Source organism: Marinobacter sp. DS40M6 (genome assembly GCF_028581595.1).
Taxonomy (GTDB): domain Bacteria; phylum Pseudomonadota; class Gammaproteobacteria; order Pseudomonadales; family Oleiphilaceae; genus Marinobacter; species Marinobacter salarius.
Genome location: NZ_JAFCAE010000003.1, coordinates 210948 through 268618, shown reverse-complemented (window position 1 = coordinate 268618; position 57671 = coordinate 210948). Strand labels below are relative to the sequence as shown.

At 57.0% G+C, this 57671-nt stretch carries 52 protein-coding genes, 1 tRNA gene and 1 pseudogene (2 of these 54 cut by a window edge); 31 read left to right on the top strand and 23 right to left on the bottom strand.

Translation table 11 applies throughout. From position 1 onward, the window contains the following. The 18 genes and pseudogenes from leuB to cobA all read left to right on the top strand — a co-directional run. A protein-coding gene (gene leuB, locus JJO78_RS08925) for a 3-isopropylmalate dehydrogenase (RefSeq protein WP_036205484.1) crosses the window boundary here: on the top strand, window positions 1–152 show its 3' end. 922 nt of this gene lie to the left of the window's left edge; only the last 152 of its 1074 coding nucleotides appear in the window; its start codon lies off the left edge, out of view; it ends in the stop codon at window positions 150–152. Window positions 153–270: 118 nt separating this feature from the next. Beyond that, complete coding sequence (gene asd / locus JJO78_RS08920) at window positions 271–1386, top strand: aspartate-semialdehyde dehydrogenase (protein WP_036205486.1); 1116 nt, start codon at window positions 271–273, stop codon at window positions 1384–1386. A gap of 381 nt (window positions 1387–1767) precedes the next feature. Beyond that, window positions 1768–4929, top strand: coding sequence for a FimV/HubP family polar landmark protein (locus JJO78_RS08915; RefSeq protein ID WP_273623389.1), 3162 nt, complete (start codon window positions 1768–1770; stop codon window positions 4927–4929). A gap of 107 nt (window positions 4930–5036) precedes the next feature. After that, window positions 5037–5933: a tRNA pseudouridine(38-40) synthase TruA gene (truA, locus tag JJO78_RS08910; protein WP_273623388.1), complete on the top strand. Its 897-nt coding sequence runs from the start codon at window positions 5037–5039 to the stop codon at window positions 5931–5933. A gap of 7 nt (window positions 5934–5940) precedes the next feature. Continuing rightward, window positions 5941–6570, top strand: a complete 630-nt coding sequence (locus tag JJO78_RS08905; protein WP_252971506.1) for a phosphoribosylanthranilate isomerase — start codon at window positions 5941–5943, stop codon at window positions 6568–6570. After that, a complete protein-coding gene (gene trpB, locus JJO78_RS08900; RefSeq protein WP_197061310.1) occupies window positions 6563–7771 on the top strand; it encodes a tryptophan synthase subunit beta in 1209 nt (402 codons plus the stop codon). Before JJO78_RS08905 ends, trpB begins: the two co-directional genes overlap by 8 nt. A 75-nt stretch (window positions 7772–7846) precedes the next feature. Beyond that, window positions 7847–8659 carry a tryptophan synthase subunit alpha gene (trpA, locus tag JJO78_RS08895; protein WP_036205493.1) on the top strand — a complete coding sequence of 271 codons (813 nt, stop codon included), beginning with the start codon at window positions 7847–7849 and terminating at the stop codon, window positions 8657–8659. Window positions 8660–8699: 40 nt separating this feature from the next. Continuing rightward, on the top strand, window positions 8700–9626 hold the full coding sequence (accD, locus tag JJO78_RS08890) for an acetyl-CoA carboxylase, carboxyltransferase subunit beta (RefSeq protein ID WP_041333302.1): 927 nt from the start codon (window positions 8700–8702) through the stop codon (window positions 9624–9626). After that, complete coding sequence (folC, locus tag JJO78_RS08885; protein WP_273623385.1) at window positions 9610–10935, top strand: bifunctional tetrahydrofolate synthase/dihydrofolate synthase; 1326 nt, start codon at window positions 9610–9612, stop codon at window positions 10933–10935. The genes accD and folC overlap by 17 nt, the downstream gene beginning before the upstream one ends. 112 nt (window positions 10936–11047) lie before the next feature. Beyond that, on the top strand, window positions 11048–11710 hold the full coding sequence (locus JJO78_RS08880) for an SPOR domain-containing protein (RefSeq protein WP_126812548.1): 663 nt from the start codon (window positions 11048–11050) through the stop codon (window positions 11708–11710). Window positions 11711–11805: 95 nt separating this feature from the next. Beyond that, window positions 11806–12375 carry a CvpA family protein gene (locus JJO78_RS08875; protein WP_036205497.1) on the top strand — a complete coding sequence of 190 codons (570 nt, stop codon included), beginning with the start codon at window positions 11806–11808 and terminating at the stop codon, window positions 12373–12375. A 35-nt stretch (window positions 12376–12410) separates the two neighbouring features. Beyond that, window positions 12411–13934, top strand: a complete 1524-nt coding sequence (gene purF, locus JJO78_RS08870) for an amidophosphoribosyltransferase (RefSeq protein ID WP_075195240.1) — start codon at window positions 12411–12413, stop codon at window positions 13932–13934. 29 nt (window positions 13935–13963) lie between these two features. After that, window positions 13964–15205 (top strand): O-succinylhomoserine sulfhydrylase, encoded by a 1242-nt coding sequence (locus JJO78_RS08865; RefSeq protein WP_036205500.1) that lies wholly within the window; start codon window positions 13964–13966, stop codon window positions 15203–15205. A gap of 6 nt (window positions 15206–15211) precedes the next feature. Then, window positions 15212–17791 (top strand): DNA translocase FtsK, encoded by a 2580-nt coding sequence (locus JJO78_RS08860; RefSeq protein ID WP_085680550.1) that lies wholly within the window; start codon window positions 15212–15214, stop codon window positions 17789–17791. A gap of 12 nt (window positions 17792–17803) precedes the next feature. Beyond that, window positions 17804–18460, top strand: coding sequence for an outer membrane lipoprotein chaperone LolA (lolA, locus tag JJO78_RS08855; protein WP_273623384.1), 657 nt, complete (start codon window positions 17804–17806; stop codon window positions 18458–18460). Beyond that, window positions 18460–19803: a replication-associated recombination protein A gene (locus JJO78_RS08850; RefSeq protein ID WP_273623383.1), complete on the top strand. Its 1344-nt coding sequence runs from the start codon at window positions 18460–18462 to the stop codon at window positions 19801–19803. The genes lolA and JJO78_RS08850 overlap by 1 nt, the downstream gene beginning before the upstream one ends. Before the next feature lie 90 nt (window positions 19804–19893). Continuing rightward, a complete protein-coding gene (gene serS / locus JJO78_RS08845) occupies window positions 19894–21168 on the top strand; it encodes a serine--tRNA ligase (protein ID WP_041333307.1) in 1275 nt (424 codons plus the stop codon). Between the two features lie 14 nt (window positions 21169–21182). Then, window positions 21183–22004, top strand: a pseudogene (cobA, locus tag JJO78_RS08840) (uroporphyrinogen-III C-methyltransferase); the annotation flags it as partial. A 2-nt stretch (window positions 22005–22006) separates the two neighbouring features. Here cobA and JJO78_RS08835 read toward each other — a convergent pair. After that, window positions 22007–23080, bottom strand: coding sequence for a 3-deoxy-7-phosphoheptulonate synthase (locus JJO78_RS08835; RefSeq protein ID WP_036205509.1), 1074 nt, complete (start codon window positions 23078–23080; stop codon window positions 22007–22009). Window positions 23081–23204: 124 nt separating this feature from the next. Here JJO78_RS08835 and JJO78_RS08830 point away from each other — a divergent pair, with 124 nt between their 5' ends. Continuing rightward, window positions 23205–25028 (top strand): DUF1631 family protein, encoded by a 1824-nt coding sequence (locus JJO78_RS08830; protein WP_273623382.1) that lies wholly within the window; start codon window positions 23205–23207, stop codon window positions 25026–25028. 29 nt (window positions 25029–25057) lie between these two features. After that, window positions 25058–25468, top strand: a complete 411-nt coding sequence (locus JJO78_RS08825; protein ID WP_036205924.1) for a PilZ domain-containing protein — start codon at window positions 25058–25060, stop codon at window positions 25466–25468. Between the two features lie 46 nt (window positions 25469–25514). On the opposite strand, the gene JJO78_RS08820 is transcribed toward JJO78_RS08825, so the two are convergent. The 7 genes from JJO78_RS08820 to gloB form a co-directional block, all read right to left on the bottom strand. Beyond that, window positions 25515–26300, bottom strand: a complete 786-nt coding sequence (locus JJO78_RS08820; protein WP_036205512.1) for an enoyl-ACP reductase FabI — start codon at window positions 26298–26300, stop codon at window positions 25515–25517. Between the two features lie 104 nt (window positions 26301–26404). Next, window positions 26405–27994: an ABC transporter ATP-binding protein gene (locus JJO78_RS08815; RefSeq protein WP_273623381.1), complete on the bottom strand. Its 1590-nt coding sequence runs from the start codon at window positions 27992–27994 to the stop codon at window positions 26405–26407. A gap of 1 nt (window position 27995) precedes the next feature. Next, on the bottom strand, window positions 27996–29015 hold the full coding sequence (locus tag JJO78_RS08810) for an ABC transporter permease (protein ID WP_227517939.1): 1020 nt from the start codon (window positions 29013–29015) through the stop codon (window positions 27996–27998). Between the two features lie 5 nt (window positions 29016–29020). Further along, window positions 29021–30106 carry a microcin C ABC transporter permease YejB gene (locus JJO78_RS08805; RefSeq protein ID WP_041333313.1) on the bottom strand — a complete coding sequence of 362 codons (1086 nt, stop codon included), beginning with the start codon at window positions 30104–30106 and terminating at the stop codon, window positions 29021–29023. Between the two features lie 38 nt (window positions 30107–30144). After that, the gene (locus tag JJO78_RS08800) at window positions 30145–31968 is read right to left on the bottom strand and encodes an extracellular solute-binding protein (RefSeq protein WP_273623380.1); all 1824 of its coding nucleotides are present in this window, start codon (window positions 31966–31968) and stop codon (window positions 30145–30147) included. Between the two features lie 25 nt (window positions 31969–31993). Next, entirely contained in the window at window positions 31994–33718 is a 1725-nt protein-coding gene (locus JJO78_RS08795) for a lytic transglycosylase (RefSeq protein ID WP_273623379.1), read from the bottom strand. A gap of 187 nt (window positions 33719–33905) precedes the next feature. After that, the gene (gloB, locus tag JJO78_RS08790; RefSeq protein WP_041333315.1) at window positions 33906–34700 is read right to left on the bottom strand and encodes a hydroxyacylglutathione hydrolase; all 795 of its coding nucleotides are present in this window, start codon (window positions 34698–34700) and stop codon (window positions 33906–33908) included. A 93-nt stretch (window positions 34701–34793) separates the two neighbouring features. On the opposite strand from gloB, the gene JJO78_RS08785 reads away from it, so the two are divergent. The 4 genes from JJO78_RS08785 to JJO78_RS08770 all read left to right on the top strand — a co-directional run bounded on the left by JJO78_RS08785 (window position 34794) and on the right by JJO78_RS08770 (window position 38766). Continuing rightward, the gene (locus JJO78_RS08785) at window positions 34794–35615 is read left to right on the top strand and encodes a class I SAM-dependent methyltransferase (protein ID WP_273623378.1); all 822 of its coding nucleotides are present in this window, start codon (window positions 34794–34796) and stop codon (window positions 35613–35615) included. Beyond that, a complete protein-coding gene (gene rnhA / locus JJO78_RS08780) occupies window positions 35615–36061 on the top strand; it encodes a ribonuclease HI (protein ID WP_091643897.1) in 447 nt (148 codons plus the stop codon). Before JJO78_RS08785 ends, rnhA begins: the two co-directional genes overlap by 1 nt. 36 nt (window positions 36062–36097) lie before the next feature. Beyond that, window positions 36098–36808, top strand: a complete 711-nt coding sequence (gene dnaQ / locus JJO78_RS08775) for a DNA polymerase III subunit epsilon (protein ID WP_036207494.1) — start codon at window positions 36098–36100, stop codon at window positions 36806–36808. A gap of 251 nt (window positions 36809–37059) precedes the next feature. Then, window positions 37060–38766, top strand: a complete 1707-nt coding sequence (locus JJO78_RS08770) for a hypothetical protein (protein ID WP_041333321.1) — start codon at window positions 37060–37062, stop codon at window positions 38764–38766. A gap of 84 nt (window positions 38767–38850) precedes the next feature. On the opposite strand, the gene JJO78_RS08765 is transcribed toward JJO78_RS08770, so the two are convergent. Further along, the gene (locus tag JJO78_RS08765; protein ID WP_007154761.1) at window positions 38851–39165 is read right to left on the bottom strand and encodes an SCP2 sterol-binding domain-containing protein; all 315 of its coding nucleotides are present in this window, start codon (window positions 39163–39165) and stop codon (window positions 38851–38853) included. A 231-nt stretch (window positions 39166–39396) separates the two neighbouring features. Between JJO78_RS08765 and sohB the strand changes: the two genes are divergently transcribed. Both sohB and JJO78_RS08755 read left to right on the top strand, forming a co-directional pair. After that, entirely contained in the window at window positions 39397–40461 is a 1065-nt protein-coding gene (gene sohB, locus JJO78_RS08760) for a protease SohB (protein WP_199480781.1), read from the top strand. A 24-nt stretch (window positions 40462–40485) separates the two neighbouring features. After that, window positions 40486–41484 carry a YhdH/YhfP family quinone oxidoreductase gene (locus JJO78_RS08755; protein ID WP_273623376.1) on the top strand — a complete coding sequence of 333 codons (999 nt, stop codon included), beginning with the start codon at window positions 40486–40488 and terminating at the stop codon, window positions 41482–41484. A 157-nt stretch (window positions 41485–41641) separates the two neighbouring features. Here JJO78_RS08755 and JJO78_RS08750 read toward each other — a convergent pair whose 3' ends face one another. From JJO78_RS08750 to metH, 4 genes are all read right to left on the bottom strand, one after another. After that, the gene (locus tag JJO78_RS08750; protein ID WP_036207481.1) at window positions 41642–42145 is read right to left on the bottom strand and encodes a DUF934 domain-containing protein; all 504 of its coding nucleotides are present in this window, start codon (window positions 42143–42145) and stop codon (window positions 41642–41644) included. Further along, window positions 42138–43790, bottom strand: coding sequence for a nitrite/sulfite reductase (locus JJO78_RS08745; RefSeq protein ID WP_036207478.1), 1653 nt, complete (start codon window positions 43788–43790; stop codon window positions 42138–42140). Before JJO78_RS08745 ends, JJO78_RS08750 begins: the two co-directional genes overlap by 8 nt. A gap of 331 nt (window positions 43791–44121) precedes the next feature. Further along, window positions 44122–44388 carry a DUF2970 domain-containing protein gene (locus tag JJO78_RS08740; protein ID WP_036207475.1) on the bottom strand — a complete coding sequence of 89 codons (267 nt, stop codon included), beginning with the start codon at window positions 44386–44388 and terminating at the stop codon, window positions 44122–44124. Between the two features lie 42 nt (window positions 44389–44430). Continuing rightward, window positions 44431–48138, bottom strand: a complete 3708-nt coding sequence (gene metH, locus JJO78_RS08735) for a methionine synthase (RefSeq protein WP_228209704.1) — start codon at window positions 48136–48138, stop codon at window positions 44431–44433. Window positions 48139–48323: 185 nt separating this feature from the next. On the opposite strand from metH, the gene nfuA reads away from it, so the two are divergent. From nfuA to JJO78_RS08720, 3 genes are all read left to right on the top strand, one after another. After that, window positions 48324–48911, top strand: coding sequence for a Fe-S biogenesis protein NfuA (nfuA, locus tag JJO78_RS08730; RefSeq protein WP_007152088.1), 588 nt, complete (start codon window positions 48324–48326; stop codon window positions 48909–48911). Window positions 48912–49225: 314 nt separating this feature from the next. Next, window positions 49226–50392 carry a hypothetical protein gene (locus JJO78_RS08725; protein ID WP_041336538.1) on the top strand — a complete coding sequence of 389 codons (1167 nt, stop codon included), beginning with the start codon at window positions 49226–49228 and terminating at the stop codon, window positions 50390–50392. A 48-nt stretch (window positions 50393–50440) separates the two neighbouring features. After that, entirely contained in the window at window positions 50441–50770 is a 330-nt protein-coding gene (locus JJO78_RS08720; protein WP_075195785.1) for a hypothetical protein, read from the top strand. Here JJO78_RS08720 and JJO78_RS08715 read toward each other — a convergent pair. The 5 genes from JJO78_RS08715 to JJO78_RS08695 form a co-directional block, all read right to left on the bottom strand. Beyond that, window positions 50765–51082, bottom strand: coding sequence for a TusE/DsrC/DsvC family sulfur relay protein (locus JJO78_RS08715; RefSeq protein WP_036207462.1), 318 nt, complete (start codon window positions 51080–51082; stop codon window positions 50765–50767). The genes JJO78_RS08720 and JJO78_RS08715 overlap by 6 nt on opposite strands. After that, window positions 51082–51363, bottom strand: coding sequence for a sulfurtransferase complex subunit TusB (gene tusB / locus JJO78_RS08710; protein ID WP_091644655.1), 282 nt, complete (start codon window positions 51361–51363; stop codon window positions 51082–51084). The genes JJO78_RS08715 and tusB overlap by 1 nt, the downstream gene beginning before the upstream one ends. Before the next feature lie 32 nt (window positions 51364–51395). Next, window positions 51396–51746 (bottom strand): DsrE family protein, encoded by a 351-nt coding sequence (locus JJO78_RS08705; RefSeq protein WP_091644653.1) that lies wholly within the window; start codon window positions 51744–51746, stop codon window positions 51396–51398. Between the two features lie 7 nt (window positions 51747–51753). Next, window positions 51754–52170: a sulfurtransferase complex subunit TusD gene (tusD, locus tag JJO78_RS08700; protein WP_075195783.1), complete on the bottom strand. Its 417-nt coding sequence runs from the start codon at window positions 52168–52170 to the stop codon at window positions 51754–51756. Window positions 52171–52285: 115 nt separating this feature from the next. Next, window positions 52286–52981 (bottom strand): Bax inhibitor-1/YccA family protein, encoded by a 696-nt coding sequence (locus JJO78_RS08695; RefSeq protein WP_007152095.1) that lies wholly within the window; start codon window positions 52979–52981, stop codon window positions 52286–52288. A 219-nt stretch (window positions 52982–53200) separates the two neighbouring features. Between JJO78_RS08695 and JJO78_RS08690 the strand changes: the two genes are divergently transcribed. Then, window positions 53201–53291, top strand: a tRNA-Ser gene (locus JJO78_RS08690). 57 nt (window positions 53292–53348) lie between these two features. On the opposite strand, the gene JJO78_RS08685 is transcribed toward JJO78_RS08690, so the two are convergent. From JJO78_RS08685 to JJO78_RS08675, 3 genes are read right to left on the bottom strand one after another with little or no spacing between them, the layout of a single operon-like run. Continuing rightward, window positions 53349–54083 carry a 5-oxoprolinase subunit PxpA gene (locus tag JJO78_RS08685; protein WP_136634200.1) on the bottom strand — a complete coding sequence of 245 codons (735 nt, stop codon included), beginning with the start codon at window positions 54081–54083 and terminating at the stop codon, window positions 53349–53351. Window position 54084: 1 nt separating this feature from the next. After that, window positions 54085–55194 (bottom strand): ferrochelatase, encoded by a 1110-nt coding sequence (gene hemH, locus JJO78_RS08680; RefSeq protein ID WP_036207446.1) that lies wholly within the window; start codon window positions 55192–55194, stop codon window positions 54085–54087. A gap of 45 nt (window positions 55195–55239) precedes the next feature. Next, complete coding sequence (locus JJO78_RS08675) at window positions 55240–55671, bottom strand: TIGR01244 family sulfur transferase (protein WP_036207444.1); 432 nt, start codon at window positions 55669–55671, stop codon at window positions 55240–55242. A gap of 417 nt (window positions 55672–56088) precedes the next feature. Between JJO78_RS08675 and JJO78_RS08670 the strand changes: the two genes are divergently transcribed. Then, entirely contained in the window at window positions 56089–56508 is a 420-nt protein-coding gene (locus JJO78_RS08670) for a phasin family protein (protein ID WP_036207441.1), read from the top strand. A 22-nt stretch (window positions 56509–56530) separates the two neighbouring features. On the opposite strand, the gene JJO78_RS08665 is transcribed toward JJO78_RS08670, so the two are convergent. Next, window positions 56531–57160 carry a TetR/AcrR family transcriptional regulator gene (locus JJO78_RS08665; protein ID WP_036207437.1) on the bottom strand — a complete coding sequence of 210 codons (630 nt, stop codon included), beginning with the start codon at window positions 57158–57160 and terminating at the stop codon, window positions 56531–56533. Window positions 57161–57182: 22 nt separating this feature from the next. Continuing rightward, window positions 57183–57671, bottom strand: partial view of an exodeoxyribonuclease III gene (gene xthA / locus JJO78_RS08660; RefSeq protein WP_126812573.1) — the 3' portion only. The gene runs 324 nt beyond the window's last position; only the last 489 of its 813 coding nucleotides appear in the window; its start codon lies beyond the right edge, outside the window; the stop codon is at window positions 57183–57185.

Below are 57671 nucleotides of genomic sequence, written 5' to 3'. Positions count from 1 at the left end.
ACAGTCTTGGCGAGGAGAAAGCCGCCGAGGCGATAGAGGCGGCGGTCAGCAAAGTGCTGGATCAGGGCCTGAGGACAGCGGATATCATGTCTTCTGAGGGCCGGAAGGTATCGACCCGAGAGATGGGCGATGCCGTTCTGGCGGCACTCTGAGGCCGGCAAGTTTTGAGACCCGACGACAACGCGATGCGGTTGTCGCGGGATCATCCATCCTGTCCCTGCCAGCGATACAGGTAGAGGGCGGGCATAAAACGAGGTTCAAAGGTCGCACATGAAGCGAGTTGGACTTATTGGCTGGCGCGGTATGGTGGGCTCTGTCCTCATGCAGCGCATGCGCGAAGAAAACGATTTTGCAGATATCGAACCGATCTTCTTTACCACTTCCCAGGCCGGAAAGCCGGCACCGGACGTAGGCAAAGAGGGTGTGCCTGCGCTGCAGGATGCCTTCGATATCGATACCCTGAAAACGCTGGATGTGGTGGTTACCTGCCAGGGCGGGGATTACACCGGTGCCGTGTACCAGAAACTCCGTGATGCCGGATGGCAGGGGTACTGGATTGACGCCGCTTCCACGCTGCGGATGGTCGATCATTCCGTCATCGTTCTTGATCCGGTCAACCGCAACGTGATTGACGATGCCCTGGCGAAGGGCGTGAAGGACTACGTTGGTGGGAACTGTACTGTCAGCCTGATGATGCTGGCCCTTGGTGGGCTGCTGGAGCAGGACCTGATTGAATGGGTATCGCCTATGACCTATCAGGCGGCGTCTGGTTCCGGTGCCCAGAACATGCGGGAACTGCTCAACCAGATGGGCGAGCTGAAGGGCAGCGTGAGTGACGAGCTGGCGGATCCATCCTCGGCTATCCTCGATATCGATCGCAAGGTAACCGAAACCATGCGTTCGGACGGCTTTCCCACCGAGCACTTTGAAGTGCCTCTGGCAGGCAGCCTGATTCCGTTTATCGACAAGCAGCTTGATAACGGCATGAGCAAGGAAGAATGGAAAGCGGGCGTCGAGACCAACAAGATTCTTGGTCGCAGCAGCAATCCGATTCCGATCGACGGCATCTGCGTTCGCATCGGTGCCATGCGTTCCCACAGTCAGGCCTTGACCATCAAATTGAAGAAGGACCTTCCGGTTTCCGAGATTGAGTCCATCCTGGCCAAAGCCAACGACTGGGTGAAGGTGATTCCCAATGAGCGGGATGCCACCCTTCGGGAGCTCACCCCGGCGAAGGTTACGGGTACGTTGAGTGTTCCCATTGGCCGTATCCGCAAGCTGACCATGGGGCCTGAGTACATCTCAGCGTTCACGGTTGGTGATCAGTTGCTGTGGGGTGCTGCGGAACCGCTCAGGCGGATGCTTCGCATACTGCAGGAGCAGTAACGCAGTCCCGCAGCGGGCAATATTATGCCAACTGTGTCCGGTTTCAGAGAACCGGCTGGGGGCGGAGGCTGAAATACGCCTCCGCCCCTGTTATTTTCGGAAGCGTTTTGTACATGTTTGGGTTCTTGTGGGCTAGACTTTGGCTATTCGGGGGCACCGGATCATCGTTCGGTAACAATATGTTCCCGACCATTTATGAAAAAATGGTGCAAGGACTGCGGCTGATTGATTGATAAAAGAGGTTTTATCAACAATACTTGCCGGGCTGAATATTAAAAACTTTACATAATAACGATAGTAATCAAGACGGAAGTCATCCAACCTCGTCCGATTCTGTTTGTGAAAACAGTAACGAATAACGGAGACTGGTAAGGAAAAAGCATGAAGGTACGCAAGCTTGCGGTTGCTCTGGCTCTGGCGGGAGGGCTTGGTTCTGGCGTCGCACAGGCCCTGGGTCTGGGTGAGATTGAATTACAGTCCTATCTGAATGAGCCTCTGGACGCGGATATCAGTCTGCGTAAAAGCGAGGGCGTCGACCCTGGTGATGTATTTGTAAACATCGCTCCCGATTCGGCCTATGAACGGGTTGGTATCGACCGGAACTATTTCCTTACCAAACTTGATTTCCGCGTCACCACAGCCAGCGATGGCAGTCTGGTGGTGAACGTGTCGTCCCGTGAGCCATTACGGGAACCCTACCTCAATTTCCTGCTTGAAGTGACCTGGCCCAATGGGCGGCTGATGCGGGAATACGCGGTTCTGGTTGACCCCCCGGTGTATGCGGAGGAGTCCGGTGTGCGGGAAGAGGTTGCCGCTCCAACCACTCGCCAGGTTTCCGAGCCAGCGCGTCAACAGCAGGCCAGATCGACATCCCAGGAGCCCCGGCGCACAACCACTCAGCGTGCGAGGACTCTCGGGCCCACCGGGCCTTCCGATACCCTCTGGAATATTGCTGAGAGTGTTCGCCCCGACAGCAGTGTGTCCATGCAACAGGTCATGCTTGCGCTCCAGGACCTGAACCCTGACGCGTTTATTGCGGGCAATATCAACCGGCTCAAGCGTGGTGAAGTGCTGCGGGTGCCGGATATGGAACAGATTCGCAGTCGTTCCCGTGCCGAGGCTAATCGACAGGTGGCCGCACAGAACGAAGCGTTCTCGACGCCGCAGCGCACGGTGGATGCCACAGATACCGAAGTTGCTTCAGGGCAAGCGGGTGGTGAACAGACTGGCGGTGATGAGCTTCGATTGCTTGCAAGTGAAGACAGCAGCACTCGTGATGCCGAAGAGGGCGGTTCTGCCGGCGGTGACGGTGATACCGCCGGTGGTGTAGACGCCGGCTCCGCCGTCGTCATGGAAGAGCTCGAAAGCGCCCGGCGAGAAAATGAAGAGCTGGGTGGTCGGGTTGATGATCTTCAAAATCAGGTGGAAACCCTTCAGCGTCTGCTGGAACTGAAAAATACACAGCTTGCCGAAATGCAGCAGGCTCAAGGTGACAGCGGCCAACCCGCAGATGCACCTCAGGCGGAGACATTGTCTGCGCAAGTCGCTGAAGAGGAGATGGAAACGTCCCCCGATGGCGACGCTACTGATATGGCCGCAGAAGACATGGATGCCGCGGACGGTATGGCCACCGACGAAGATGCGGCTGATCCTGCGGCAACCGACATGGATGAAACCACCGCAGCGGGCGCCGAAGAAGGTGCTGACGCACCGGCGATGGGTGATGATGCCGATATGCCAGAGGCCGACGTTGCGTCCGATGAAATGGATGCCGGTACCGCGCCTGAGGAAGAGGCCGGTCAGCAGGAAGCCGATGTAGCATCACCGGCATCCGAGCAGCCTGCCAGCGAGGTGTCAACATCACCGGCGGAGTCTGACAAGGGCTTTCCGGATAACATCATCAGCGCGATTACCAACAACCCGATGTATCAGATAGCGCTTGGCGGTGGTCTGGTTGTTCTGTTGTTGCTTCTGCTGTTGCTGGCGCGTCGCAATGCCAATCGTGAAAAAGCGTTTTACGACCAGCTGAATAGTGAAACCGACGCGGAGACCGATACCTTCGATCTCACCCTGGATGACGAAGACGGTGCGGATGCACCGGAGAGTGACCCTCTGGCGGAAGCCGACGCCTACATTGCGTATGGGCGCATGGATCAGGCGGCACAGTCTCTGGAAACCGCAATTTCCCGTGAACCCAGTCGTACAGATCTGCGCTTGAAACTGCTTGGGGTGTACGCGGATACCCAGGACAGACAATCCTTTGAGAAGCAGCTCGGTGAGGTTGAGACCCTGGACGACGAACAGGCTATCGCCGAAGCTCACGAAATGCGCGCTCGCCTCGAAGAGGCTGAGTCAATGCCTAGCATTGACGATCTGGAATCTCAGCTGAGATCGGATTCTTTCGACACCAGCTCACGTGACGAGGATACCGTATTTGATGAGCCGGCTTTGGACAGCACATCGGAAGATGAGGCTGAAGATGAGTTTGGTAGCCTGGAGACGGATTTTTCCGATCTGGACGAAACTGACGACACCTACGCCGAGGAATCCGAAAAGGAACCGGGCCCGGATGATCTGATCGAGTATGACCTCTCTGGTATCGATACCTCGAGTGGTAAAGAAGAGGCGACCACAGAAAAATCCGATGATCTGGCTGACGACGCCTTCGACTTTTCACTAGAGGACGATTCAGCCGAGGAGCCGAAAACATCCGAGGAAGACGATGATCTGAGCCTCGATTTCGCGGAGGATGAACAGGAGTCGAGCGAAACAACGGACGACTCGGATGCGTTCGACTCACTGGAACTTGATGAGGACGATCTGGAAACAGCCGGCGCTGACGACTCTGAAGGTCAAGAGCTGGAAGTTGACAGCCTGGAAGAAGGCGACCTGGAAGAAAGCGATCTGGATTCCCTGGACGAATCCTTCCTGGACGAGCTGGATGCTGAGCTGGATAAAGTTGCCGGCGAAGATGAGACGTCTTCCGACGACGAACAAAGCGAACTTGACGACCTTGAGCTTGACGTTTCCGACGAGGACCTTGCGCTTATGGAAGAGTTTGCCGATTCCGGCGATTCCGCCGGTACAGATGCGAATAACGATCAGCAGGAGGAGGATTCTACTCCTCTGGATGAAGAGCTCGGCCTTGAGGATGCCCTTACGGGTGAGGAGCCCGCAGATCCGGAAGAGACCGTTGCAGGCGTCGAGGAAGTGGAAGAAGATCTTCCAGAACTCAGCGATGATGATCTCGCGGCTGCCGAGTCCGCGGAGGAAGAGTCAGGTGAGCCTCCCGTGGCATCTGATCCCGCATCCTCAAAGGCTGCGTCCAGCGCGGATGACATCGAAGAAGCCGATCTTGGCGACGACGATGACTTCGATTTCCTGACAGGCACCGACGAAGCGTCAACCAAGCTTGACCTTGCCAGAGCCTACGTGGAAATGGGCGACGTCGATGGAGCCAGGGATATCCTTGAGGAAGTGGCTCTGGAAGGAAATGAGGAGCAGAAAGCGGAAGCGCAGGATCTCCTTAAAAATCTGTCCTGATTCGATATAATCAGTACAGCGAATGCGAAACGCCGGTTACCGGGCCCGTCCCGGATTAAAGCCGGCGTTTTGTTTTTTATTATCAGCTTGCCAATCCGGACACTTCATTGTTTGTTACGCCACAACCACTGACCACTGACGGCGCCATCGGGGCGGGGCGGGTCGCGCTTGCCTTTGAATACGATGGCCGGGGCTTCCACGGCTGGCAATATCAGAAATCAGGCGTGCGGTCGGTTCAGGGAGAACTGACCCAGGCAGTTTCAAAGGTTGCTGACCATCCTGTTGAACTCGTATGCGCGGGCCGCACAGATGCGGGCGTGCACGCCAGTTACCAGATTGCCCATTTCGAGACGCCCTCGGTGCGTAATCCCCGGTCCTGGGTCATGGGAATCAACACTTCATTGCCGCAGGATGTTGCGGTTCATTGGGCCGGTAATGGGGTGGATGACTTCCACGCCCGTTTTTCCGCGACGTATCGCCGGTACCGTTATGTGATCTATAACCATGCGGTAAGGCCGGGCATCCTTCATGGCCAGGTTAGCTGGACGTTTCGCTCCCTGGATGCAGCGCTGATGCATCAGGCTGCCCAGTTTCTTTGCGGTGAGCACGACTTCTCCTCATTTCGTGCGGCTGGCTGCCAGTCGAGGTCACCCATTCGGTTTCTTGAAGCCATCGAGGTAACCCGAAAAGGGAACTTCGTCGTAATAGATGTGCAGGCAAATGCGTTCCTGCATCATATGGTTCGCAATATCGCCGGTGCACTGATGTCGGTGGGTACAGGGAAGCAGCGGCCGGCCTGGATTCGTGAGATACTTGAGGCCAGAGATCGGACTGTTGCAGGCGTAACGGCACCGCCCCATGGACTGTATCTGGTGGATGTAGGGTATCCGGAAGGGTTCTCTATCCCGGCAGCTCAGTGCGGGCCAGCGTTCGTCGCACCCTGGTTTGAGGCTGATGAAAACCGACCACGCAGCCCGACTCACATACACCGAAAACAGCGATAGACGGCTTATGAGAACCCGGGTCAAGATCTGTGGTATCACCCGAAAGCAGGACGTTATTGCCGCTGCCAACGCTGGAGCGGATGCCCTGGGCTTTGTATTCTACGAGCCCAGCCCAAGGTATGTGACACCTGATGCCGCCAGGGAGCTGGTGGATGCGGTTCCTCCCTTTGTAGCGGCAACGGGGCTGTTTGTTAACCCCGAAGCGTCATACGTCCGGGAGGTGCTGTCACAGGTGCCGCTGGGGCTTCTCCAGTTTCATGGCGATGAATCTCCGGAATTTTGCAACAGTTTCGGTGTTCGCTGGATCAAAGCCGTGCGGGTGCGCGAAACTGATGATATCGAACATGCCTTTGAGCATTACCGTAACGCCAGCGGCCTGCTGGTGGACGCATGGGACCCGAAGAAATACGGCGGTACCGGACAGTCCTTTAACTGGTCATTGATACCGTCCACGCGCCCATTGCCTCTCATATTGGCCGGCGGCCTGGCTTCTGATAATGTATCCCGCGCTGTTGCGCAGGTGCGCCCCTGGGCCGTCGATGTCAGTGGTGGTGTGGAAAGCAGCAAAGGCATCAAAGACGACGAAAAGATCACTGATTTTATAAACGAGGTTCACCGTGTCGATGAAACTGACTGAAGAAATGCTCAAGGCGCTTCCGGATGCACGGGGTCACTTTGGTGCTTACGGCGGAAGATTTGTCTCCGAAACCCTGTTTGATTCGCTGATGACCCTGGAGCGTGAGTACAAAAGACTAAAGGACGATCCGGAGTTCCAGGCGGAGTTTGATCGGGATCTGGCGCATTATGTTGGCCGGCCCAGCCCGCTGTACTTTGCTGAAAGACTGAGCCGGGAAACCGGTGGTGCACAAATCTGGCTGAAGCGTGAAGATCTTAACCACACGGGCGCGCACAAGGTAAATAACACCATCGGTCAGGCACTGCTCGCGAGTTTCCTGGGTAAAAAACGGGTCATTGCGGAAACGGGTGCCGGGCAGCATGGCGTTGCTACAGCGACCGTGTGCGCGCGCCTGGGCCTTGAGTGCCACGTGTTCATGGGCGCCGAGGATGTAAAGCGACAGTCCCTGAACGTTTACCGGATGAAACTGCTTGGCGCTGAGGTTCACTCCGTTCAGAGCGGAACGCGCACACTCAAGGACGCCATGAACGACGCGATGCGTGACTGGGTGGCGAACGTTGACGACACCTTCTACATCATTGGTACGGTTGCCGGGCCTCACCCTTATCCACTGCTGGTGCGTGATTTCCAGTCAGTCATCGGGCGAGAAACCCGCGAACAGTCCCTGGCCCAGGCGGGTAAACTGCCGGATGCGCTGGTGGCCTGTGTCGGTGGTGGTTCCAACGCCATCGGCATGTTCTATCCGTTCCTGACCGACGAGAGTGTGGAGATGTACGGTGTGGAAGCCGGTGGCCTGGGTATTGAGACCGGAAAACATGCGGCGCCGCTGAGCGCGGGACGTCCGGGTGTGCTTCACGGTAACCGGACGTACCTGATGGAAGACGAGAATGGCCAGATCGCGGGCACCCATTCGGTCAGTGCCGGCCTTGATTACCCGGGCGTCGGGCCTGAGCACAGCTGGCTCAAGGACATTGGCCGGGCCCACTACGTGTCGGTGACCGATGATGAAGCTCTGGATGGCTTCCGGAAGCTGACACGGGTGGAGGGTATTATGCCCGCGCTTGAGACCGCCCATGCGGTGGCCTACGCTATCAAGCTGGCCGCTACGATGGATAAGGACCAGATGGTGGTGATCAACGTCTCCGGTCGCGGTGACAAGGACATACACACCATCGCTCAACTGGATGGCATAGAAGTTTAAGCAGTTGCCCGGTATCTGACGGCAGGTCGCCGGGCTGGTACGGACTGCAGTGCAGGAATAATCACAGGAGCAGGCATGAGTCGAATCGAAGGGGTGCTGAAAGCCCTGAAAGGGCAGGGTCGCAAGGCGCTGATTCCGTACATTACCGCTGGCGATCCACATCCGGATCTGACCGTTGACCTGATGCACACTTTGGTGTCGGCGGGTGCTGATATCATCGAACTGGGCGTACCGTTCTCCGACCCAATGGCGGACGGCCCGGTGATTCAACAGGCGTGTGAGAGAGCGTTGGTGCACGGGACGTCATTGCGTCAGGTGCTGGGAATGGTGAAAACGTTCCGTGAGAAAGACAATGCCACACCGGTCGTGCTGATGGGTTACCTCAACCCGATGGAGGCCATGGGTCAGGAGAAATTCGCTGACGCGGCTGTTGATGCCGGGGTTGACGGTATCCTGACGGTGGATTTGCCGCCGGAAGAGGCGGACGAAGTGGCGCCATTGTTCACGGCCCGGAACCTTGATGCGATTTTTCTGTTGGCACCAACCACGACGGACGACCGAATTCGTGCAATCAGTGAGCACAGTTCGGGCTATGTGTACTATGTTTCATTCAAGGGTGTTACGGGCGCCGGTAAGATCGATGTGGATGAAGTGGCCTCGAAGGTGTCCCATATTCACGAACTGACCGCGCTTCCGGTGGGTGTTGGATTTGGTATTCGTGACGCTGCAACAGCGGCAGCGGTCGGTCGGGTATCCGATGGTGTAATTGTCGGCAGTGTACTGGTCGATACAATAGCCCGAAATCAGGCGGATCCTGATCAGCTCAAACGGGCATTGTCGGATCTGCTCCACCCGATGCGAGAAGCACTGGACAGCCTGGCTTCGTGACAGTCGGGTTCCCGCAGGCATCAAAGGACAGGATGAGATCATGAGTAACTGGCTGGACAAGATCATGCCGAGCAAGATCCGCTCGGAATCCAAACAACGGACCGGTGTTCCTGAAGGTCTGTGGAAGAAATGTCCCAAGTGCGGGGCGTTTTTGTACAAGCCGGAGCTGGATAAGAATCTGGACGTGTGCCCCAAGTGCCAGCATCACCTGAGGATAACTGCCCGCCGTCGTCTGGATGTTTTCCTGGACGCCGACGGCCGCCAGGAGATCGCGGCTGATCTGGAACCTTGGGACCGCCTGAAGTTCAAGGACAGCAAGCGTTACAAGGATCGCCTGAGCCAGAACCAGAAAGCCACTGGTGAGAAAGATGCCTTGGTTGCCATGCGTGGCTCCTGCCTGGATATTCCGCTGGTTGCGGTGGCCTTTGAATTCAACTTCCTTGGCGGCTCCATGGGGCAGGTCGTGGGTGAAAAGTTCGTTCAGGCGGCCAATGTGTGCCTGGAAGAGCGGATTCCATTGGTGTGTTTCTCTGCCAGCGGTGGCGCACGGATGCAGGAGGCAATCCTGTCGCTGATGCAGATGTCCAAGACGGCCGCCGTGCTTGAGCGCATGAAGCAGGAGGGCATTCCCTATATCTCGGTCATGACCGACCCGGTATTCGGTGGCGTTTCCGCAAGTCTTGCCATGCTGGGCGATCTGAACATTGCGGAACCTTATGCGCTGATCGGTTTCGCCGGTCCTCGTGTTATCGAGCAAACTGTTCGTGAAAAGCTGCCCGAAGGTTTCCAGCGCAGCGAGTTCCTGCTGGAGCATGGCGCCATCGACATGATTCTTCATCGGCATCAGATGCGTGAGCGCATTGCTGCCTTGTTGGCCAAGTTTACCGATCTGGATAAGCCGGCCACGGAAGCGCCCATCGAGTTCGAAGTGTCGGAGCGACCGGAAACCGATGCCCCCGCAGAATAGCCCTGTCGCCCGGGGCAATGCTGTCCCGGGCGATAAAGCCACGCTTGACCAGTGGCTTGGTTACCTCGAATCGATCCACCCTTCTGAAATCGACCTTGGCCTCGACCGAGTGCTGCTGGTGTTGCGACGCCTGTTTCGCCGCAATCCGGCCGGGCGAATCATCACCATCGCAGGTACCAATGGAAAAGGCAGTGCGGTAGCGGCACTTGAGAAGCTGTTAATGGCATCGGGGCGGTCCACCGGGGCCTATACCTCTCCCCACCTCCAGAACTATAACGAGCGGGTAAGGATCAACGGGGCGGATGTTAGCGATGACCAGTTGGTCCGTGCGTTTTCCCGGGTAGAGGAAGCTCGCCGTGATACCACGCTAACGTATTTCGAGTTTGGAACCCTCGCTGCTTTTGTACTGTTCCAGGAAGCGGGTGTCGAGGACTGGGTTCTTGAAGTTGGGCTGGGCGGGCGCCTGGATGCGGTCAACGTTCTGGATCCGGATCTGGCCATTATTACCTCCGTTGATATCGATCACGTTGCCTTTCTCGGAGACAACCGTGAGGTCATCGGTTTTGAGAAAGCGGGCATCCTTCGCCCCGGCATACCCGCTGTCTACGCCGATATCGATCCACCTGAGTCGGTATTGCAGCAGGCGGCCGCCCAGAAGGTCCAGCTGGAAAGGCCTGGAGAGACGTATCAATTGGTGCCTTGCGACCCAGGCATAGCACCAGCTGGCAGTCTTTGGCTGGAGCAGCCTCGCTACGGCGACCGGGTATTGCTGCCAGACAACGGGCTTCCCGTCCACAGTCTGGCGGCAGCAGTCGTTGCTGGCAGACAGTTGGCGCCGGAATTGGCGCCCAGTGCCATTGAGCAGGTTATCGCCCGGCTGACGTTGCCGGGTCGCTATGAAGTCTTGCAGCAGCAACCTCGGGTGGTGGTTGATGTCGGCCATAATCCCCACGCCGCCAACTGGCTGGCGGCTCGAATCGGGCGGCGGGAGCCCGGGGCCGGTCGTGTTATTGCTGTCTACGCCGCCCTCGAAGACAAGGATGTGGAAGGGGTAGCGGGCGCAATGGCTCCGGTAGTCGACGAGTGGCACCTGGCTGGTCTGGACGTTCATCGTGGGTTGTCCGGTTCTGAGCTGGTTGACCGAATAGGTGGTCTGCTTCGGCTGCCTGCAGCCACAGTTTCCGTCTCGGTCTCAGCGGCCGTGGAGGAAGCTCTGGGTGGCGCCGGTCCGGAGGATATGGTGGTGATATTCGGCTCCTTCTCCACGGTAGCGCAGGCCAGGGTGTCCCTGGGGAGAACGGCGCCTTAAATATCCTTCATTCCGTCGTCGAAGCTTTGAGTTCTCAGCATTGGGCGGTTAGTATCGGGCACAGAAAGTCGTCAATGATGGCGGGGCAGGAACAAACAGGGGACAACCTAACGTGGACGGACTGAAACAAAGAATCATCGGGGCTCTCGTGCTGGTGTCACTTGCCGTAATCTTTGTGCCGATGATGTTCGATGAACCACATTCCGAGCGCGAATCCACCACAATCAAGATCCCGGAAGAACCGCCGTTCCCCGAAGTGGATGCACCCGAGCCAGAACTTTCCGATGCCCCGGCGTACCGGCTTGAGGAAAGCGATGCGGCTGGCGAGCCGGACTCGGCCCCCCAGCCGTCAAACGACCAACCAACACCCGATACCGACATGGCGGGTACAGAGCCTCAACCTGTCGCCAATGCCGTCGAAGAACCTCAGAATCCTCCAGAGCCAGCGCCATCTGAAGAGCCGTCGTCATCGGCCAACACCGGCTCCGCTGATCCGGCCACTGAGACGGATTCAGCGGAGTATACCCGCTCGCTGGAAGGCGCGTGGGTTGTCCAGTTGGGCAGTTTTGGCAGTGGTGATAACGCCAGGCGGTTGCGTGACAAGGTTCGTGACAAGGGTTACAACTCCCACCTGCAGCAGGTGACACGCGGTGACACCGAGCTGACCCGTGTCTTTAGTGGTCCTTTCGCGGAAAAGGCGGAAGCTGAAAGAGCAAAACAGGCGCTCGACAAAGCCTTTGGTCTCAACAGCCTGGTGACCTCCGGCGACAAATAACCCGGGCTTCTCCGGTCACTTATGCGCACAGGGCGGTTTGGTCGGGTGACGTTTCCTGATAGAATTCGCGCTTCCTTATTTTCACCGGGTTTTCCATGGATGCGCTGATCTGGATCGACTGGGTCATCATTGCCCTGATAACTGTTTCCACCCTAATCAGCCTGAAGCGTGGCTTTGTGAAAGAGGCGCTCTCGCTGATCACGTGGGTGGGGGCGTTTATCCTTGCCCGGACATTCCACCCCCAGATGCAATCTCTCCTCGAGAGCACCGTTGAAACGCCGCTTGTGCGGCTTGTCGCTGCCTTCGCGATCCTGTTCTTTGGTACCCTTATTGTTGGTGCCATAATCAATAACATGATTGGCCATCTGGTCAGGGCGACCGGGCTTTCCGCCACTGACAGAGTGCTCGGTATGGGATTCGGCCTGTTACGGGGCGTTGTGGTGGTGATTGTCGGGATTGCACTTACCCGCTATACGCCGCTGGCACAAGACACCTGGTGGCGTACGTCCATCATGATAGACCGTCTGGCCGTGGTGGAAGATTGGTCAAGAAGAACCCTCGGAGACGAATTTGCCCGCTTTCTCGGGCCGGCAGGCGGGGAAATGGATAACCCCTCCGGTTCTCAGCAGGAAGATAACGTGGAACCCGCTTCCGCGTCCCGCTAACATTCAGTATTAACGCTTCGGAGATTACCGTATCCATGTGTGGCATTGTCGGCATAGTCAGTACTTCCAACGTGAATCAGACGCTTTACGATGCGCTGACCGTATTACAACACCGGGGCCAGGATGCGGCGGGAATTGTTACCTTTCAGGATGAGCGTTTTTACCTGCGCAAGGACAACGGGCTGGTGCGGGACGTGTTTCGTACCCGTCACATGCGCCGCCTGGTGGGTAATGTTGGTATTGGCCATGTTCGGTATCCCACGGCGGGCAGTTCAAGCTCGGCGGAAGCGCAGCCGTTTTACGTCAACAGCCCCTACGGCATTACCCTGGCCCATAACGGCAACCTGACCAACGCCGACGACCTTAGCCGTGATCTGTTTCGCACCGATCTCCGCCACATCAACACCAACTCTGATTCCGAAGTCCTGTTGAACGTGTTTGCCCATGAGCTTCAGAAACTGGGCAAACTCGACCCGACCAAGGAAGAAATTTTTGCGGCTGTTCGGGCCGTGCACAAACGCTGCCGCGGCGCCTATGCGGTCATAGCCATGATCACCGGATATGGCATCGTCGGTTTCCGAGACCCCAACGGCATTCGCCCGGCCTGTTATGGCGTGCGCAAGACCGAAGAGGGTGAGGAGTACATGATTGCCTCCGAGAGCGTGGCGCTGAGTGCCGCGGGCTTCAAACTGGTGCGGGACATCGCGCCGGGTGAGGCGGTGTACATTGAAACCGATGGCACGCTTTATACCCAGCAGTGCGCTGAGGAAGCCCACCTTTACCCCTGTATATTCGAGCACGTGTATTTTGCGCGGCCAGATTCCATTATCGACAAGGTATCGGTCTACAAGGCGCGGCTGCGGATGGGGGAAACTCTGGCGGAGAAGGTGCTGCGGGAGCGTCCGGACCATGATATCGATGTGGTGATGCCGATACCGGATACCAGTCGCACCTCTGCGATGCAGATGGCGCATCGGCTGGGGGTGAAGTTCCGTGAAGGCTTTATCAAGAATCGCTATATCGGCCGTACCTTTATCATGCCGGGCCAGAAGATGCGGAAGAAGTCCGTGCGCCAGAAGCTGAACCCGATCGATCTCGAGTTCCGGGGCAAGAACGTCATGCTGGTGGACGATTCCATTGTGCGGGGAACCACCTGCAAGGAAATCGTGCAGATGGCCAGAGATGCCGGTGCCCGTAAGGTTTACTTCGCGTCAGCAGCGCCCCCGGTTCGTTACCCCAATGTCTACGGCATTGATATGCCGTCGGTGAACGAGTTGATCGCCCACGACCGAAGTGTTCAGGAGATTGGCGAGCTCATCGGCGCGGACTGGTTGCTGTACCAGGATCTGGATGATCTCATTACCTGTGTGAATGACGTTAATCCGGAGATCGAGGGGTGGGAGTGTTCCGTCTTTACCGGCAATTACGTTACTGGTGATGTGGACGCAGCCTATCTCAATAAACTGGAGGCGGCCCGCAATGACGAGAACATGTCCCAAGCCAGTGCCGGGGATTCCTCCGATAACGGCATTATTGATCTGTATAACGACGAAGACTGACCCAGCATGGCCATAAACAGGAGTTTGTCATGACCTATCGCCGCGAAGAACATGTTCTGATCCCCGAGTCGGATCTTGAGGGCATGTCGGTGGACACTCTCGCGGTCCGTGCCGGTCAGATTCGCACCGGCCAACTGGAGCATAGCGACGCAATTTTCCCAACGTCGAGCTTCGTTTATGGCAGTGCCGCACAGGCAGCGGCCCGGTTTGGTGGTGAGGAGCCGGGCAATATCTATTCCCGTTTTACCAATCCCACGGTACAGGCGTTTGAATCCCGTATTGCGGCGATGGAAGGCGGTGAGCGTGCTGTAGCGACGTCGTCCGGCATGGCGGCCATCCTGGCGACCTGCATGGCGCTGCTGAAAGCGGGTGACCACGTGATTTGCTCGCGGGGCGTGTTTGGCACCACCAATGTGCTTTTTCAGAAGTACCTGGCGAAGTTTGGTGTGGACACCACCTTTGTGGGCCTGACGGATATGTCGCAATGGCAGGCTGCGGTGCGCCCTGAAACCCGGATGCTGTTCATCGAAACGCCAACGAACCCGTTGTGCGAAGTCGCCGACATGGAGGCACTGTCCGGGTTGGCCCGGGCGAATGACGCCTTGTTCGTCGTGGACAACTGTTTCTGTACACCCGTGCTGCAGCGCCCATTTGAGCATGGCGCCGATGTTATCATTCACTCTGCCACCAAGTATCTGGATGGCCAGGGCCGATGTGTCGGTGGTGTCGTTATTGGTCCCAACACACTGATGGAGGAGGTCTACGGCTTCCTTCGTTCTGCCGGTCCCACCCTGAGCCCATTCAACGCGTGGGTTTTCCTCAAGGGTCTGGAAACCTTACCAATCCGTATGCGCGCCCATTGTGACAATGCGTTAGAGTTGGCGACATGGCTTGAAGGGCAGGGCGCGGTGGATCATGTATTCTATGCCGGTTTGCCCGATCATCCACAGCATGAATTGGCGAAGCGTCAGCAAAGCGGGTTTGGTGGAGTCCTTTCCTTTACCGTGAAAGGTGGCCGGGAGGAGGCCTGGGCGTTCATCGATGCGACGCGAATGATCTCCATTACCGCCAATCTTGGTGACGTCAAAACCACGATTACCCATCCGGCCACAACCACGCACGGTCGCCTGTCTCCGGAAGACAAGGTTCAGGCGGGTATTACCGAAAATCTGGTACGGATCTCGGTGGGTATCGAAGCTGTTGAGGACCTCAAAACCGATCTGCAACGCGGGTTTGAGGCTCTTGAAAATTACCGTCAGGGAACTGTCTGAGCATTCATGGCTGAGAGCGTAAAAGCGAAAAAATCCGGTGAGTTGACCGAAAAACAGGAGCGGTTCCGTCGCTTCCTGGCCCAGGGGGCCAGGGAAGGAGCGGTGATCGCCCTGATCGCACTGTGCATTTATCTGGGAATGGCGCTGGTTACCTTCAGCCCTTCGGATCCTGGTTGGGCCAGCATTGGCCACGATACCAGTGTGCAGAATTACGCAGGCCGAACGGGCGCCTGGTTGGCCAGTCTACTACGTGACTTTTTCGGCCATGTCGCCTTTCTGTTTCCCGTAATGATCGCCGGCTATGCGTTGATGTTGATTCGCCGCCGGAACGATCCTATCGACATGCACATGCCGCTGTTTCTGCTACGTTTTGGCGGTTTCCTGTTGATCTTGCTGTCGGCGACAAGCCTACTGTCGCTCTATTCTGTGTTCGGTCTTGGGGTAACGTCGGGCGGTGTGCTGGGCTCCGCGGTGTCTGAGGCCATGGTGCGCTTCTTTAACCTGCCGGCCACGACGCTGCTGCTCATTGCGATTTTCCTGTTTGCACTGACGGTCAGTACGGGGATGTCCTGGTTCTGGCTGATGGATCAGGTTGGCAATCTGACGCTCCGTATCGGTAATGCCATCAAAAACCTTTTCTCCTCTTCCGACAAGGAAAAGCCCAAACCGGCAGCAAAAGCCCCGGCTGCACCCGAACCCGCGAAGAAACCAGCGGAGCCGCCCACGGTGCGGGACAGGGTGGCAACCCAGAAAACCCCGGCGGCAGGCAACTCCTGGTGGCGGCGCCTGTTGGGCCTGGGTCCGCGTGCTGAAAAGGTCAAGGCACCTGCATCACGCCCAGAGCGAAAAGAACCGGGCCTGGAAGGCGTACTGCCAGTTGATGATGCCGAACCCGCTCGGCTGGAAAGCTTCAGCTCCCAGGATGACACGACACCGGTGGCCAAACCGTCGCCAAAGGGGAATTCCAAGCCGCCCGGGAAATCCCTGAAGATATCCCCGTTCAAGCGGGATGATCAGTCCGCCGGCAGCACCAATGGCGCCAAGAGCAAACAGGCGTCGTTGCTGGAAGATATTGAAAGCACCATTCCGCCCATAACCCTGCTGGACCCACCGGAGGAGCACAAGGAAAGGGGCTATTCCGAGGAGTCGCTTCAACACATGTCGCGGTTGCTGGAAGAAAAGCTCGCGGATTTCGGCGTTTCCGTGGAAGTGGTCGAGGTTAACCCCGGGCCGGTTATTACCCGGTTTGAGATTAAACCCGCGCCAGGCGTCAAGGTCAGCAAGATTTCCAACCTGGCGAAGGATCTTGCCCGTTCCCTGGCGGTCCTCAGTGTTCGCGTGGTTGAGGTGATTCCGGGCAAGTCCGTGGTGGGTATCGAGATACCGAACGAAGAGCGGGAAATGGTCCGGCTCAGTGAGGTGTTGAACGCCCGGGTGTTCCAGGACTCATCGTCTGCCTTGACCCTGGCGTTGGGTAACGACATCGGCGGTAACCCGATGGTGGCCAATCTGGCGAAGATGCCGCACCTGCTGGTGGCCGGCACAACCGGTTCCGGCAAGTCGGTGGGCGTCAACGCCATGATACTGAGCATGCTGTTGAAAGCCACTCCCGAAGAAGTTCGTTTCATCATGGTCGACCCCAAGATGCTTGAATTGAGCATCTATGATGGTATTCCGCATCTGTTGGCGCCGGTGGTCACCGATATGAAAGACGCGGCCAACGCGCTGCGTTGGTGTGTAGCGGAAATGGAGCGCCGGTATCGGCTGTTGGCGAGCCTGGGTGTACGCAACCTGGCCGGCTACAACCGCAAGGTTAAGGATGCAGCCGCCGCGGGTGAGCCACTGCTGGACCCAACGTGGAAGCCGGATGAGTACCTGGCGGATGACGAGCAGGAACGCCCGGAACTGGAAACCCTTCCGTTCATCGTGGTGGTCATTGACGAATTTGCCGACATGATGATGATCGTTGGCAAGAAGGTCGAGGAGCTCATTGCGCGGATCGCCCAGAAAGCCCGTGCCGCCGGCATTCATCTGATCCTGGCTACGCAACGGCCGTCTGTGGACGTTATCACGGGCCTGATCAAGGCCAACATTCCGACGCGGATGTCCTTCCAGGTATCGTCCAAGATCGATTCCCGCACGGTACTGGACCAGGGTGGGGCGGAACAGTTGTTGGGGCATGGTGACATGCTCTACCTGCCCCCGGGCTCTGGACTGCCGGTACGGGTGCATGGTGCCTTCGTAGACGACGACGAAGTTCACCGGGTTGTCAGCGCCTGGAAAGCACGTGGAGAGCCCGTTTATGTGGACGATGTACTGAACGGGGCCGAAGGCGAGAACCTGCCTGGCGTGCCTAACCTGAGTGAAGGCGGCGGTGACAGTGAGGGGGATGCTCTGTTCGACGAGGCAGTAGCCTTTGTTACTGAGGGCAGGCGGGTGTCAATTTCATCCGTACAACGTAAATTCAAGATCGGCTATAACCGGGCCGCGAACCTGGTCGACGCCATGGAAGCATCCGGTGTGGTCAGCGCAGCCGGGCATAATGGCGCCCGTGAAGTTCTGGCACCACCGCCACCGAGAGATTAGGAGTAGCGATTCATGAGAGTTTCAGCAAAAGCCCTTTGGTTGGTCACCGCGTTTTCGGCCCTGATATCGGTGATCACGCCGGCCATGGCGGAAGATACCAGTGCAAAGGCCGCAGCGGATCTGTCTGCGCTGCTCAAGAATTACGAATCCTTCCAGTCTGATTTTATTCAGATCGTGGTTAACGAAAACGGCAATCGCGTTCAGGAGAGCCGTGGTTCCCTGAAGGCCAAGCGTCCTGGGTTGTTCTACTGGGAAACTCGTGAACCCCATTCACAGTTCGTCGTCAGTGATGGTGAAACCGTGGAAGTCTACGATCCGGACCTGGAACAGGTCACCATCCACAGCCTGGACGAGCGTGTACAGACAACACCAGCGCTTCTTTTGAGTGGTGAGGTTGATAACCTCAATGAGACCTATCGCGTGTCCTCCCGCTCTCCTGGGGAGAATATCCGTGAGTTCACCCTGGAACCGCGAAGCGAGGATTCCCTGTTCGTATCCCTGAGGCTGACCTTCCATAACGGTGAGCTGCAGGAAATGCGCATGCAGGATTCACTGGCGCAGCTCAGCGTTCTCAGTTTCGAGGACATTCGCCTGAACGCCCCGGTGGAGGACAATGCGTTTACCCTGAATTACCCTGACAGCGTGGATGTGATCCGGGACGGGGCCTGATGCAGGATAGCCTGTTCGCGGAACAGCAGGGTTTCCGCCCGCTGGCTGCGCGAATGCGCCCGGCGAGCCTTGATGAATACGTCGGCCAGGCACACCTGGTGGGCGAGGGCAAGCCGCTCCGCAGGGCGGTTGAGCAGGGACAGCTCCACTCCATGATCCTGTGGGGCCCTCCGGGTGTCGGTAAGACCACCTTCGCCCGCCTGCTGGCCAACCTCAGTGATCTCAGCTTTGAGACCGTTTCGGCCGTTCTCAGCGGTGTAAAGGATATCCGTCTCATTGTTGAGCGGGCGAAAGACCGCAAGCGCAGCGAAGGGCGCGACACCCTGCTGTTTGTCGATGAAGTTCACCGTTTCAATAAAAGCCAGCAGGATGCGTTTCTTCCTCACATTGAAGACGGTACTTTCATCTTTGTCGGTGCCACCACCGAGAACCCTTCCTTTGAACTGAACAGTGCGTTGCTCTCCCGTACCCGCGTCTACGTACTGAAGAACCTTGAAGAAACCGACATTCTGGAACTGCTTGGGCGGTCACTGTCTTCACCAGAGGGGCTGGCAGGGCGATTCACCGTGGAAAAGAGCGTCCTGGAGCTAATGGCAACCGCATCGGGCGGCGATGGCAGGCGTGCGCTGAATATTCTGGAAGTGGCAACGGATCTTGCAGAGCCTGATGAAGACGGTGCCGCCAGAATTACCTCCGATCATCTGGAACAGGTGCTGCAAACCAGCCTGAGGCGGTTCGATAAAGGCGGCGATGTCTTCTACGACCAGATATCGGCACTTCACAAGTCTGTGCGGGGCTCCGACCCCGATGGCTCCCTGTACTGGCTATGTCGCATGCTGGATGGCGGTTGTGATCCGTTGTATGTGGCCCGGCGTCTGGCGCGAATTGCCAGCGAGGACATAGGCAATGCCGACCCGAGGGCGCTGCAGATTGCCATGGACGCCTGGGAGGCCCAGGAGCGACTGGGTTCCCCCGAGGGCGAACTGGCGCTCGCTCAGGCAGTTACCTATCTTGCCCTTTCGCCCAAGAGTAACGCGGTCTATTCCGCCTTTAACCAGTGTATGGCCGATATCCGCAATGACCCGGACTATGAGGTGCCCGTTCACCTGCGCAACGCCCCCACCAAACTGTTGAAGTCCATGGGGCACGGTGACGAATACCGTTATGCCCATGACGAGCCGGAAGCATTCGCCGCCGGAGAATCCTATCTCCCCGAGGCCATTCACCAGCGCCGTTACTATGAGCCAGTCCATCGGGGCCTGGAAATCAAACTCGCCGAAAAGCGTGGCCGGCTCGACGACTGGAACCGCAACAGCGACCGCAAACGTTACCCGCAACGCTGAAATCCGCCAGCCGCTTTCGCCCGCTGTGGTCATAGCCGGCCGCGCAGGTATAATGCCCAGTCAATCGTGAACAACAGAAACAGGATAATCATGCTCGATCCCAAACGTGTCCGCACCCAGACTGAAGAGATCGCCCGTCGCCTTGCTATCAAGGGGTACACCTTTGACAAAGCCACATTCGATCAGCTCGAGGAGCGCCGTCGCGCGATCCAGGTGAAAACGGAAACTCTGCAGGGCGAGCAGAACCGCCGGTCCAAATCCATTGGCAAGGCCAAGGCGGCCGGTGAAGACATACAGCCATTACTGGACGAAGTGGAAGACCTGAAGAAACAGAAGTCAGAAGCGGAAGACGAGTTGCGGGTGTTACAGGAGGAATTGAACGACTTCCTCGCCAGCATACCGAACCTGCCCGACGACACCGTGCCGGCCGGAGAAAGCGAAGACGATAACGTTGAGGTGCGTCGCTGGGGCACCCCCAAACACTTTGATTTTGAACCAAAGGACCACGTTGCCCTGGGCGAAGCCCTTGGTGGCCTGGACTTCGAGACCGCCACTCGTCTGGCTCATTCCCGTTTTGCTGTGATGCGCGGCCCGGTTGCCCGCCTGCATCGGGCGCTTGCCCAGTTCATGATCAACCTCCACACAGACGAGCATGCGTATACGGAAGCCTACGTGCCGTACCTGGTCAACGCAGACACGCTCTTTGGGACGGGCCAGCTTCCCAAGTTTGAGGAAGACCTTTTCCGCATGGACGGGGAGAAGCCTCTTTACCTGATTCCCACGGCGGAGGTTCCGGCCACCAACCTGGTTAGCAACACCATTCTTGATGCAGCAGAACTGCCCCTGAAGCTGGTCTGCCACACTCCCTGTTTCCGTAGTGAAGCCGGCTCTTACGGCCGTGATACCCGCGGTATGATCCGCCAGCACCAGTTTGACAAGGTGGAGCTGGTGCAGGTCGTTCGCCCGGAGGACTCCGAAGCGGCGCTCGAGGCGCTGACCGGGCACGCCGAAAAGGTACTGCAGCTCCTCGAACTACCGTACCGGTTGGTTGACCTCTGTGGCGGCGACATGGGGTTTGCGGCCGCCCGTACTTATGACATCGAAGTCTGGTTACCGGGCCAGGACAAATATCGCGAAATATCTTCCTGTTCCAACGCCAGGGATTTTCAGGCACGGCGCATGCATGCACGCTGGCGTAACCCGGAAACCAATAAGCCGGAGCCCGTTCATACCTTGAACGGATCCGGGCTTGCCGTTGGCCGCGCACTGATTGCGGTGATGGAGAATTATCAACAGGAAGACGGCAGCATCCTGGTTCCCGAGGTCCTGAAACCGTATATGGGAGGCGTAGACAGAATACAATGAGTGACAGACTCGACGATGCACCATGGAAGGGCGTTGGTGCAAAGCCTGCACCAGTTCGGTACCACAAGAATCCGGTAACGGAAAATCCGAATAGCTCCGAAGGGGAGGTTGCACTCGTGGGTGCCGGCCCCGGTGATCCGGAGTTACTGACATTGAAGGCGTGGCGCCTGATCCAGTCAGCGGAAGTGGTGTTGTACGACCGCCTGGTGTCGCCGGAAATCCTGTCACTTATTCCTGAATCCGCCGAGCGTATTCATGTGGGCAAGCAGCGTGCTAACCACACCTTGCCCCAGGATCAGATCAACAGCCGCCTGGTGGAACTCGCCCGCAAGGGACGCAAAGTGGTACGGCTCAAGGGTGGTGATCCCTTTATTTTTGGCCGTGGCGGCGAGGAGATTGAAACCCTCGCGGCGGCCGGTGTGCGCTTCCAGGTGGTGCCCGGCATTACCGCTGCTTCCGGATGCGCCGCCTACGCCGGCATTCCGCTTACGCACCGGGACCACGCCCAGTCAGTTCGGTTTGTCACCGGCCACCTGAAGAATGACACCTGCGACCTGCCTTGGAAGGATTTCGTCCAGAACAACCAGACCCTGGTGTTCTACATGGGCCTGGTCGGGCTACCGATTATCTGCCAGCAACTGGTTGCCCACGGTATGTCTCCGGAGATGCCGGTGGCGCTCGTTTCAAGAGGGACAACGCCCCACCAGCAGGTTGTGACCGGGGACCTGACAAACATCGTGGAAAGGGTGGAGAGGAATGCGGTGCCCGCCCCCACATTGGTCATCATCGGCAACGTGGTGACCTTGAGAAGCAGGCTAGACTGGATCGGGGGCTGAAATCAGCCCCGACGCTTCGGCAGAACGTCCTTCAGTTTCTCCCGCATGTCACGCAGGGCTTTTTCAGTGGTCTCCCAGTCAATACAGGCGTCCGTCACGGACACACCGTATTTAAGATCGGCCAGGTTTTCAGGAATCGACTGATTGCCCCAATTCAGGTTGCTTTCCACCATCAAACCCTGGATGGACTGGTTGCCCTCAACGATCTGATGGGTGATGTCCTGCAATACCAGAGGCTGTATGGCCGGGTCCTTGCTGGAATTGGCGTGGCTGCAGTCAACCATGATCGACTGACGGAGTTTGGATTTCTCCAGCGCCTGTTCACACAGGGCAACGTTGACTGAGTCATAGTTGGGTTTGCCACCGCCGCCACGCAGAACCACGTGGCCGTAATTGTTACCCCGGGTACGGATGACCGCGACCTTGCCTTGCTGGTCAATGCCGAGGAAGCTGTGAGGGTGAGAGACCGACTTCATGGCATTAACTGCAACGTCCAGGCTGCCATCGGTACCGTTCTTGAAGCCAATGGCCATGGACAGGCCACTGCTCATTTCCCGGTGAGTCTGAGATTCTGTGGTGCGCGCGCCAATAGCGGACCAGGAGATTGTATCCTGCAGGTATTGCGGGGAGATAGGATCCAGTGCTTCTGTCGCCGTGGGCAGTCCCAACTCGGAGATATCCAGGAGCAGACGACGGCCGATGTGCAGGCCCTGTTCAATGTCGAAGGTGTCGTTGAGGTGGGGGTCGTTAATCAACCCTTTCCAGCCAACGGTGGTGCGAGGCTTCTCGAAATACACCCGCATGACGATCAGCAGGGTATCGCTGACTTCTTCTGCCAGCTTCTTCAGCCTGGCGGCGTATTCCCGGGCAGCTTCGACATCATGAATGGAGCAGGGGCCCACCACCACAAACAGGCGATGGTCCTTGCCGTCCATGATGTCATAGATGGCCTGGCGGCCTTTTTCCACGGTTTCCGCGGCCTTGCCGGAAAGCGGCATCTCCTGCTTGAGCGCTTCAGGGGTAATCAAAGGTTCCTGACTCGCCACATTCAGATTCTCTAGTTTGGTGCCCGACATTCTGTTGTTATCCCCGTCGCATAAAACATGACTGGCCGGCGCTTAGTTGCGGTAAACCCCGGCGAGTTGGTTATACTGCGTTATTTGATGAACCTTTTCAACGCTTCTGACGCGCGGGGAACGGATGCAGCAGAGCACGCAGAAAAAGCGCAAAGTACTGTCCCGGAAACAGGTGGTAAAGAGGATTGGGGACGTGCTTTCAGGCATTCGTGTACCCGATCTTCCCTATCCCGCGGGAAAGGTTGCTGCAGACGCAGCCAGCGACTGGCGCCCATTGTTGCTGTCCTGCTGGACGGAGCAGCGGGATGAGCCCGTGACCCGCGTTATCCGCTCGGTATCCTTGACCTGGTCGGTCAGGCAGATCAATTCCGCCTATGTGGCGGACCGAATCATGGATGTGTTTCTCAAGACCAGCGGCCTCCATCCCGAACTGGCCCTGCGAATTGCCCGCCTTCGGTTCTTTCTCGCCTGGCGAATGAACCTTGAGGGAGCCGGAGCGCTGAACGATACCATCGTGCACTGGCTTGACAGCCTGCAGGACTGCAGGGGATGGAGTGGTTCCGGCGGGCGCTCAGGGAGGGCCCTCCTGGATCAGTTGGATTCACTGACCATAGCGGTGTCCGGCTGTTTCGATTCCGGGGACGTCGGGCCGGTTATCGAATTCTGCCGTCAGTGGGAAGAGGATGCGGGAAAGCGCGAACAGCAGAATGAGCGTTTACGTCAGCGGTTGCTGGAAACCGAGCAGGGCGCCGCCCGTCAAAGAAAGTCGGAACAGACGGCTAGGGCATTGGTGGGCCGGGCCCTCCAGAATCGTCAGCTGCCGCAAGCCGTGGTTCGGTTTATCTTTGATCACTGGTTTGCCCTGATCAAGCAGATTGTCTGGCAGGAAGGCACCGAGGGCGACAACTGGCGGCATGCCAGCAAACTATTGGAATGGCTTGTCTGGATTGGTGATCCGGCGCTTTCCGACAAGGACAGGAACCGCCTCTATACGGTGGGGGAGCAAATTGGTGACCGGATCAGCGACGTCTGGAACCGCGTCAACGGTAAGCCCCTGGATGACTCGGCCCTGCAAGGAATCCAGTCGGTTATGGTGGATCGTCTGAGGGGCGAAACGCCCGAGCTGGTTTCCGCGTTGCCGGAAGGCGACCGATTCTCCTGGGATCCTTCCTGGTTGTCGTTTTCCGCACCGCCCGAGGCCGAGGTTGAGCCGTTGTTGGGAAAATGGTTTGTGGAAGGTGAGGGTGCCGCGGAGCGACGTCGGTATTTCTTTGCTCTGCTACCGGATACCTGCGAAGTGCTCTGGACCAATGGTGCCGGGGTCAAACTGGGACTAATGCCCTGGCCAAGGTTCTCCACGGCTCTCGATAGCGGCACCCTGAGATTATTACCACCATTGACTCCCTTCGGTCAGGTGTTGGCGGAAACCATTACCTCGCTATCTGTGGTGCTTGAACGCCAGACGTTGCAACGGGAAGAAGCCGCCAGGGAGGCGAGAGCCCGGGCAGAAACCTTGCGTCGGGAAAAGGCGGAAGCGGAACAATTGCGCCAACAGGAGGAAGCCGCCAGGCAGGCTGAACTCGCAAGGCAGAAGAAAGCGGCAGAAGATCGACGTATCGCTGATGAAGAAGCCGAGCAGCAACGCCTGTTGCAGGAGCGGGAGACCGCTGCGAGGGAGTTGGTGGAAGGCATCAAACTGGGCGGTTGGATCGTCGAGGAAAGTAGCAGTGAGGGCAAGGATGCCGTTCGCCTGAAGCTGGCCGTACGGATCAATGCCTCCCGGAAGTTGGTTTTTGTGGACCGACTGGGGCTGAATCGCCGCGAATTCCTGGTGGATGAACTCGTGGATCACGTGGTGATGGGCCGGGTACGCGTACTTGGTAGCTCTGCAGAGTTTGATGACGCTCTGTCGCGGGTGGTTGGCCGTATCAGGGTCGGTCGAAACTGACCGGATAAAACACTATCGGATAGATGATCATGAGCGATATCGATTACAGTTTTGGCGACTACGAGGATGCTCCGGAATCTGGGGATAACCGTTCCGAGTACCGGCTGGCTGCGAGCGCAAGTGTGACCCTGGAGCTGGAATCGCCGATTCCGGATGTCGAGGGGGATCAGTCCGGGCGGTCTCTGGTATCACGCACCAGCGATGTCTCTGCCCGTGGTATCCGATTGACGACCGCAGAACCGGTAACCCAGGGTGCACTCTTACCTGCCTGGGTCAGTCTGGAGGATGACAATAAGCCGTTTGGTCTGATGGTGGAGGTTGTCTGGTGTCGTGCAAGCACTGAAACCAGTTGGCTGGTGGGACTTCAGATACTGGAGTCGGATGACACATCCTATCTGGAGTGGGTGGAAGCCGTCGCAAAGGCGATGTCTGAGGGTTAAGTCGCCCCGGCAAGGCCCGAAAGCCCTGCCGGGAAAACCGCGAGCTTCAGTCTTCCAACTCGCCCATGCCGGTAATGTTGAAGCCGGCATCAACGTACATGATTTCACCAGTAATGCCGCTGGCCATGTCAGAACACATGAAGGCAGCAGCGTTACCCACTTCGTCGGTCGTCACGTTGCGGCGTAACGGTGCCCGCCTGGCATTCTCGGCCAGCATACGGCGGAAGCTCTTGATGCCAGAGGCCGCCAGGGTCTTGATTGGCCCTGCCGAGATGGCGTTGACCCGGATGCCATCACGCCCCAGGCTGCCGGCCATATAGCGAACGTTCGCCTCAAGGGAAGCCTTGGCCAGTCCCATGACGTTGTAGTTCTGCAGTACTTTCTCGGCACCCAGGTAGCTGAGGGTCAGCAGGGAGCTGTTTTCATGCATCATCTTGCGACCGGCCTGGGCCAGGGCAACAAAGCTGTAGGAGCTGATGTCGTGGGCGATGCGGAAGCCTTCCCGCGTGGTGACGTCCACATAGTTGCCATCCAGCTCGTTGGCCGGGGCGTAACCGACAGAGTGGACAATAATGTCGATGTCGTCCCAGTGCTTGCCCAGTTCGGTGAACACAGCTTCTATTTCGTCATCGCTGGCAACATCGCACGGGAAAATCAGCGAACTGCCCCAGCCTTCGGCGAATTTCTCTACCCGGGATTTGAGCTTTTCATTCTGGTAAGTGAATGCCAGCTCGGCGCCTTGTTTGGCAAAGGCTTCGGCGATGCCATAAGCGATCGAGTGTTTGCTTGCAACGCCGACAATCAGTGCTTTTTTGCCACTGAGTAATCCCATAACGATTCTCCCTGTGTTTCAGTTTAAGGCATTATCCATGAACCGCAGCGGTGCGGGTAACGCTCAATTGGTCGTAGTAATCGGGCGTGGCCTGTCATTGCGCTTTATTGGCTGTAGAACAGGGCCGCCCCAAGCAGTTCACGGGTGTAATCGTGCTTTGGTGTATTGAATATCCCGGCGGCATCGCCGTATTCCACGACCCGACCACTCTTCAGTACCAGCAATTTGTGGCTCAGTGCCCGGACCACGGCCAGATCGTGGCTGATAAACACATAGCTTAGACCATATTTGTCCTGGAGATCCCGCAGCAGGTTAATCACCTGTTTTTGCACCGTCCTGTCCAGGGCAGAGGTGGGCTCGTCCAGAATGATGAGTTCCGGCTGCAGCACCAGCGCCCGGGCGATGGCAATGCGTTGGCGCTGACCGCCGGAGAATTCATGGGGGTAGCGGTGACGGGCCTGTGGGTCGAGCCCGACGTCGGTGAGCGCCTGTATGACCCTTCGGTCCTGCTCTTCGGGTGTTGCCGGTACGTGTATTTCCAGGCCTTCACGCACGATCTCGGCGACTGACATCCGCGGGCTGAGGCTACCGAATGGGTCTTGGAACACAATCTGAATACGGCTGCGCCATGGCCGGAACTGCTTCTGGTCGAGCGGACCGAGTTCTTCGCCGCTGAGCCGAATACTGCCGCGACTGGAAGTGAGCTTCAGCAGGGCGTGGCCGATCGTGGTCTTGCCACTTCCGCTTTCACCAACGATACCCAGGGTTTCGCCTTCGTTGAGCGAGAAACTGACGTCATCGACCGCCTGAAACCACGATTGAGGCCGACCAAACAGGCTTTTGCGGGTGACGAAGCGCACATCTAGGTTGTTCACGTCCAGCAGCGACTTGTTGTCGACCACGGCGCCCGACGGCGAGGCCGGTGGTTCCGCGTCCAGCAAGCGACGGGTATAAGCATGCTGTGGCTCTTCAAACAGCTGCGCTGTCGGCGCTTCCTCGATCAGTTGTCCCTGCTCCATCACCACGACATGGTCTGCATAGCGCCGCACGATGGACAAGTCGTGGGTGATCAGCAAGATCGCCATGCCCAGCTTTTGTTGCAGGTCTTTTAACAATTCCAGTACCTGCTTCTGGACAGTGACGTCGAGTGCTGTTGTCGGCTCGTCTGCGATCAGCAGGTCCGGCTCGTTGGCGAGGGCCATGGCAATCATTACGCGCTGCTTCTGGCCGCCGGAGAGCTGATGAGGGTAGCTCGTCAGGCGCTCTTCAGGCGAGGGGATGCCGACCAGGTCCAATAGTTCCACGCAACGGGCACGAGCCTGTGGGCCACGCATCCCCTTGTGCAGTGCCAGGGTTTCGCTGATCTGCTTTTCCACCGTGTGCAATGGATTGAGCGAGGTCATTGGCTCCTGGAAAATCATGCTGACGTGACGTCCGCGGATCTGTCGAAGGCGTTTCTGGCTGGCCTTCAGCATGTCCTCTCCCTGGAACAGGATCGCACCTGAGGGATAACTGGCGTGGCGTTCGTCGAGCAGTCGGAGGATGGACAGGGCGGATACGGATTTCCCTGAGCCGCTTTCTCCCACCAGGGCGACGGTTTCACCATTGTCGATACTCAGCGACAATCGATCCACGGCCTGAATGGTGTCGTCAAAATGTATGGACAGATCCCGGATTTCCAGCAGTTGCGACATATCAGTTCTTTCTCGGATCGAAGGCATCACGGACGGCTTCACCGACAAACACCAGCAGCGTCAACATGATGGACAGGGACACAAACGCCGATATACCCAGCCACGGGGCATGGAGGTTGGATTTACCCTGGGCGATCAGCTCACCCAGTGAGGGTGACCCGGACGGTAGGCCAAATCCCAGGAAGTCCAGTGACGTCAGGCCGGTTATGGCACCGGTCAGGATGAACGGTAGAAAGGTGAGGGTGGCCACCATCGCGTTGGGCAGGATATGGCGGAACATGATCTTGCGGTTGCCCAGACCCAGGGCTCTCGCGGCCTTAACGTATTCGAAATTGCGGGCGCGCAGGAATTCCGCGCGAACCACATCCACCAGCCCCATCCAACTGAACAACAGCATGATGCCCAGCAGCCACCAGAAATTGGGTTGCACGATGCTGGACAGAATAATCAGCAGGTAGAGCACCGGAAGCCCTGACCAGACTTCGATAAATCGCTGCCCCAGCAGATCAACCTTACCACCGTAGTAGCCCTGGATAGCACCCACAACCACGCCCACGATGCAGCTGAGAATGGTCAGCACAAGTCCGAACAGGACGGAAATGCGGAACCCGTAAATCACCCGCGCAGCCACATCCCGGCCCTGGTCATCGGTGCCGATCCAGTTTTCAGCGCTGGGTGGGGCCGGAGATGGTACCTCAAGGTTATAGTTCGTGGTGTTGTAGCTAAAACGAATGGGGGGCCAGATCATCCAGCCATTTGCCTCGATTTCATCGGCGATAAACGAATCGCGGTAGTCGGCTTCGGTGGGCAGAAACCCGCCGAACGTCTCCTCGGGTACACTTTCCACGATCGGAAAGTAAACATCCCCTTTGTAGTAGGCGACCAGTGGCACGTCATTCGCAATCACCTCGGCGATAAGCGAGAGCCCAAAGAGGGCCAGGAAGATCCACAGGGACCAGAAGCCACGACGGTTATTGCGGAAGTTGCGCAGTCGCCGTTGCTGGATGGGAGAGAGCGTCACCATACCTACGATCCCTCCCGGCTTTCGAAATCGATGCGGGGATCCACCAGAACGTAAGTGATATCGCTGATCAGCTTCAGTACCAATCCCATCAGCGTGAAGATATAGAGGGTGCCGAATATCACCGGATAATCCCGGTTCAACGCAGCCTCAAAGCCCAGTAATCCCAGGCCATCCAGGGAGAAGATCACTTCAATCAGCAATGAGCCGGTGAAGAATAGCGACACAAGCACGCCGGGAAGGCTGGCAATGACGATCAGCATGGCGTTGCGGAACACATGCCCGTAAAGCACCTGTTTCTCTTCCAGACCCTTGGCCCTGGCGGTCACCACATACTGCTTGCTGATCTCATCGAGGAAAGAGTTCTTGGTCAGCAGGGTGAGGGTGGCAAAGCCACCGATGACATTGGCCGTTACAGGCAATGCGAGGTGCCAGAAGTAATCTCCGATTTTCTGGTACCAGGTAAGTTCATCGAAATTGGACGACGTCAGCCCCCGCAGCGGAAACCAGTCCAGATAACTGCCCCCTGCGAACAGGACGATCAACAGTATCGCAAACAGGAAGCCTGGTATGGCGTAACCCACCACGATGGCAGAACTGCTCCAGACGTCGAATCGCGATCCGTCGGTGACCGCCTTGCGGATGCCGAGGGGGATCGAGATCAGGTAGATGATCAGGGTGGACCACAACCCCAGGGAGATGGACACCGGCATCTTGTCCAGAATCAGTTCGATCACCGAGCGGTCCCTGAAAAAGGACTCGCCAAAATCAAAGGTGGCGTAATCCCCGAGCATCTTCAGGAATCGCTCGTGGGCCGGCTTGTCGAAGCCGTACATAACCTCTATTTCTTTGAGCAGCTCTTCCGGCAGGCCACGGGAGCCGCGGCTGTCGCCACTTGAGGAGGTAACCTCGCCGCCGGCACCACCGCCGCTGGCCCGGGAAAGGGCGCTACCACCGTGCCCCTCGGTTTCCGCAATCAACTGCTCAACGGGACCGCCAGGGGCGGCCTGAACAATGACGAAATTGAGCAGCATGATCCCGAGGAGGGTGGGGATTATCAGCGCAAGGCGCCTGAGGATATAACTGCCCATTCAGCGGAACTCCGTCAAAGTTGTATCAGAGATCTGCGTCATTGGTCAGTGCTTTTTACCCACCAGTTGTTGATGTCCACACCGTTTTTGGGAACCGTCTCCGGCCGTTGAAGGAACGACCAGTAGGCGATCCGATCCTTGGCCAGGTACCAGTTTGGAATCACGTAGTGTCCATGCAGCAGCACACGGTCCAGCGCCCGCGTACGATGAACAAGCTCCTCCCGGGTAGGCGCCTGGATGACCAGGTTGACCAATTCATCCACCACCGGGCTATCCACCCCCATATAGTTGCGCGAGCCCTTCACATCGACATTGGAGGAATGCCAGTATTCCCGCTGCTCATTGCCAGGAGAGTCGGACTGGCCGATGCCCTGGACGGTCATGTCGTAGTCGAACTCACGAAGGCGCTGGATGTACTGGTTGGTATCCACCAGGCGTACGGACACATCAATGCCGAGTCTTTCGAGGTTGTTCTTGAAGGGCAGCACCACCCTTTCAAAGGTTTTCTGAAAGATCAGGATCTCGAAGGCCAGGGGATTACCGGTTTCCCGGTTCACCATGGTGCCATCCCTGACCTCATAGCCGGCCTCCCGTAACAACGTCAGGGCGGTACGGAAGTTATCGCGAAGCCCACCTTTACCCGCCGTCGAAGGGGGTTGATACTCTTCATTGAATACATCGTCGGGCAATTGATCGCGGTAAGGCTCAAGGATCTCCAGTTCGCGGCCTTCGGGCAGTCCTGATGACGCCAGCTCGCTGTTCTCGAAGTAGCTTGAGGTACGGGTGTATTGCCCGAAGAAAAGATTTTTGTTGGCCCATTCAAAGTCAAACGCGTAAGCCAGCGCTTCCCGTACACGAGGGTCGCTGAATACCTGGCGGCGGGTGTTCATCGCGAACGCCTGCATGCCGGCAGGGCGGCCATGTTCTACGGCTTCAGTTTTAACCTTGCCGGAGTCAAACTGGTTACCGGTGTAGGCGGTGGCCCAGTTCTTGGCCGAGGACTCTACCCGAAAATCGAAATTACCGGCACGGAAGGACTCCAGGGCGACGGTGTCATCCTTGTAGTAGTCATAGTGAATTTCATCGAAGTTATACCGCCCCTTTCGCACTCCGATGTTCCTGGCCCAGTAATCCTCCACCCGTTTGAAGGTGATGGAGCGGCCCGCCTCGAAGTCGTTAATGCGATACGGGCCACTGCCAACGGGCGGTGTCAGACCGTTGTCGCCAAATTCACGATCTTTCCAGTAATGACTTGGAAGAACGGGCAGTTGGCCAAGAATCAGTGGCAGTTCACGGTTGTTGGTGTCACCAAACTCGAAGCGGATAGTCCGCTCATCTTCGATGATTACCTCGGACACGTCTGCATAATAGTTGCGATAGAAAGGATGGCCTTTGGTGGTCAGAACATCGAACGAAAACTTCACGTCCTTCGCGGTAATGGGTTCACCATCCTGGAACCGGGCTTCATCACGCAGATGAAAGGTCACGTAACTGCGGTCTTCCGGGGTTTCAATAGACTCGGCAATCAGGCCATACGCGGAAAAGGGTTCGTCCGCCGACGGTTCCATCAGCGTATCGTATAGGTATGTGTTAATGCCCGCCGCGGCTACACCGCGAATAACGAAAGGGTTAAAGGTGTCGAATCCATTGGCCACCACGGCCATTCGAAGGACGCCGCCCTTGGGCGCCCCGGGGTTAACGTAGTCAAAGTGCGGGAAGCCTTCGGAGTATTGGGGCTCGCCGTGCATGGCGATGCCGTGACGTGCGTCCGGCTCGGCTGAAGCTGATTGCCATGGGAGGAGAACCATGGCGGTAACGGTCAAAACATTGATGAGGGATGAGGCTTTCCGTGTTCTTGTCATAGATCTCGCACGTTTCGGTTCAGACTCAGGGGCTGTTTCTTATGTCGACATAGAGTACCAGACTTTGCCCGGGCTGAAGATAACGTGAGGTGTTGAGGTCGTTCCAGCTTGCGATGTCTCTCACATTAACCGCAAACCGGCTGGCGATGGTCGACAGGGAATCCCCTTTGCGGACCTGATAGCCCACCTTGCGTACCATGCCTTTGCCACGATTGGTGCTGGCCAGCATGGCGGGTTGTTTCGACTTGGACCAGATGACCAGTTTCTTGCCGGGCATCAGAGGATCACCAGGTGCCATGCCATTCCAGGACGCCAGCTGGCGGACGGACACCCGATGCTCGCGGGCAATATCCCAGAAGGTGTCCCCGGAGCGAACCTTGTAGTCAACCCGGGTGCCGTTGGCGTTCTTGCCGCTCCGTTCCTGCTTCCTGGCGAGTCGTTCACTGGCGCTCAGGGAATAGGTGCCCGCCTGTTCGGCAGCAGAGGGAATCATCAGCCGTTGGCCGATGCGAATGATGTGACTGTCGAGGTTGTTGACCTGCTGTATCACCGAGGGTGTGGTGGAGTAGCGTTTGGCAATGGTGCTCAGGGTGTCGCCGGATTCCACCTTGTAGTTCCGCCAGGAAACGCGCTTCGCCGGATCCATGCCCTTGAGGGCCGTAGCGAAGGTTTCAGCTTGGTCGCGGGGAACTAGCAGACGGTGGGGACCTTCCGGTGACGTCGCCCAGCGATTGTACGAGGGGTTGAGCAGGTAAATTTCGTCGATATCGACACCGGCCAGTTCCGCTGCCTGGGCCAGATCAAGCTGCGAACCGGTGTCGACGACTTCAAAGTAGGGCTCGTCGTCCAGCGGGGGCAGTTCGATGCCGTGGGCCTGTGGATCATCAAAGATCTTTGCCAGGGCGATCAGTTTTGGGACGTAATGGCGAGTCTCCCGAGGCAGGTCGAGGGACCAGTAATCCGTTGGCTGATTGCGCTTGCGGTTGCGGCGCATGGCGCTGGAAACCGTGCCCCCACCACTGTTATAAGCCGCAAGTGCCAGCATGTAGTCGCCGTCAAATCGCGTTGCCAGTCGGTCAAGGTACGTCAGCGCCGCGTCGGTGGCAGCAATGATGTCGCGGCGATCGTCATGCCACCAGCTTTGGGTCAGGCCAAAATACTTGCCCGTGGAAGGAATGAATTGCCACAGGCCGGCAGCACGGCCGTGGGAGTACGCAAACGGATCGAAGGCACTCTCCACCACGGGCAGTAGGGCCAGTTCCGTGGGCAGCCCACGTTTTTCGGCTTCGGATACAATATAGTGCAGGTAGCGGCTGCCACGATCGACGACTCGATCAATGTAGCGCGGGTGCTTTTTGTACCAGTTCAGTTGCGCCTGGACCCTGGGTTCGCTGGCATCGTGATCCAGCGCGAAGCCTGCCCGCAGGCGGTGCCACAGGTCCGGTGTGGCGTCATTCTCTTCCGCGATCTTCTGGTCAGGATCGTCCAGCTTTTCCCTGGCGTCTTCCGCGGTTTTCTTGAGCGTTGGGTCGATGGCGTCGTCGAGCTTCGTCCGGGACGCGCGGCCGGTTGATTCGTCACCAGGCGAGGACTCAATCGCTTCTTTAAGTTCATCGTCACCGGCGGCCACGGTCAGTTTTTCTGAGGCCAGTACGTCACTTGATGGAGACTCTGAGAAAGGATCAAGAGCGCTGCAGCCACTGGCAAGTGCGCCAAGGAGAAACAGGGTGGAAAATCGCGAGACCGTCATATGACTACTTCCGGTGGCTGGTCGACGCCGGGGTGAACTGTATGAAAACCCGGCATATTTAATGAGTTATGACACAAAAGTTTCACGGATTCTATTGGAAGGCTTTTCGGGGGGTCAACAAGACTCGCGTTACGTCATTGATAGAAATTGTTACCCGCCTCTGAGCGTATCCTTTAGAACGTGTCCTTTAGAATGTGTCTTTGCCGTGCCTTGTGGCTGCGAACACGTCGTTGTCCGATTCGACGGCCAGGCCCGCTTTCTGAGCGTATTGGTGCGCAGCTTCGATGACCGCCTTGTCGTCCCAGCGCAGGAAAGGGTTAAGTTGCTTTTCCTCACCAAGGATGGATGGAACGGTGGGCATGCCATCGTCGCGACGTTTCTGGCAGCGGGCTTCGAAATCCCTGAGCGGCTCGTCATCAGGTAGCCAATGACGGGCGAACTTAAGGTTGGCTAGTGTGTATTCGTGGGCGCAATACACGGCTGTGTCGTCTGGCAGGCCCCTAAGGCTTTCCAGCGAGCGTTTCATTTGCTCCGGAGACCCTTCAAACAGGCGTCCACAACCGCACACAAACAGGGTATCGCCACAAAACAGGACCGGACGGTCGTTGACATGAACGTCGGTATAATAGGCAATGTGGTCGAGAGTGTGCCCGGGAACACCAAGGACACTGAATGTGAGCTGTTGCCAGACCACGTCATCCCCGGGGTGCACCTCACTGGTGGCGCCCTTGAAGGGAGAATTCGCCGGGCCGATGATTCTGCAGTCGGATACTGTTCCGGCGAGTTTGCTCACGCCGCCAACATGGTCAGGGTGGTGGTGGGTCACCAGGATGGTGTCCAGTTCCAGTCCGTTGTCTGCCAGGAACTCGATGACCGGCTCCGCCTGCCCGGGGTCCACGATCAATGCCTTACGGTCCTCACTGTTGGACAGGCACCAGATGTAGTTGTCATTGAAGGCTGGAATAGCGTTAATGGTCAGCATAGGCTCCACATGTGCGATACGAGTGTGACTGTTATCATAGAGTATTAATCCCGGTGCCCCAACACCGGAGAAACGAACCAGGGGAACGCAGCAATGAGCCCAACAGGTGACGTTGACTATCCCGCCCGACATGACAGCTTCGAGAGCTGGTTCCAGACGCCTCTGGGCCGTTCACTGCTGGCTGACCAGCGCGCCTGCGTTGAGCGCCATGTTCGCGCCCTCTCCGGTGCGAGACAGTTGCAGGTTGCCGTCAGTCATCGCCTGCCACTGGCCAGTGGGACGGATTTTGCCCAACGTGTTCTGACGACGCCGAACTGGCAGTCTTCCATTCCCGACGGTGTGGCGGTCTGCGATGCCGATGAGTTGCCCTTTCCCGGTGACTCCATGGACCTGGTGATTCTCCACCACACGGCGGATTTTTCGCCGCATCCCCATCAGGCTTTGCGAGAGGCCTCCAGGGTGCTTAGGGGGGAGGGCATGATGGTGCTGATCGGGTTTAACCCGTTTAGCCTTTGGGGCGTGAGGAAACTGGTTTCCAGGCACCATGAAGGCCCCTGGGGTGGTCGTTTTCTGATGAAGGGACGCATGGAGGACTGGCTCCGGCTACTGGACTTTTCTGTGGAGTCCTCGGGCTCCTCGTTTTTCCAGGTTCCGCTTCAGCGGGCGGCACTCGCAGAGCGCAGGGGCCTGATGGAAAGGGTGTGCGGCAACCGTTTCCTGCCGGTGGGGGCTTATTACTGTATCCTTGCCAAAAAACGCGTTTACTCCAGGTTACAACGGAGACCAGCCTGGCAGGGGCAGAAAGTCATTGCCTTGCCAGGACGGGGCGCAGTGGGAGCTTCCCGTGACTACCCGGCGCGCCCCGAAAACGGTCGGTGCGCCATACTGAAACACAAGCATGTCGAGGCGTATTGATGGCCGGTAAGGTTGTTCTCTATACCGATGGGGCCTGCAAGGGCAACCCTGGGCCAGGAGGCTGGGGCGTTGTTTTGAGGTACGGCGATGCCAACAAGATGTTGCACGGTGGTGAAGCGAATACCACCAATAATCGCATGGAGTTGATGGCTGCGATACAGGGTTTGAAAGCGCTCAGGCGCGCCTGCGACGTGGAACTTTATACCGATTCCCAATATGTCCGTAAGGGCATCACCGAATGGATGACGGGCTGGAAGCGAAACGGTTGGAAAACATCCGCAAAGAAGCCGGTCAAGAATGAAGATCTCTGGCGGGAGCTGGACAATGAGGTGGCCCGCCACAAGGTCAATTGGCATTGGGTGAAAGGGCACTCGGGCAATCCTGACAACGAGCTGGCAGACGAGCTGGCCAATCGCGGTGTGGAAGAACTGGCGAACGCCGGATAACAACGGCGTAACCAATGGGGTAACCATAGGAAAACCATGAGACAGATTGTACTGGATACGGAAACCACCGGTATCGACCCGACGGAAGGTCACCGGATTATCGAAATTGGCTGCGTTGAGTTGATGGAGCGTCAGATTACCGGTCGGCACTATCACGTCTACATTAACCCGGAGCGGGAAGTGGAGGCGGAAGCCATAACGGTTCATGGCATCACCAACGAGTTCCTGGCGGACAAGCCAAAATTCGCCGAAATAGCCGACGAGTTCTTTGAATTCATAAAAGGGGCCGAGCTGGTTATTCACAACGCGGCGTTCGATATTGGATTCATGGATTCCGAATTTGCCCGTCTGAAGCCTGTTCGCAGGACGACTGAACATTGCGGCGTGGTGGACTCCCTTGCCATTGCCCGCAAGAAGCATCCCGGCCAGAAAAACAATCTGGACGCCTTATGCAAGCGTTACGGGATCGACAACAGTAATCGCGAGCTGCACGGCGCTTTGCTGGATGCGGAAATCCTTGCTGACGTCTATCTTTTGCTGACTGGCGGGCAGACAGCGCTCTCCCTGGACGCTGGCGGTGACGAAGCTGGCGGTGAGGGCGGTATCCGTCGCCTGGCGGATAATCGCAATCCATTGCCGGTACCCAGGGCCAGTGACGATGAGCGCTCCGCCCACGACGAATTCATGGCATTGCTGGCAAAGCAGGCCGGTACAACTGTATGGGATAAGCTTACAGCTGAAGAATAAGCCGAGCTAAGCAGAATATTCTTTTGGCAGTGCGAACTGTGTGTCGCGCTGTACGTTTTGTTACATTCCTGCTTTCTTGAGCTACTTGAGTTTTGTGTTATAAGTAATGATAAGTTCGCGAGTTTTCGCGAACTTTTTATTTTAGCCGGGAAGGGTAAATCTGGCTCATAAAGTGATTCTTCAAACAACCGAAAAGATCACATTCCAAGAACAGGACGCGGTAGTTTCCGCATAATTTACAGGAAGCGTTTATGGTTCAATCGTCTCTGGCGACGAAATCACAGTCATTTGATCTGGTCAAAAGTGAGATTGAGCAGACCATCAGACAGGCAGAGTCCAGCCTTGAACGCTTTCAGGAAAACCGTGAAAGCGGTGAGGATCTGCAGAACTGTGTGGATTTTCTGAATCAGCTCCGCGGTATTTTCATTCTTGTCGAACTGCGTGCCGGCACTCTGTTGTGCCAGGAAGCCGTCAGTATGGCCAATGATGTTCCCGTTGGCGCCAACGATGACAAGAATATCCTCCTGACGACTCTCAACAGCGCATTGTTCATTTTGCGCCGTTATGTTGAATACTATCATCAGCAACGTGCGGACCATCCGGAGCTGCTGCTGCCGGTTATCAATGATCTGCGCGAAGCCCGCAAGGAAAAACCCTACCCGGAATCCTGTTTCTTCGATGTTGACGTCAAGGAACGGCCGGACTTCTGCTCAGGGCTTTCTCTTCAGGCGTTTGACGGTAACGAAGCGGAATACGAGATACTGGCCCGCCGTATGCGTTTGACGTTCCAGGTCGCGCTGTTGGGTGTGCTTCGTGAAAAGAACGATGTGGTGAGTAAAAAGTTGTTTGGCCGGGCGGCGCGTGGATTTGCTCGGCTTTGCCAGGGGCAGCCCATGGGGCAGATGTGGTGTCTGGTTGCCATTGTGGCGGATACCATGCTTGATCGGGTCATGGGGTTCAGCAAAGCCCGCAAGCGCATGTTCATGCGTATCGAGAAATATTCCCGTGAAGTCGTATACGTCGGCAAGGTGGCCACGGCCAAGGATGCGCCGGATTCTCTCATTCGTGATCTGGTGTACCTGCTCTATAGAAGTGGATCGGCAAATCCCGAGGTAACCTCCGTGTTGTCAGCTTATCGACTGACGCCCGCGGAATTCCCGGACTCCATGCTTGATGCCCACGCCCGTCGTCTTTATGGCCCGGGCACCGATGTTCTCAAATCGTTGTCGACGGCGTTGCAGGACGAACTGAATCAGCTAAAGGACAAGCTGGACATTGTTGAGCGCGGCATCGAGCCGGACCTGGCGGAGTTGTCCTCCATTGCAGATGCGCTTGAGCGCCTTGCCAATACACTGGTGATGCTGGATCTCAACCAGCTGGGAACCATGGCCCGGGGTGAGGCCGTGAAGTTGCGGACCTGGGAGGAAGAGAGTCGCCTGCCAGCGGACGATGAGCTCTACAAGCTGGCCGATTCCGTATTGGGTATCGAGGACGCCGTGATGCAAATCGTGGTTCGTGGCATCACCTCGGAAACCGACGCTCTTGCTGGTGGGCAGCGTACCCGTGAAGAATCTCTTTACCTTCAGGAAGCCACCTACGTGGTGGCCGACGAAGCGAAAAGTGCGCTGACCCTCGCAAAACGTGCCATAACGGCGTTCATCGAGTCCGACTACGACAAGCTCCACCTCGCCAACCTGCCTGCTACGTTGCACAGTATCTGGGGTGGTCTGCACATGCTGGACGATCCCGGCGCGGCTTCGGTGTTGGAGCGTGTGGCGGCGTCCATTCAGGAACGATTACTGGATGCCAGGGAAGCGCCTCAGGCTCAGGTGTTGGAAGCACTGGCGGACGCACTAACGTCCCTTGAGTACTATATAGAGAGTGTAGGCAGGCGCGAAGATCGAAATGCTGACCTGTTGAAGCTGGCGGAATCCTCATTGGAGGACGTGGGGCTTTAGCCCTGTTGCGTTATTCAATGGCCAAAAAAAACCTGCCGTTTGGGCAGGTTTTTTTTGGCGTTCAAAGAGCGATCAGCCTATCGATCAGCCCATGTTGAACAGCTCGCCCAGCTTGGTTGCCAGCATCATGTCGCCTTCAGCGCGCAGCTGACCGGCCATAAAGGCTTGCATGCCATCGGTTTCGCCGGAAACGATGCCCTGCAGGGTTTCGGAGTTCATGATCAGGGTGACGGAAGGATCGTCATGGGCGCCTTCAGCCATCTTGCAGGTGCCATCCTTGATAACCAGGTGATAGGTCTTGTCGTCCTCGATGTCGAACTGGAATACCAGATCCAGGCCTTCAGCTGCGTCCGCGTTAAAATTTTGTTCGAGTTTCTCGAATATCTGAGCTACAGACATTATTTTACCCTTATTGATGGTTGTCGTGGCGTATTGACGGCTTCTGGTTCCTGGCCTTTCGCCTGCATGGAAGCCCGGGTGAGCCGACGTAGCCATTCGACTTTAGGGTTAGACATTACTGGTGTCAAGCTCGATCGAACGCTTGTTTTAATTTGTTATTGGTTCTATGGCTTGTACCTCAGGGCACCTCGGTTACAATCGAGCGCTCAAGAATAATCCTGGAGAAGCAACTTGGAATTTCTGACAGAGTTCGGTTTGTTTATTGCGAAAACGGTCACCCTCGTGGTGGCGCTTCTGGTCATTGTCTCAGTGGTTTTATCCGCTGCCCATAAAGACAAGGACGATCAGGGGAGTGACGGTGAGCTGCGGGTTCGCAAACTCAACGAGAAATACTGCAAGCTGAGGGAGTCACTTCAGGCCAAACTGCGCAGCGATTCAGAGCGCAAGGCTTTTGAGAAAGCCCGTAAAAAAGAAGACAAGGCCAAACAGAAAGCCGAGAAGGCCAAGCGCAAATCCGGTGATGCTGAGGAAAAACCCCGTCCCAAGGTGTACGTGCTGGACTTTGACGGCGATATCAAGGCCAGCGATACGGACTCTTTGCGCCGCTCGATCACAGCGGTGCTCAGCGTTGCGGAGCCCGAAACCGATGAAGTGGTGATACGTCTCGAAAGTGGCGGCGGCCTGGTTCACTCTTACGGACTCGCGGCTGCCCAGTTAGACCGTATTCGCGCCAAGGGTATCCGGCTTACGGCCTGCGTCGATAAAGTCGCCGCAAGCGGCGGTTACATGATGGCGTGCGTGGCTGACCGGATTGTCGCGTCGCCATTTGCGATTCTCGGGTCCATTGGTGTTGTTGCCCAACTGCCCAACTTCCATCGTTTCCTCAAGAAAAACGACGTCGACTTCGAAATTCTGACCGCTGGTGAGCACAAGCGCACCATGACCGTATTCGGCGAGAACACGGATAAAGGCAGAACCAAATTCCTTGAAGACCTTGAGGATACCCACGTGTTGTTCAAAGAGTACGTGGGTGAACGCCGTCCGGAACTGGATATTGCCGCCGTTGCAAACGGCGATATCTGGTTTGGCCGCCGCGCGCTGGAGGTCAAACTGGTGGACGAGATCAAGACCTCCGACGAATATCTCATTGAGGCCTGTGACAGTGCAGACGTAATCTCGGTAGGTTTCCAGCGCAAACGCACGTTGCCGGAAAAGCTTGGCCTGGCCACCAGCGCGGCACTTGAACACACCGTATGGCGGGTACTGGGCGCATTCCGCAACCAGAAAATCCAGTAAACCTACAGTAACGGGAACAGAGTCATGACAAACGACACCGAATTCAAGGCATGGCGCGTTCAGGAGCAGGACGGCGAATACGAGGGCTCTGAGCAGACGCTGCACGTATCCGATCTGCCCGAAAACGACGTCCTGATCAAAGTCAGTCATTCGTCCCTGAACTACAAGGATGCCTTGTCGGCCTCCGGCAACAAGGGTGTTACACGTAACTTCCCCCACACTCCTGGCATCGATGCTGCCGGGGAAGTCGTAGAAGCCTCCTCTGGCTCCTTTTCAGCCGGCGACCAGGTACTGGTAACCGGCTACGACCTGGGCATGAACACCGACGGCGGCTTCGGCGAATACATCCGGGTACCGGCCGAGTGGTGTGTGGCAATGCCCAAGGGCTGGAGCGCCCGCACCGCCATGATATACGGCACGGCCGGCCTTACGGCGGGTCTGTGTGTACAAAAGCTATTGACCATGGGTGCCAGGCCCGAGCAGGGCAAAGTCGCTGTCAGTGGTGCCAGTGGCGCTGTCGGCAGCGTAACGGTTGAGCTGCTTGCAAGCCTCGGCTTCGAAGTCGTGGCTATCAGTGGCAAACAAGACCATGCCGATGCACTCAAAAACCTTGGTGCCACGGAAGTGCTGGGGCGCGAAGCTCTGGCAGCCGAAAAGAAGCCAATGCTGAAACCCGCCTATGCCAACGCCGTGGATACCGTTGGCGGTGGTCCACTGGCGGAATTGCTGAAGCAGATCCACCCAGGCGGGTCCGTTTCCTGCTGCGGTCTGGTCGCCGGGCCACAACTGGAAACCACCGTTCTGCCGTTTATCCTGCGGGGCAACAACCTGCTGGGCGTGGATTCGGTTGAAATTCCGCTGTCGGACAAACAGTCAGTCTGGGACAAATTTGCCGGTGACTGGGCGTGCAGGAAAACAGAAGCGTCTGCCCGCGATATCGGGCGTGGTGAACTCGATGGAGCCTTGAAGGCATTTCTGAAAGGGGAGTCATCAGGGAAAATCGTTCTGGATCACTCCAAGTAGGCGACTGCGAGGTTGATATAGAAGAGAAGGGGCTTACTTTCCAAAACTGTGCGGAGCCAAGGATGGCGGAGCCCAAGCGTCACATGGATGTGCCGCAAGGAGCGTGTTTTGGAAAGTAAGCCCCTTCTTTTCGTACTCCTGAAGCGAATGCCTCAGGTCAGGAAGCTCGACGACGAAACAACGGCTCGTCCGTATCCGTCGCCGCCTGATACCCCTGGGTAAAGAAGTTCAGGCAACGAGCTGCCTTGTTGATATCCTTGTCGGCGCGCAGTACGTACGTGTCAAAACCGCACCGCTTCATAAACTGCAGCTGATCAAGAAGCACATCACCGACCGCACGAAGTTCGTTCCGGTAGCTCAGGCGCTCCCGAAGCAGCCGCGCGATACTGTAACCGCGGCCATCGCTGAACTTCGGAAAGTTCACCGCAATCACCGGCAGCTCATTGACCACGCCAGCCAGAATCTCCGGCTCATCATGGCTGTCGAGCCATACACCGATGTCATCACGGTCTTCAAAGTGCTCCTTGCCCGCCAACCAAAGATCGGCCGGAATCAGGGCAGGTTGCTCGGGAACATCCAGGGACTCCCCGTCTGCTGGCCTTGGCACAACAACCCAATCGTCCTGACGGATACTTCCGTCACTGGTGATCACATCAGGCATAAACCCGCTCCTTGAATGGCTCGATGCCAATACGGCGATAAGTATCCAGGAAAGGCTCTTCCTCGGTCCGGTTATCGACGTACACATTAATGATTTTCTGCATCACTTCCGGCATATCTTCCCGGGCAAAAGAGGGCCCGAGAATCTTGCCAATCGCGGCATCGTGATGGGAGGAGCCGCCCAGGCTGATCTGGTAGAACTCCTGACCCTTCTTGTCGACGCCAAGGACGCCAATGTTGCCCACATGGTGGTGACCACAGGCGTTCATGCAGCCGGAAATGTTCAAATCAATGTTGCCGATGTCGTACAGGTAGTCCATATCATCGAACTGGCGCTGAATGGACTCCGCCACGGGAATAGACTTCGCATTCGCCAGGGCGCAGTAATCGCCACCGGGGCAGCAGATAACATCGGTCAGCGTATTCAGGTTCGCCGTGGCAAAGTCCATCGGTGTGATCGCTTGCCACAGCTCAAACAGTTGGTCTTTCCGGACATCCGCCAGAACTACGTTCTGCTGATGAGTCACCCGTACTTCACCAAAGCTGTACTGGTCCGCCAGGTCGGCAATCTGTTCAAGTTGGCGATCACTGACATCACCCGGCGGCGTGCCGGTTTTCTTCATGGTCAGTGTCACAATGGCGTAGCCAGGGTTCTTGTGGGTATCCACGTTGTGGCTGATCCACTGATCAAACTCGCGGTTCTCGAATCGTTGGGTTGCCAAAGCGTCCTTCACATCCGGAACCTGCTGGTAGTCCGGCTCAGTGAAATACCCTTTGAACTGCTCAATGGCTTCCTGGGTCAGGCGAGTGGGAGAGTCCTTGATGTGGGACCATTCGTCTTCCACCTTCGCCGCAAAGCCTTCGGGCGTCAGGGCCTTCACCAGAATCTTGATGCGGGCCTTGAATTTGTTGTCCCGGCGACCGTAACGGTTGTAAACACGCAGCACGGCTTCAAGATATGTGAGCAGGTCCAGCTCCGGCAGGAAGTCACGGATAACCGGGCCTACCATCGGCGTACGTCCAAGACCGCCGCCCACGTGAACACGGAAGCCGAGTTCACCCTGATCATTGCGCACCATCTGCAGGCCGATATCATGCACCTGGATAGCAGCGCGGTCGGTATGTTCGGAGGCGTTGACGGCCACTTTGAATTTGCGCGGCAGAAAAGCGAATTCCGGGTGGAAGGTAGACCACTGGCGGATGATTTCGCAGTAAGGGCGCGGGTCGGTGATCTCGTCAGCCTGCACACCGGAAAACTGATCCGTGGTGGTGTTGCGAATGCAGTTGCCGCTGGTCTGGTTGGCGTGCATTTCCACTTCCGCCAACTCGGCCAGGATATCCGGTACGTCTTCGATTTCCGGCCAGTTGAGCTGAACGTTCTGGCGGGTTGTAAAGTGCGCATAACCTTTGTCATAGTCACGGGTTATGCGTGCCAGGCGGCGAAGCTGGGTAGAACGGAGCATTCCGTACGGAACCGCGATGCGCAACATCGGGGCAAGACGCTGTACATACAATCCGTTCTGAAGTCGCAGTGGAAGAAACTCGTCTTCGCTCAGCTCGCCAGCCAATGCTCTCTCGGTCTGGTCACGGAATTGTGCAACGCGCTCGGCAGCCATCTGCCGGTCGTGTTCGTCATAAACATACATAGTGGAACGTCCTGCTGAAACGCTGGAAATACGGCTTTAGTGCCATTTCTTGCGTGGGAGAATATCACCGTGTCATTATTCTTAAAATGATTATTTCCAAATATGTTTATCGACTAAGGTGATATAGAAAGCCAGATATTGCTGGACTGATTACAATTTCCCGCCTAGATTTAAAGAGGCGTGTGCGACAAAACAGATAATAACGACATAGCGAGGAAAGAGTATGAAGAAGACCGCGAGAACCGACAGTCAGGCCGACGCCGTTGCCGCCGTTTTACTGGTAATGCTGGTCGTTGCCTTCGCCGTAGTCTGGGTATCCGGGCAGTAATCGCTACTGGCCGGCAAGCACCAGCTTGACGACCACCACGAGGGTAACAACGAAGCCGACCGTAAACAGGATGCCGGCGATGATGTACGGCCAGGGACTGTGGCTTGAGAAATCCTCCTCACGGCGCTTGTCGGACTGAACGCCGAGTGCGCCGGCAAGGATGCTCTGCATCACCTTGAGAACCCCCGGTCCTGCCTTCGCTTTCTTTGCCGATTTGGCAGGCTCGGCAGGCTTGTCGGGTGATTGCTCGTTTTCGTGTTTATCCGTCATGCTTGGCTTCCGCTGGTGTGTGAAGGCGGACACCGGCGGTGATTATTCCGCCGGGTCGTACGCAAGGCTGGGCGCCAGCCATCGCTCTGCTTCGGCCTTGGATATTCCCTTTCGTGTTGCGTAGTCTTCAACCTGATCCACGCCAATCTTACCCACCGCAAAATACTTTGATTCGGGATGGGAGAAATACCATCCGGAAACCGCCGCAGTCGGGAACATGGCAAAGTGCTCGGTCAGTTCCAGTCCAGCGTTTGCCGGTGCGTCGAGCAGGTCGAACAGGGTGGCCTTCTCCGTGTGGTCCGGGCAGGCGGGATAGCCGGGCGCTGGCCGGATGCCCCGGTACCGTTCACGGATCAGGTCGTCATTTCTGAGTGCCTCGTCTTCGGCATAACCCCAGAATTCCTTCCGTACCCGTTCGTGCAGGTGCTCGGCAAAGGCTTCCGCAAGACGGTCCGCCAGGGCCTTGACCATGATGGCGTTGTAATCGTCGTTGCGATCCTTGAATTCCAGTGAAAACTCTTCCGCGCCGATGCCAGTGGTTACAGCAAAGCCGCCCACGTAATCCACGGGGCCGTCACCTTCCGGCGCTACAAAATCCGACAACGTCATCATTGGCTTGCCCGGTGCCTTGTCATCCTGCTGGCGCAGATGGTGCAGGGTGGTGAGTTCCTTTTCCCGGGTTTCGTCGGTGTAGAGCACAATATCGTCGCCGCGACGGTTGGCAGGCCAGAAGCCGATCGCCGCCTTGGCGGAAACGCGTTTCTCGTCGATCATCTGCTGAAGGATTTTTTGACCGTCCTCAAACAGCGTTCTGGCGGCTTCACCGCGCTTTGGATCATCGAAAATGGCGGGGTACTTGCCGGACATATCCCAGGAAATAAAGAAGGGCGTCCAGTCGATGTAGTCCACCAGTTGCTTCAGATCATAGGTTTCAAAGGACCGTACACCGGTGAAGGCTGGCTTCGGCGGCTGGTAGTCGTCGAACTGGATTTCCGGGGCGCGGGCTCGGGCCTCCTTCAATGAGACCAGCTTGGTACGTTCCCCGCGGTTTTTACGGCGTTCCCGAATTTCGTCGTACTCCGTGCGTGCACCGTCCACCAATGCGGGTTTGGCGGTCTTGCTCAGTAGCTGGGAGGCCACGTTCACGCAGCGCGAGGCATCGGATACATACAGAGCGATGTCGTTTTTATACTGGGGTTCGATCTTTACCGCAGTGTGAGCCTTGGAAGTGGTGGCACCACCGATCATCAGCGGGATGTTGAAGTCCAGCCGCTGCATTTCCTTGGCAACGTGGACCATTTCATCCAGCGACGGCGTGATCAGGCCACTGAGGCCGATAATGTCGACGTTTTCCTTCTTTGCCACGTCAAGGATCTTGTCGCAGGGCACCATCACGCCGAGGTCGATGACCTCATAGTTGTTGCACTGCAACACCACACCCACGATGTTCTTGCCGATATCGTGTACGTCCCCTTTGACCGTCGCCATCAGGATTTTGCCCTTGGCTTGCTGATTGCCGGATTTCTCGGCCTCGATATAGGGAATCAGATGGGCCACCGCCTGCTTCATAACGCGGGCGCTTTTGACCACCTGGGGCAGGAACATCTTGCCGTCGCCAAACAGGTCGCCAACCACGTTCATGCCGTCCATCAGCGGGCCTTCAATAACCTCGATCGGGCGGGCGGCGCGCTGCCGGCAGGCTTCGGTGTCTTCAATGATGTAGTTGGTTATACCCTTGACCAGGGCATGCTCCACCCGTTTCTCAACCGGCCACTCGCGCCAGGCCAAGTCTTCTTCCTGGGTCTTGCCGCCCTTGCTGCGATAGCGCTCGGCAATTTCCAGCAAGCGGTCGGTGCCGTCGTCACGGCGATTGAGCACCACGTCCTCAACCAACTCTTTCAGTTCCGGATCGATCTCGTCGTAGATCACGAGCTGGCCGGGGTTGACGATGCCCATGTTCATGCCGGCCTTGATGGCGTGGTACAGGAACACCGAGTGGATGGCTTCACGCACGGCATCGTTACCGCGGAACGAGAACGACACGTTGCTGACACCGCCGGAGATGGACGCATGGGGCAGGTTGTCGCGAATCCAGCGGCTGGCGTTGATGAAATCCACCGCGTAATTGTTGTGCTCCTCGATACCAGTGGCGATGGCGAAGATATTGGGGTCGAAAATGATATCGCCGGCGGTGAAGCCGATACCGACGAGGAGATCGTAGGAGCGCTTGCAGATCTCCGTTTTACGTTCAAAGGTATCCGCCTGGCCGTCCTCATCGAAGGCCATGACCACGACGGCGGCGCCGTAGCGCATGCAGTCACGGGCACGCTTGAGGAACTCCTCCTCGCCTTCCTTCAGGCTGATGGAGTTCACCACTGCCTTGCCCTGTATGCAGCGCAGGCCGGCTTCGATGACCTCCCATTTGGAGGAATCAATCATGATCGGAACGCGGGAGATGTCGGGTTCCGAGGCGACCAGATTGAGGAACGTCACCATGACGTCCTTCGAATCCAGCATGCCCTCATCCATGTTGATGTCGATGATCTGGGCACCGTTTTCTACCTGGTCGCGGGCGACGCTGAGGGCCTCTTCGTACTGCTCCTCTTTGATCAGCCGCAGGAATCGCTTGGAGCCCGTCACGTTTGTGCGCTCACCCACGTTGATGAACAGGGTGTTCTCGTCACCCGTAAACGGTTCAAGGCCGGACAGCCTCAGCGCGGGTTTCTGCTCTGGTATCTTTCGTGGCGGGTATTTGGAAACCGCTTCCGCGATGGCTTCGATATGGTCCGGGCGTGAGCCACAGCAACCACCGATGATGTTCAGAAACCCGTCACGGGCAAAGCCTTCAATAATCTCCGCCATTTCTTCCGGCGTCTGGTCATACTCGCCGAATTCGTTCGGCAGCCCGGCATTGGGGTGGGCGCTGACGTAGGTCGTCGATTTATTGGCGAGCTCTTCCACGTAGGGGCGCAGGGCGTCGGCACCGAGGGCGCAGTTCAGACCGACTGAAACAGGCCTGGCGTGAGATACGGAATTCCAGAATGCCTCGGTGGTCTGGCCAGACAGGGTGCGGCCTGAAGCGTCGGTAATAGTGCCGGAAATCATGATTGGCAACTCAATACCACTGTCGATGAAGTACTGCTGGGTGGCGTAGATCGCAGCCTTGGCGTTCAGTGTATCGAAAATGGTTTCGATCAGGATAAGGTCAGAGCCGCCTTGAACAAGGCCTTCCACCGCTTCGTAATAATTGTCGACCAGGGTCTGGAAATCGACGTTGCGATATCCAGGGTTGTTAACATCCGGTGAAATGGATGCAGTGCGGGATGTCGGGCCAACCGCACCGGCCACGAAACGCGGCTTCTCCGGGTTGCGGGCGGTGAATTCGTCCGCGATTTGGCGCGCCAGTTTTGCCGCTTCAATATTCAATTCCTTCGCAATCGATTCGAGACCATAGTCGGCCTGCGACAGCTGGGTGGAGTTGAAGGTGTTGGTTTCAATAATGTCAGCGCCGGCGTCAAGATAGTCCGCGTGTATATTGCGGAGCAGGGCGGGCTGGGTCAGGTTCAAAAGGTCATTATTGCCCTGAACCTCACGGTCATAATCGGCAAACCGGTCGCCACGGAACGCTGCCTCGTCCAGTTTCAGGTTCTGGATCATGGTGCCCATGCCGCCATCAAGGACGATGATGCGTTCTTTCAGGGCGTTGCCAAGCTGTTCCAGGCGGTCCAGGCGAGCGTTGTGGTCGGTCATATCAATTACTTCCGGAAGTCGTTTTTGTCTCAATGGCGCGCGATCATAGCAAAAATGGCGGTTGTCGTCCCACGGCCTCATGATGTTGATCAATGGACCGATTAAAGTCTGACTATTTTACTTGGTCTTTCATGTTGCAGCGATCTCACTTAAAATAAAGGAACACTTTCAAACGGGTTGCAACTATGGCATTGGTTACGGTGACAGATCCCGCTCGGGATTACCTTGCACAACTTATCGAAAAACAGGATGTGGAGGGCATGGGTGTCCGTATTTTTGTAACCCAGCCCGGCACCAAGAACGCCGAGACCTGCCTTGCCTACTGCCCGCCGAACGAAATTGTACCGACGGACGAGCAGGTTGATCTGGGCAAGTTCACGCTGTTTCTTGATCACAATTCGGTGCCGTTCCTGGAAGAAGCCTTTGTGGACTACTCCAAGGACCAGATGGGCGGGCAGCTGACCATTAAAGCGCCTAACGCCAAGGTGCCCAACGTTGATGAGAACGCGCCCTTGCCAGATCGTATCCAGTATATCCTGGCGTCGGAAATCAATCCCAACCTCGCGGCTCATGGTGGCGAAGTGTCCCTGGTGGAAGTAGCCGAGGAATCCATTGCCGTTCTGCGATTTGGCGGGGGTTGCCAGGGTTGCAGTGCGGTGAGTCTCACACTGAAGCAGGGTGTTGAATCGACGTTGAAAGAGCGTGTTCCTGAGATAACGGCCGTTCGCGACGTTACCGATCATACCTACACAGAAAATGCTTACTATCAGTAAGATAAGGCATGTTCTAAAAGTATGACATGAAGCCGGCCGATGCCGGCTTTTTTGTTTTTGGTGCGGGTGTTTGTCAGTCGCGGTTTGTCAGTATCAGGTTTGTGAGTGCCATGAGTGCCGCGCTATCGTCGTTGCTGTGGCGGAACGGCCAATGTTGGATAATTCGATTTACCTCATTATCCGTCACATAATCTGAATCGAACGATGGGTAAGATACCCGTCATACAAAATTACGGCGCGTCCTCATCACCGTGCCCGCCAATCACACACTGGGGTTTGTCTTGGTTGATGTAGCACTTTTCTCTGTGCCACTCATGGCAGCTATTGTCGGCTGGTTTACCAATTGGCTGGCGATCCAGATGTCATTCAACCCCATCCAGTTTGTGGGTATTGGCGTTATTGGCTGGCAGGGAGTGATTCCCCGCAAGGCCGAGAAAATGGCCCACATCTGTATTGACCGCACCCTGCAGCAGTTTGGTGATCTGAACGCCGTCTACCAGCAGCTGGAACCACAACGAATTGTTGAACAGGTGATTTCCCAGGTGAATCCCCGCATGGACGAATACATTGACGAAGTGATGTATGACATCCAACCGGTGCTCTGGGACAACCTCCCGCTGTTCATGAAGAATCGCATCTATCGGTGGGGGCGGGAACAGCTCCCGTCGAGGATAGAGTCCCTGGTGGAGGATTTCGGGGATGACCTCAATGATCTCGTTGACCTGAAGGCTTTGCTGAGCCGGGAGCTGAAAACCCATCCGGACCTGATGAACCGGATTTTCATGGAAGCGGGCTCAGTCGAGCTACGGTCGGTTATCAATCGAGGGGCGATCATTGGCGGCCTGCTGGGTGCCTTGTTGGCCCCTGCCTGGGTGCGCTACCCCGAACCATGGCTGTTGCCGGTCGGCGGCTTTGCAGTGGGGTTCCTGACCAACTGGATTGCCATCAACCTGATTTTTCGCCCGCTCAAACCCCGGCGCTTCCTGTTTTGGCGTTTGCAGGGTCTGTTCCTGCAGCGTCAGCCGGAGATCAGCGACGTATGGGCAAGGTTGGTGGCGGAGGAACTGATCACCGTTGAGAAAGTGGCTGACGCCATGATCAACGGTAACCGTGGGGATCGCACGCGGGCGATCATCCAGAAGCATCTGAGGCCACTGCTGGACAACTCGATGGTCATGAAGCTCGGCGCCCAGGTTACTGTTGGTATGACCGGGTACACGGAACTTAAAAAAGCCATGAACCATAAGGCGGTGCTGGCCACCCGTGATGTCTTCGGGGACCCGGCATTCAACCGAGAGAGGGCACCGGTGGTGGCCGGGGTGCTGGCCGGGCAGATGAAGTCGCTGGCGCCGGCTGAGTTTCAGGATATCCTGCGGCCGGCATTTCGAGAGGAAGAGATTCAGCTCATGCTGGTTGGGGGAATATTGGGTTCCCTGGCGGGTGCGCTTCAGTTTTTGATCATGAGCAACGTATTGAACTAGGCGCCTGGGACACGGTTCCCTGCGTAATGAGCTGACCAGGAGGGCAGTATGGAATTTGGATGGGCAGTCGCGATACAGGCCCTGGTAACAGGATGCGTCGTACTTTCAGTGCTGGCAGGCTTCTGGTTCGGCATTGTGCGACCACATCTTGATCGCAAGGTGGCGGAGCTTATCGACGCGTCGCGGGAGATAGAGCCCAGAGTCAGGCAGGGTGTACGGGAAGGCGTGGAAGAAACTCTTCGGGAGCTGCCGGAGAGTACGGTGAAAGAATCTACCCGCCAGTTCCTCCGGTTCGGTTCGGGGCTGTTCGAAAACGGCCTCAGTAGCTTTCTGGGAGAGGTATCTGACCCCGGTCGAAAGCCCCGAAACGATTCATAGACAATTCGTCGGCCTTGGCAGACCTGCTATGCGGCAGGCTGTTTTGGCCGGTGTACCGGGAAAGAGCTGCATCAGGTAAATGCTGTTGCCTTTCTCTTCGTTAAACGCCTCCCTGACCGCTTTTACAAACAGCCTGTTTGAAGGTGGTGATATTTCATGTTGTTTGTAAAATTCTCTCAGGAATTCGATGATTTCCCAGTGATTATCGGTTAACTCAATATTGTCGTCCGCCGCAATGTCACGGGCCACGTCAGGTGACCACGTCCAGGCGTCTTCCAGGAACCCTTCGTTGTTTCTCGTTGGAATCGTCATTACCAGCTGATCACTCTGGTTGCCTCGGTGGTCAGGGCCACCATTGTGTCAAAATCAATCGATTGTACGTCAAGTCCATCGACGGCGATGGCCCTGGCCTGCAGGTCAGGGGCCAACGCATAAACGGTACCCTTCAGCGTTGCTTCACGGTCCGCCAGGGCAAGCACACCTGATTCCGTCAGCAACAGGCCATCCTGGTCTGTGATGCTCGACAGGCACGCTACAAACGCCGGGTGATCCGGCCGTTTGTTGACGATGTGCAGGGTATGGATGGTTGCCATCAATGCGCTCTCCGGGTGTTTGGGTTGCCTGCTCAGCTCAGGTTGACCACGTGGGCGTAGTGTTCGAGCAGTTCGGCACACAGATCTGTCGTGGTAATGCCCGGCATCATATTCTCTTCGTTGAGGCCATACCGCTTACAGGCCTTGTGATCAGCCATCAGGGCGGAAACGCCAAAAATGGGCGCGGCTGACAGGTTCTTCTCCACCGATTTCTGCTGCACGGCGTCCGCCTGTTGGGCCTTGCGAAGCCAGTTAACGCCCTCTCCGGTGAACAGCAACGTCACCGGCTGGTCGAACGCGGCCAGGGAAAAGGCCATATCCAGCGACTCACGGCCCGTCCAGTCGCAATACGGCGCGTGGCTAATGATCACCAACGTCTCCATACCTGGCTCAACCCCCACTGTGAAAATAGATAACGCGATCAGAATGCGCCACGCTGTCAACCCACTCGCCCAAACCGGCAATGGTGAATGGTGCGGCAAGATTGCTGGCGGGCAGTTCGTAGCGCTGCTGTTCGCTCTGGTCCACAATGCCCCGCCGAAGCGCCGACGCAATACAGGCAAAGCCGGCTATGTTGTGGCTTTCCAGGAAATCATGCCACGCCCGCGACCAGTGCACCTCGTCCGAGGGTGGGCTGGTCAGTGCCGACGCCAGATGAACGCCATCACCGTAGAGGAATACCCGGTCAATTCGATGGCCGCTTGCCAGTACTGCCCTGGCGAAGGCGAGCGCTGTTTGTGGCGCCTGGGAGGAGTAGGGCGCTCCGGTAATGACCAGGGTAAAGGAGCAGGGTGTGTGCGGACTCATATGTGCCTGTTTGCCTGTTGGAGTTCAGAGTACAGTTTACCTCATGAATGAAAAAACCCCGACCGAGGTCGGGGTTCTCTGGCAGTTGCCTGTCATCTGGATGATGCCAAGGCGATCAGTCGTCGCCGCTGAACGCCATCATCAGGTGAAGCAGGCTGACGAACAGGTTGTAGATGGCCACATACAGGCCAACAGTAGCGATGATGTAGTTGCGCTCTCCGCCGTTGATGATCCGGCTGGTTTCAAACAGGATCATGATGGAAGCGAAGATGGTGAAACCAGCAGACACCGCCAGGTGCAGGATGGAGCTCTGCATGAAGAACGCCAGCAGCATCGCGCCGATCAGCACGAAGGCGCCCGCTGTCAGGAAGCTGGACAGGAAGCTGAAGTCCTTCTTGGTGATAATGGCCGTTGCCGACAGACCCACAAACGCGGTCGCTGTCAGAGCCAGGGCATTCGCGACGATCTGGGAAGCGCCCGCTGCCACCATCTGGCCGATGATCGGGCCGAGGGTGAAGCCCATGAAGCCGGTAAGGGCGAACGTGGTTACGATACCCCAGGGGCTGTTCTTCAGCTTGTAGGTCGCGAACAGAAGGCCGATGTAGCCTACGATCGTGATCAGGAAGCCGGGATGCGTGCCGTTCATGTTCAGGAACGCAGTCAGTGCGGAGAATGCCAGAGTCATTCCCAGCAGCATGTAGGTATTGCGCAGCACGTTCATGGCATCTGCGCTGATACCCGTCGCCCGACCTTTTTCTGTGGTCGAATAGGCTCCCTGGTTTTGCTGGACGCCAAATCGTCTGTCTTCCATTGTCTTCTCCGTCTGTGTGTCACAACCGTTTGAATCTAACACTCATCATAATGCCAGATACACAACTTTCAATCATTTACGACAGAAAACGGCCTCGCGGATTCCATTAAATAGAGTTAATGTTGAATCGAAAGGAAGACGATGTGGCCAGGGCGTTGACAGGAAACGGAATTCCGGTATCATGCTCCCCGCTGTCGCAATGACGGCTGTGGAGAAAACGGTGGGCTGGCAGAGCGGCTGAATGCAGCGGTCTTGAAAACCGCCGAAGGTTAGTAGCCTTCCCGGGGTTCGAATCCCTGGCCCACCGCCACTTTCTCTTCCTTCCCTGATATTTCCCGTATCCTTTCAAACTGTTTCGTTAGTGCTTCTAATTCGTGGCCAATGCTTTGCGAATCGCCCGAATGCCACTCAGCGCTGCCTCATTGTCACCGTGTACGCACAGGCTGTCGGCCGGCAGTGTCAGCCAGTTACCGGATGAACTGTAGACTCCACCGTTTTTAGCGAACGATACCGCCTGATTGACAATCTTGTCTGCAGACTGATGTACCGCCCCTGGAAGGCGGCGGGATACCAACTGGCCCTCATCGTCGTAGGCGCGGTCGGCAAAGGCTTCCAGCAGGATGGGGAGACCAACATAGTCCGCCAGTTTGCGGTGTTGTTCGTGTTTGACCGTCACCGGGAGCATCAGCGGCAGATCCTGCTGATAGCTTCTAACCGCGGTCATAACGGCTTCCAGGGTGCTCATGTCCCGCATCATGTCGTTGTTCAGGGCACCGTGGGGTTTTACGTAAGACAGTGTCAGGCCCTCGGCCCGACATAGTCCCTGTAGCGCGCCAAGCTGGTAGAGGATCAGAGCGTGAATTTCCTCGGGGCTGTGGCTGATGGAGCGGCGGCCAAAACCGGCGAGGTCGTGATAGGAGGGATGGGCACCGATCTCTACTCCGTGCTTCGCTGCCAGAGCCACGGTTTTCTGCATGACCGAAGGGTCCCCGGCGTGAAAGCCGCAGGCAACGTTGGCCATATCGATAAGGGGCATCACCTGATCGTCCTCGCCCATACGCCAGGCACCGTAGCTTTCCCCCAAGTCACAATTCAGTTTCATCTCACAGCTCCCGGCCCGGGTACTGGGCCTGTCTCTGTTCCTCCGCGAGCCTGACCCTCTCTGCCAGTTCTTCGGGTTCATTGCGCGGCACCTGCCAGCCCTGCAGGTTCTCCTCAATCAGCTGCGTCAGGGCGTCGATATGTCCCGGTGTGGCATTGAGGGCGGAAATATAGCTGAAACCCTCGCCGCCGGCTTCCATGAAGTATTCACGGTTTTCCTCGTCAATCTCTTCGATGGTTTCGAGGCAATCCGCCGAAAAGCCGGGGCAGAACACATCTATAGATGTTACGCCTTTTTGGGGCAGTGCTTTAAGGGTTTCGTCAGTATAGGGCTGCAACCACTCTTCCCGGCCAAAACGTGACTGGAAGGTGGTCAGGTATTCATCCTTTCCAAGGCCAAGCCGTTCTGCCAGCAGGCGGGAAGTCTTGTGGCACTCACAGTGGTACGGGTCCCCGCGCTCAAGGTACTTCAGGGGAACTCCGTGATAGGAGAGGATCAGTTTCTGGTTGCGCCCATGCTTGTCCCAGTGCGCCTGGATATGGCTGGCCATAGCCTCAATGTAAGGTGGGTAGTCCGGGTAGTGGGACACAAACCTCAGATCGGGCAGCCAGCGCCGACGGGTAAAATTATGGGCAATGGCATCGAATGTCGAGGCCGAGGTCGAGGCGGAATACTGCGGGTACAGGGGCAGTACCAGCAACCGGCGAACCCCCTGCGCCTGCATTTCATCAAGCACCTTCGGGATTCCCGGGTTGCCATATCGCATGGCAAATCCCACCAGGAGGTTATTGCCGTGTTTCGCCTGCAGTTGTTTGCGAATCGCTTCGGCTTGCCTGGCGGTGTGAATCAACAACGGCGATCCTTCCGGTTGCCACACGCCAGCATAGGCTTTGGCTGACCGGCTGGGACGCAGTCGCAGGATAATGCCATGGAGTATCAGCCACCAGATCGGGCGCGGCACTTCAACCACCCTGGGATCCCAGAGGAATTCCCCCAGATAACGGCGCAGGGCAGAGGTGGTTGGGGCATCCGGTGTTCCCAGATTGGTGATCAGTACTCCGGTTTTTTCGGGATGGTCATGGCGAAAATCGGCGGTACCCTTGTACGGCATGGTTCTGGATCCTGGAGAATGATGGGTGTCCGTTCAGAAAGTGGCTCAGGAGCGTTTCCCTGCCTGCTGGGCCATCCGCGGCGCCAGCCCGCCAACATCGTAACCAGCTTTACGGGCCTTGTTGACAATGTCGTGGGCCGGCTCGGTGCGTGCCGAACTCAGTGCCCAGAGCACGGTGCAGCGGGTTCCGGAGCGGCAGAAAGCAAGTACGGGCTTGTCTGCCTGACGGATCATTGCATCAAAGCGGTCAACGTCGTTGTCAAAGATATTCCCGGACTCGACCGGCAGATACACCCACTCCATCCCGTTTGCGCGAGCTGCGGCCTCTATGTCGGCCATGCCCGGCTGGCCGGGCTCTTCGGCATCGGGGCGATTGGCAACGAGTGTTTTGAAGCCGAGTTTTGCAGCTTCGCTAACGTCCTCCACAGTGAGCTGGGGCGAGACTGAAATCGTGTCGTCGATACGTCTGATGTCCATAAGCGATCCTTTTGCCGGTCACATAAATGCCTCAGCATAATGCCACAGGACATAGCCGCTGTCAGAGCCCGGGCCATGGGAAGTTTTAATCCAGGAGATAAAAAAAGCCCGGCACTGGTGGCCGGGCAGAGGCGTGCGAGTAGTATCCATGAAAGACTTCCAGACAAACCGGCATCAGCAGGGACACCGGTACAGTGAAGTATTGACCATATTTTGAACACTTCAAGCCAGTGAGCGATTCGTTTGATCACATTTTTTCATATTGAAAGTGTGCTTATACTAAAGCCGCTCGCTGTGGGCCTTTCAGGCGATTTGGTTTCAGCCCTGACGCAGAGATATTGGCCTGTTGACTGAAATTCAGTGCCCGCTGTAATACAATAATGGGCCATTGAGAGTCCAACGCCTCCGAGGTTTTGCATGTCTGACGAAAACGAAAACACGCCGGAAAACGACGAGCAGCTGGCGGGTAAAATAAAAGGGTCTGCACGGCAGATCTGGCTGGCCGGGCTCGGTGCCTACACCAAGGCCGAGGAGGACGCTGGTCGCTTCTTTGAGCGTCTGGTTCAGGAAGGCGAGCAGTTGGAGAGTAAGACCCGCGGCGTGGTTGAAAAGCACGTGCGCACTGTGGAAGACCGTGTGGACGATGTGCGGGAAAAGGCCACTGGCACCTGGGACCGCCTCGAGAACATGTTTGATGAGCGCGTGTCCGGCGCGTTGCGTCGATTGGGTATTCACCGTCGGGACGAAATCGAAGCCATGGAACGCCGGATTCAGGCCCTGGAAGCGGAACTCCAACGCCTCAGGGAGCAGACCGAGGACCGCTCCGAAGAGGAATGATGCTCGCTTCCGGCCATTGATGTCAGAGGTAATCCCGGCTCATCAGGTAAATCTGTTCTTTTTCATCCGGGCCCAGGTAGGGCAATAGCAAGTGCATCATCTGGTAAACACCGCGGCCCGGGTCCATGGAGTCGCGGTCATCCAGATGCGACAGACTGTCGAAGCTGCTCCAATAGCAGGCGGTGAGCGTCAACTGGTCGCAGAGTGCATCCAGCTCCCCATCGGTAATCTCCATGACGCCCTGGCGGCGAAAGCTCTCGCAGATGACCCTGAAACCATGGGTTTTCTTTTTCAGAATGCGCCGGAAGCGGGTTTGAAGCTGCTCGTATCGGGACAGGACGTTCACCAGGTCCTGATACAGGAATCGGTAGCGGGCGACGGTTTCGAACAACAGATGCAGGAAAAAACTCTGCTGGTCCAGGCTGATGGTCGCGTCTTCCGGAACCGCCAGCAGGTCGTGCATTTCGTGTTCATAGCTGGCAAACAGTTCCCCGACAATATCGCCCTTGCTCTTGAAGTGGTAATAGAGGTTGCCGGGGCTGATCTCCAGTTCGTCCGAAATCAACAGGGTGGTTACGTTGGGCTCGCCGATGCTGTTGAACAGCATCAGGCTGGCCTCAAGTATACGGTCGCGGGTTTTCATTTTTTTCATGTCGCGGCCCGGCGAGGTGGGTTCAAAGCGAGAAACGAGCCCACACCGGACAATGGTCCGAAGGCCGCTCCATGGCGCGAATATCGTAGCTGACGCCTGCTTCTTCCGCCTTGGGTAGAAGCGGGTCACTGGCCATGATCAGGTCGATCCTCAGGCCGCGGCGTGGGTCTCTGTCAAAGCCCTTGCTGCGGTAATCAAACCAGCTGAAGGTGTCAGATTCCTCGGGGTGCAGGTGTCGAAACACGTCCGTGAAACCACGGCTTTCGACCTGTCCCAGCCATTCACGCTCTTCCGGAAGAAAGCTGCATTTACCGGTTCTCAGCCAGCGCTTGGCATTGTCGGCACCGATGCCGATGTCTTGATCAGTAGGCGAGATATTCATATCGCCCATTACCACAATCTCACCGTTGGCGGCTTTCAGGTCGTCCAGGTAGCGCATCAGGTCCGCGTAGAATTTTTCCTTGGCGGGAAACTTTATCGGGTGGTCTCGGCTCTCGCCCTGGGGAAAATA

Excerpts from the sequence above, each read along its gene's own strand:
- JJO78_RS08795 (WP_273623379.1), bottom strand. The coding sequence starts at position 33,718 with ATGACGGTCTCGCGATTTTCCACCCTGTTTCTCCTTGGCGCACTTGCC.
- JJO78_RS08740 (WP_036207475.1), bottom strand. The coding sequence starts at position 44,388 with ATGACGGATAAACACGAAAACGAGCAATCACCCGACAAGCCTGCCGAG.
- JJO78_RS08765 (WP_007154761.1), bottom strand. The coding sequence starts at position 39,165 with ATGTCTGTAGCTCAGATATTCGAGAAACTCGAACAAAATTTTAACGCG.
- JJO78_RS08670 (WP_036207441.1), top strand. The coding sequence starts at position 56,089 with ATGTCTGACGAAAACGAAAACACGCCGGAAAACGACGAGCAGCTGGCG.
- JJO78_RS08750 (WP_036207481.1), bottom strand. The coding sequence starts at position 42,145 with ATGCCTGATGTGATCACCAGTGACGGAAGTATCCGTCAGGACGATTGG.
- tusB (WP_091644655.1), bottom strand. The coding sequence starts at position 51,363 with ATGGCAACCATCCATACCCTGCACATCGTCAACAAACGGCCGGATCAC.
- JJO78_RS08705 (WP_091644653.1), bottom strand. The coding sequence starts at position 51,746 with ATGGAGACGTTGGTGATCATTAGCCACGCGCCGTATTGCGACTGGACG.
- JJO78_RS08685 (WP_136634200.1), bottom strand. The coding sequence starts at position 54,083 with ATGAAACTGAATTGTGACTTGGGGGAAAGCTACGGTGCCTGGCGTATG.
- JJO78_RS08850 (WP_273623383.1), top strand. The coding sequence starts at position 18,460 with ATGCAGGATAGCCTGTTCGCGGAACAGCAGGGTTTCCGCCCGCTGGCT.
- JJO78_RS08745 (WP_036207478.1), bottom strand. The coding sequence starts at position 43,790 with ATGTATGTTTATGACGAACACGACCGGCAGATGGCTGCCGAGCGCGTT.
- JJO78_RS08695 (WP_007152095.1), bottom strand. The coding sequence starts at position 52,981 with ATGGAAGACAGACGATTTGGCGTCCAGCAAAACCAGGGAGCCTATTCG.
- JJO78_RS08830 (WP_273623382.1), top strand. The coding sequence starts at position 23,205 with ATGCAGCAGAGCACGCAGAAAAAGCGCAAAGTACTGTCCCGGAAACAG.
- JJO78_RS08860 (WP_085680550.1), top strand. The coding sequence starts at position 15,212 with ATGGCTGAGAGCGTAAAAGCGAAAAAATCCGGTGAGTTGACCGAAAAA.
- dnaQ (WP_036207494.1), top strand. The coding sequence starts at position 36,098 with ATGAGACAGATTGTACTGGATACGGAAACCACCGGTATCGACCCGACG.
- nfuA (WP_007152088.1), top strand. The coding sequence starts at position 48,324 with ATGGCATTGGTTACGGTGACAGATCCCGCTCGGGATTACCTTGCACAA.
- JJO78_RS08770 (WP_041333321.1), top strand. The coding sequence starts at position 37,060 with ATGGTTCAATCGTCTCTGGCGACGAAATCACAGTCATTTGATCTGGTC.
- serS (WP_041333307.1), top strand. The coding sequence starts at position 19,894 with ATGCTCGATCCCAAACGTGTCCGCACCCAGACTGAAGAGATCGCCCGT.
- JJO78_RS08725 (WP_041336538.1), top strand. The coding sequence starts at position 49,226 with ATGGCAGCTATTGTCGGCTGGTTTACCAATTGGCTGGCGATCCAGATG.
- metH (WP_228209704.1), bottom strand. The coding sequence starts at position 48,138 with ATGACCGACCACAACGCTCGCCTGGACCGCCTGGAACAGCTTGGCAAC.
- gloB (WP_041333315.1), bottom strand. The coding sequence starts at position 34,700 with ATGCTGACCATTAACGCTATTCCAGCCTTCAATGACAACTACATCTGG.
- JJO78_RS08865 (WP_036205500.1), top strand. The coding sequence starts at position 13,964 with ATGACCTATCGCCGCGAAGAACATGTTCTGATCCCCGAGTCGGATCTT.
- JJO78_RS08665 (WP_036207437.1), bottom strand. The coding sequence starts at position 57,160 with ATGAAAAAAATGAAAACCCGCGACCGTATACTTGAGGCCAGCCTGATG.
- lolA (WP_273623384.1), top strand. The coding sequence starts at position 17,804 with ATGAGAGTTTCAGCAAAAGCCCTTTGGTTGGTCACCGCGTTTTCGGCC.
- JJO78_RS08905 (WP_252971506.1), top strand. The coding sequence starts at position 5,941 with ATGAGAACCCGGGTCAAGATCTGTGGTATCACCCGAAAGCAGGACGTT.
- accD (WP_041333302.1), top strand. The coding sequence starts at position 8,700 with ATGAGTAACTGGCTGGACAAGATCATGCCGAGCAAGATCCGCTCGGAA.
- trpA (WP_036205493.1), top strand. The coding sequence starts at position 7,847 with ATGAGTCGAATCGAAGGGGTGCTGAAAGCCCTGAAAGGGCAGGGTCGC.
- JJO78_RS08800 (WP_273623380.1), bottom strand. The coding sequence starts at position 31,968 with ATGACAAGAACACGGAAAGCCTCATCCCTCATCAATGTTTTGACCGTT.
- JJO78_RS08875 (WP_036205497.1), top strand. The coding sequence starts at position 11,806 with ATGGATGCGCTGATCTGGATCGACTGGGTCATCATTGCCCTGATAACT.
- purF (WP_075195240.1), top strand. The coding sequence starts at position 12,411 with ATGTGTGGCATTGTCGGCATAGTCAGTACTTCCAACGTGAATCAGACG.
- JJO78_RS08825 (WP_036205924.1), top strand. The coding sequence starts at position 25,058 with ATGAGCGATATCGATTACAGTTTTGGCGACTACGAGGATGCTCCGGAA.
- JJO78_RS08805 (WP_041333313.1), bottom strand. The coding sequence starts at position 30,106 with ATGGGCAGTTATATCCTCAGGCGCCTTGCGCTGATAATCCCCACCCTC.
- JJO78_RS08675 (WP_036207444.1), bottom strand. The coding sequence starts at position 55,671 with ATGGACATCAGACGTATCGACGACACGATTTCAGTCTCGCCCCAGCTC.
- asd (WP_036205486.1), top strand. The coding sequence starts at position 271 with ATGAAGCGAGTTGGACTTATTGGCTGGCGCGGTATGGTGGGCTCTGTC.
- JJO78_RS08785 (WP_273623378.1), top strand. The coding sequence starts at position 34,794 with ATGAGCCCAACAGGTGACGTTGACTATCCCGCCCGACATGACAGCTTC.
- JJO78_RS08755 (WP_273623376.1), top strand. The coding sequence starts at position 40,486 with ATGACAAACGACACCGAATTCAAGGCATGGCGCGTTCAGGAGCAGGAC.
- JJO78_RS08815 (WP_273623381.1), bottom strand. The coding sequence starts at position 27,994 with ATGTCGCAACTGCTGGAAATCCGGGATCTGTCCATACATTTTGACGAC.
- JJO78_RS08715 (WP_036207462.1), bottom strand. The coding sequence starts at position 51,082 with ATGACGATTCCAACGAGAAACAACGAAGGGTTCCTGGAAGACGCCTGG.
- JJO78_RS08720 (WP_075195785.1), top strand. The coding sequence starts at position 50,441 with ATGGAATTTGGATGGGCAGTCGCGATACAGGCCCTGGTAACAGGATGC.
- JJO78_RS08915 (WP_273623389.1), top strand. The coding sequence starts at position 1,768 with ATGAAGGTACGCAAGCTTGCGGTTGCTCTGGCTCTGGCGGGAGGGCTT.
- rnhA (WP_091643897.1), top strand. The coding sequence starts at position 35,615 with ATGGCCGGTAAGGTTGTTCTCTATACCGATGGGGCCTGCAAGGGCAAC.
- JJO78_RS08820 (WP_036205512.1), bottom strand. The coding sequence starts at position 26,300 with ATGGGATTACTCAGTGGCAAAAAAGCACTGATTGTCGGCGTTGCAAGC.
- folC (WP_273623385.1), top strand. The coding sequence starts at position 9,610 with ATGCCCCCGCAGAATAGCCCTGTCGCCCGGGGCAATGCTGTCCCGGGC.
- tusD (WP_075195783.1), bottom strand. The coding sequence starts at position 52,170 with ATGAGTCCGCACACACCCTGCTCCTTTACCCTGGTCATTACCGGAGCG.
- JJO78_RS08835 (WP_036205509.1), bottom strand. The coding sequence starts at position 23,080 with ATGTCGGGCACCAAACTAGAGAATCTGAATGTGGCGAGTCAGGAACCT.
- hemH (WP_036207446.1), bottom strand. The coding sequence starts at position 55,194 with ATGCCGTACAAGGGTACCGCCGATTTTCGCCATGACCATCCCGAAAAA.